Source organism: Salegentibacter lacus, from assembly GCF_020164555.1.
Taxonomy (GTDB): Bacteria; Bacteroidota; Bacteroidia; order Flavobacteriales; family Flavobacteriaceae; genus Salegentibacter; species Salegentibacter lacus.
In genome coordinates this window covers 1-57,671 of record NZ_JAIQZB010000002.1, presented here as the reverse complement: position 1 = coordinate 57,671, position 57,671 = coordinate 1, and the positions used below count along the sequence as shown (strand labels likewise).

Annotated in this window: 47 protein-coding genes (1 of these 47 running past the window's edge); 27 read left to right on the top strand and 20 right to left on the bottom strand. The window is 37.2% G+C overall.

The window, feature by feature from the left end; translation table 11 throughout:
- Together LB465_RS01765 and LB465_RS01760 are read right to left on the bottom strand one after the other, a co-directional pair.
- On the bottom strand, positions 1–2,962 hold the 5' portion of the coding sequence (locus LB465_RS01765; RefSeq protein WP_224466308.1) for a BamA/TamA family outer membrane protein. The gene continues 665 nt to the left of window position 1, outside the view; only the first 2,962 of its 3,627 coding nucleotides appear in the window; it begins with the start codon at positions 2,960–2,962; its stop codon lies beyond the left edge, outside the window.
- An 89-nt stretch (positions 2,963–3,051) separates the two neighbouring features.
- A complete protein-coding gene (locus LB465_RS01760) occupies positions 3,052–3,501 on the bottom strand; it encodes a nucleoside deaminase (protein ID WP_224466306.1) in 450 nt (149 codons plus the stop codon).
- 96 nt (positions 3,502–3,597) lie between these two features.
- On the opposite strand from LB465_RS01760, the gene dxs reads away from it, so the two are divergent.
- Positions 3,598–5,376: a 1-deoxy-D-xylulose-5-phosphate synthase gene (gene dxs / locus LB465_RS01755; RefSeq protein WP_224466303.1), complete on the top strand. Its 1,779-nt coding sequence runs from the start codon at positions 3,598–3,600 to the stop codon at positions 5,374–5,376.
- A 31-nt stretch (positions 5,377–5,407) separates the two neighbouring features.
- Positions 5,408–6,430, top strand: a complete 1,023-nt coding sequence (locus tag LB465_RS01750) for a DUF3078 domain-containing protein (protein ID WP_224466300.1) — start codon at positions 5,408–5,410, stop codon at positions 6,428–6,430.
- Between the two features lie 29 nt (positions 6,431–6,459).
- Here the strand turns inward: LB465_RS01750 and LB465_RS01745 are convergent, their stop codons facing one another.
- From LB465_RS01745 to LB465_RS01715, 7 genes are all read right to left on the bottom strand, one after another.
- Positions 6,460–7,806, bottom strand: coding sequence for a deoxyguanosinetriphosphate triphosphohydrolase (locus LB465_RS01745; RefSeq protein WP_224466725.1), 1,347 nt, complete (start codon positions 7,804–7,806; stop codon positions 6,460–6,462).
- Between the two features lie 236 nt (positions 7,807–8,042).
- Complete coding sequence (locus LB465_RS01740) at positions 8,043–8,978, bottom strand: ribonucleotide-diphosphate reductase subunit beta (protein WP_224466298.1); 936 nt, start codon at positions 8,976–8,978, stop codon at positions 8,043–8,045.
- A 254-nt stretch (positions 8,979–9,232) separates the two neighbouring features.
- Positions 9,233–9,970 (bottom strand): hypothetical protein, encoded by a 738-nt coding sequence (locus tag LB465_RS01735; protein ID WP_224466294.1) that lies wholly within the window; start codon positions 9,968–9,970, stop codon positions 9,233–9,235.
- 3 nt (positions 9,971–9,973) lie between these two features.
- A complete protein-coding gene (locus LB465_RS01730) occupies positions 9,974–10,327 on the bottom strand; it encodes a DUF4870 domain-containing protein (protein WP_224466291.1) in 354 nt (117 codons plus the stop codon).
- Between the two features lie 11 nt (positions 10,328–10,338).
- Positions 10,339–11,163: a DUF4412 domain-containing protein gene (locus LB465_RS01725; protein WP_224466288.1), complete on the bottom strand. Its 825-nt coding sequence runs from the start codon at positions 11,161–11,163 to the stop codon at positions 10,339–10,341.
- 209 nt (positions 11,164–11,372) lie between these two features.
- Complete coding sequence (locus tag LB465_RS01720; protein ID WP_224466285.1) at positions 11,373–11,936, bottom strand: DUF3109 family protein; 564 nt, start codon at positions 11,934–11,936, stop codon at positions 11,373–11,375.
- 160 nt (positions 11,937–12,096) lie between these two features.
- On the bottom strand, positions 12,097–12,753 hold the full coding sequence (locus LB465_RS01715; protein ID WP_224466282.1) for a hypothetical protein: 657 nt from the start codon (positions 12,751–12,753) through the stop codon (positions 12,097–12,099).
- Between the two features lie 321 nt (positions 12,754–13,074).
- Between LB465_RS01715 and LB465_RS01710 the strand changes: the two genes are divergently transcribed.
- From LB465_RS01710 to LB465_RS01700, 3 genes are read left to right on the top strand one after another with little or no spacing between them, the layout of a single operon-like run.
- Positions 13,075–13,656 carry a MarC family protein gene (locus tag LB465_RS01710; RefSeq protein ID WP_224466280.1) on the top strand — a complete coding sequence of 194 codons (582 nt, stop codon included), beginning with the start codon at positions 13,075–13,077 and terminating at the stop codon, positions 13,654–13,656.
- Positions 13,653–13,850 carry a hypothetical protein gene (locus LB465_RS01705; protein ID WP_224466277.1) on the top strand — a complete coding sequence of 66 codons (198 nt, stop codon included), beginning with the start codon at positions 13,653–13,655 and terminating at the stop codon, positions 13,848–13,850. The genes LB465_RS01710 and LB465_RS01705 overlap by 4 nt, the downstream gene beginning before the upstream one ends.
- 1 nt (position 13,851) lies before the next feature.
- Positions 13,852–14,457: an FAD-dependent oxidoreductase gene (locus tag LB465_RS01700; RefSeq protein WP_224466273.1), complete on the top strand. Its 606-nt coding sequence runs from the start codon at positions 13,852–13,854 to the stop codon at positions 14,455–14,457.
- Between the two features lie 306 nt (positions 14,458–14,763).
- Here LB465_RS01700 and LB465_RS01695 read toward each other — a convergent pair whose 3' ends face one another.
- The 3 genes from LB465_RS01695 to LB465_RS01685 all read right to left on the bottom strand — a co-directional run bounded on the left by LB465_RS01695 (position 14,764) and on the right by LB465_RS01685 (position 17,431).
- Complete coding sequence (locus tag LB465_RS01695; protein WP_224466270.1) at positions 14,764–16,353, bottom strand: S41 family peptidase; 1,590 nt, start codon at positions 16,351–16,353, stop codon at positions 14,764–14,766.
- The gene (locus LB465_RS01690; RefSeq protein ID WP_224466266.1) at positions 16,350–16,781 is read right to left on the bottom strand and encodes a deoxycytidylate deaminase; all 432 of its coding nucleotides are present in this window, start codon (positions 16,779–16,781) and stop codon (positions 16,350–16,352) included. The genes LB465_RS01695 and LB465_RS01690 overlap by 4 nt, the downstream gene beginning before the upstream one ends.
- A 62-nt stretch (positions 16,782–16,843) precedes the next feature.
- Positions 16,844–17,431, bottom strand: coding sequence for a HupE/UreJ family protein (locus tag LB465_RS01685; protein ID WP_224466263.1), 588 nt, complete (start codon positions 17,429–17,431; stop codon positions 16,844–16,846).
- A 352-nt stretch (positions 17,432–17,783) separates the two neighbouring features.
- Here LB465_RS01685 and LB465_RS01680 point away from each other — a divergent pair, with 352 nt between their 5' ends.
- From LB465_RS01680 to pncA, 4 genes are read left to right on the top strand one after another with little or no spacing between them, the layout of a single operon-like run.
- Positions 17,784–18,347 (top strand): PAS domain-containing protein, encoded by a 564-nt coding sequence (locus LB465_RS01680; protein ID WP_224466260.1) that lies wholly within the window; start codon positions 17,784–17,786, stop codon positions 18,345–18,347.
- Between the two features lie 52 nt (positions 18,348–18,399).
- Positions 18,400–18,927 (top strand): macro domain-containing protein, encoded by a 528-nt coding sequence (locus tag LB465_RS01675; RefSeq protein ID WP_224466258.1) that lies wholly within the window; start codon positions 18,400–18,402, stop codon positions 18,925–18,927.
- Between the two features lie 14 nt (positions 18,928–18,941).
- A complete protein-coding gene (locus LB465_RS01670; RefSeq protein WP_224466255.1) occupies positions 18,942–20,345 on the top strand; it encodes a nicotinate phosphoribosyltransferase in 1,404 nt (467 codons plus the stop codon).
- A 7-nt stretch (positions 20,346–20,352) separates the two neighbouring features.
- The gene (pncA, locus tag LB465_RS01665) at positions 20,353–20,964 is read left to right on the top strand and encodes a bifunctional nicotinamidase/pyrazinamidase (protein ID WP_224466252.1); all 612 of its coding nucleotides are present in this window, start codon (positions 20,353–20,355) and stop codon (positions 20,962–20,964) included.
- Here pncA and LB465_RS01660 read toward each other — a convergent pair.
- Positions 20,951–21,730: a THC0290_0291 family protein gene (locus LB465_RS01660; RefSeq protein ID WP_224466250.1), complete on the bottom strand. Its 780-nt coding sequence runs from the start codon at positions 21,728–21,730 to the stop codon at positions 20,951–20,953. The genes pncA and LB465_RS01660 overlap by 14 nt on opposite strands.
- Before the next feature lie 202 nt (positions 21,731–21,932).
- Between LB465_RS01660 and gdhA the strand changes: the two genes are divergently transcribed.
- From gdhA to LB465_RS01630, 6 genes are all read left to right on the top strand, one after another.
- Positions 21,933–23,276, top strand: coding sequence for an NADP-specific glutamate dehydrogenase (gene gdhA / locus LB465_RS01655; RefSeq protein WP_224466248.1), 1,344 nt, complete (start codon positions 21,933–21,935; stop codon positions 23,274–23,276).
- Positions 23,277–23,358: 82 nt separating this feature from the next.
- Positions 23,359–24,078 (top strand): DNA repair protein RecO, encoded by a 720-nt coding sequence (recO, locus tag LB465_RS01650; RefSeq protein ID WP_224466246.1) that lies wholly within the window; start codon positions 23,359–23,361, stop codon positions 24,076–24,078.
- Complete coding sequence (locus tag LB465_RS01645; RefSeq protein WP_224466244.1) at positions 24,079–26,487, top strand: TonB-dependent receptor; 2,409 nt, start codon at positions 24,079–24,081, stop codon at positions 26,485–26,487. It begins immediately after the preceding gene.
- A 145-nt stretch (positions 26,488–26,632) separates the two neighbouring features.
- On the top strand, positions 26,633–30,034 hold the full coding sequence (gene ileS, locus LB465_RS01640; protein ID WP_224466242.1) for an isoleucine--tRNA ligase: 3,402 nt from the start codon (positions 26,633–26,635) through the stop codon (positions 30,032–30,034).
- A gap of 5 nt (positions 30,035–30,039) precedes the next feature.
- Positions 30,040–30,423 (top strand): TraR/DksA family transcriptional regulator, encoded by a 384-nt coding sequence (locus tag LB465_RS01635; protein ID WP_224466240.1) that lies wholly within the window; start codon positions 30,040–30,042, stop codon positions 30,421–30,423.
- A 172-nt stretch (positions 30,424–30,595) separates the two neighbouring features.
- Positions 30,596–31,219 (top strand): lipoprotein signal peptidase, encoded by a 624-nt coding sequence (locus tag LB465_RS01630; protein WP_224466239.1) that lies wholly within the window; start codon positions 30,596–30,598, stop codon positions 31,217–31,219.
- A gap of 7 nt (positions 31,220–31,226) precedes the next feature.
- Here LB465_RS01630 and LB465_RS01625 read toward each other — a convergent pair whose 3' ends face one another.
- The 6 genes from LB465_RS01625 to LB465_RS01600 are packed head-to-tail and all read right to left on the bottom strand — an operon-like array spanning position 31,227 to position 36,005.
- Complete coding sequence (locus tag LB465_RS01625) at positions 31,227–31,649, bottom strand: response regulator (RefSeq protein ID WP_224466237.1); 423 nt, start codon at positions 31,647–31,649, stop codon at positions 31,227–31,229.
- 18 nt (positions 31,650–31,667) lie between these two features.
- Positions 31,668–33,116 (bottom strand): sensor histidine kinase, encoded by a 1,449-nt coding sequence (locus tag LB465_RS01620; RefSeq protein ID WP_224466235.1) that lies wholly within the window; start codon positions 33,114–33,116, stop codon positions 31,668–31,670.
- A 48-nt stretch (positions 33,117–33,164) separates the two neighbouring features.
- Positions 33,165–33,734: a 5-formyltetrahydrofolate cyclo-ligase gene (locus tag LB465_RS01615; RefSeq protein WP_224466233.1), complete on the bottom strand. Its 570-nt coding sequence runs from the start codon at positions 33,732–33,734 to the stop codon at positions 33,165–33,167.
- Complete coding sequence (locus tag LB465_RS01610) at positions 33,727–34,707, bottom strand: succinylglutamate desuccinylase/aspartoacylase family protein (protein WP_224466231.1); 981 nt, start codon at positions 34,705–34,707, stop codon at positions 33,727–33,729. The genes LB465_RS01615 and LB465_RS01610 overlap by 8 nt, the downstream gene beginning before the upstream one ends.
- A 3-nt stretch (positions 34,708–34,710) precedes the next feature.
- The gene (gene rimK / locus LB465_RS01605) at positions 34,711–35,583 is read right to left on the bottom strand and encodes a 30S ribosomal protein S6--L-glutamate ligase (RefSeq protein ID WP_224466229.1); all 873 of its coding nucleotides are present in this window, start codon (positions 35,581–35,583) and stop codon (positions 34,711–34,713) included.
- On the bottom strand, positions 35,580–36,005 hold the full coding sequence (locus tag LB465_RS01600) for an ATP-dependent zinc protease family protein (RefSeq protein WP_224466227.1): 426 nt from the start codon (positions 36,003–36,005) through the stop codon (positions 35,580–35,582). Before LB465_RS01600 ends, rimK begins: the two co-directional genes overlap by 4 nt.
- A 178-nt stretch (positions 36,006–36,183) precedes the next feature.
- On the opposite strand from LB465_RS01600, the gene uvrC reads away from it, so the two are divergent.
- The 12 genes from uvrC (at position 36,184) to LB465_RS01540 (ending at position 57,248) form a co-directional block, all read left to right on the top strand.
- Positions 36,184–37,980, top strand: a complete 1,797-nt coding sequence (gene uvrC / locus LB465_RS01595; protein WP_224466226.1) for an excinuclease ABC subunit UvrC — start codon at positions 36,184–36,186, stop codon at positions 37,978–37,980.
- A gap of 35 nt (positions 37,981–38,015) precedes the next feature.
- The gene (locus LB465_RS01590) at positions 38,016–40,244 is read left to right on the top strand and encodes a patatin-like phospholipase family protein (protein ID WP_224466224.1); all 2,229 of its coding nucleotides are present in this window, start codon (positions 38,016–38,018) and stop codon (positions 40,242–40,244) included.
- A gap of 224 nt (positions 40,245–40,468) precedes the next feature.
- Positions 40,469–41,641: a homogentisate 1,2-dioxygenase gene (locus tag LB465_RS01585; protein WP_224466222.1), complete on the top strand. Its 1,173-nt coding sequence runs from the start codon at positions 40,469–40,471 to the stop codon at positions 41,639–41,641.
- A gap of 44 nt (positions 41,642–41,685) precedes the next feature.
- Positions 41,686–42,828, top strand: coding sequence for a 4-hydroxyphenylpyruvate dioxygenase (gene hppD, locus LB465_RS01580; RefSeq protein WP_224466221.1), 1,143 nt, complete (start codon positions 41,686–41,688; stop codon positions 42,826–42,828).
- 300 nt (positions 42,829–43,128) lie between these two features.
- On the top strand, positions 43,129–43,908 hold the full coding sequence (locus tag LB465_RS01575) for a DUF3108 domain-containing protein (RefSeq protein WP_224466219.1): 780 nt from the start codon (positions 43,129–43,131) through the stop codon (positions 43,906–43,908).
- A gap of 3 nt (positions 43,909–43,911) precedes the next feature.
- Positions 43,912–44,880, top strand: a complete 969-nt coding sequence (locus tag LB465_RS01570; protein WP_224466217.1) for a tryptophan 2,3-dioxygenase family protein — start codon at positions 43,912–43,914, stop codon at positions 44,878–44,880.
- Positions 44,881–44,884: 4 nt separating this feature from the next.
- Positions 44,885–46,129: a M23 family metallopeptidase gene (locus LB465_RS01565; protein ID WP_224466215.1), complete on the top strand. Its 1,245-nt coding sequence runs from the start codon at positions 44,885–44,887 to the stop codon at positions 46,127–46,129.
- A 129-nt stretch (positions 46,130–46,258) separates the two neighbouring features.
- On the top strand, positions 46,259–47,893 hold the full coding sequence (gene pgi, locus LB465_RS01560; RefSeq protein ID WP_224466213.1) for a glucose-6-phosphate isomerase: 1,635 nt from the start codon (positions 46,259–46,261) through the stop codon (positions 47,891–47,893).
- Between the two features lie 187 nt (positions 47,894–48,080).
- Positions 48,081–50,654, top strand: a complete 2,574-nt coding sequence (locus LB465_RS01555) for a TonB-dependent receptor (protein ID WP_224466211.1) — start codon at positions 48,081–48,083, stop codon at positions 50,652–50,654.
- A gap of 10 nt (positions 50,655–50,664) precedes the next feature.
- On the top strand, positions 50,665–52,368 hold the full coding sequence (locus LB465_RS01550) for a hypothetical protein (protein WP_224466210.1): 1,704 nt from the start codon (positions 50,665–50,667) through the stop codon (positions 52,366–52,368).
- Between the two features lie 96 nt (positions 52,369–52,464).
- Positions 52,465–54,126: an Ig-like domain-containing protein gene (locus tag LB465_RS01545; protein WP_224466208.1), complete on the top strand. Its 1,662-nt coding sequence runs from the start codon at positions 52,465–52,467 to the stop codon at positions 54,124–54,126.
- Between the two features lie 374 nt (positions 54,127–54,500).
- A complete protein-coding gene (locus LB465_RS01540) occupies positions 54,501–57,248 on the top strand; it encodes a TonB-dependent receptor (protein WP_224466206.1) in 2,748 nt (915 codons plus the stop codon).
- A 142-nt stretch (positions 57,249–57,390) separates the two neighbouring features.
- On the opposite strand, the gene LB465_RS01535 is transcribed toward LB465_RS01540, so the two are convergent.
- Positions 57,391–57,671, bottom strand: a 281-nt coding sequence (locus LB465_RS01535) for a transposase (RefSeq protein ID WP_224466204.1), incomplete at its 5' end; no start/stop codon positions are given.

Here is a 57,671-nt window from a genome sequence, read left to right as displayed (position 1 = left end):
AAAAATTTCCGCCAGAATTTCCGCGCCAAATTAGCGAGGGAGCAATTTCCCATTGTTCAATAAGCACACGGTTATAATCACGTCCAAAACTATCTCGTAAATTTTCTGATTCTGTCCCTTCCCCAAAATAGTTAATCGCAAAATTTGGGCTGGTATACCGAGCTTCAATTCCGAGGTTCCAGTTGTAAAAAATATGAGCAAACTCCCCGCGGTATCCTATTTCAAAACCATTAGTGGCAAAATAGTAAGAGACATCAAAACTATGTTGCGTATTAAAAGGGTTATTGGTGAGTCCGTAAGTAGTGTAGGTATCTCTTAATCCCAATGAAAGGCCCTCATCACCATTATAATCTACTTGAGGCATAATCTTATTCTCGCTTCTTTTTCGTTTATCGGGATCAAAAGTGTTTATGTCGTAAGAATCTACCAGCCACTTTTTAGATTCCGGATTTGTAATGGTATTTTCTTTGCTCTTGTGATCATACAGTTTAATTTTCCTGGGATTATCAAAATCATAAATATCGTTTTCTTTCCCACCAATCACATTAATCCTTATTAGGTCGTCCCCGTTTCCGGTAACATTAAAAGTGTCATCTCCATCGAGGCCGTAAATCCAAATTTCATTAGTTGCTTCAGAATTATAAACGTTTCTAAAGACTTCTTCGCCATCTTCATTAATTGAAATAATCTCGGTAATTCCGTTTTCTTTTCTTTTAATGTTGAAAACATCATCTTCTTCTGTTCCAGTTAGCACCTGGAATTCCTGAAGGTAATTATAATATCGCTCAGCAATGTCTTCAAGGTTATCTCTTCTCGCTTTAAGACTGGCTTTTATTTTTTCTATACTTTGATCTTTCACTGCTTCGGGTAAAGCTTCGAAAGCAATTTCTATCTGTTCATTGGTAAGTTTAGACTGAATGAAATTAACCTGTTCTTTCCAGTCTTTCCAATCTGAATTTTTTAACAGACGCTGGTCTAAAGGATACCCGGAAAGATTGAACCATTTTACGTTATCTACATTACCATCGTAGGTTTCCATTTTTCTTACTAAAGGGATTCCCAATTTCACTAAATCCGGAATAAAACCATCGTAATTTGGGAAAGCAAAATCGCGGTCTCTGGGAATAGGCTTATAGAGTTTAGAGCCATCAGGTTGCGAATGCTCGGCCCAACGCCACTGGTCAAAATGCCTGTCCCAGTCGCCAATTAGCATATCTACAAGACGATTTTTTATAAATTCTTCTTCATCGGGAACCGCTTCTTTGCTCTCCCTCAATTCTTTAAGAAAATCTGTAGTACTTATAATATCTTCAGGCGATCCAAATCTTTCAAATTCTTTATTTTCATCCCCAACGTGGGCTTCAAACATATATAGCTCGTTACCATATTCATCGTTATTTAACCCCAGGGCTTTTTGCTTGGGAACATAAAAGATTTGAGGTTTTCCTGCATAAATATTTAGTAGATCGTTAATGTGTTTTAAAGAGTAACGAGCGTAAGGGTGTGCGCTTGTAAACAGGTCTAACGCATAGCGTTGAGCCACTGTATTTTCTACATAATCTTTAATATAATGATCTTTTATAGCTATAGCTTGTAGAAACCGGGTAGCGCTCTTTCGTAAGGCACGTATGGTAAATTCGTGTTTGTCTTCTCCAATAAAACGAAGAGATCGGGATTGCATTCCACCACCTTCTTTTAGAGGTTCAAGATTGCCATCTAATGTGTCAAGAAATAGTACAGGAGCCTCTATTTTCGTGCTATAAACATCTCTATAGAAGTCTCCAAAAAGTGATTTATATAAACCAGATTTATCTGTTTCTTCTTCAGTGTAAATCGATGCGCTTATCGTGTCACCAATTTCTTCTTTGGTTTTAAAGTCGATTTCGTCCCAGTTAGGTTCATCGCTTTTTATCGTTTTGCTGAAAACGGGATTTTCAGAATCTTCTATTTCGAAGAATTCTACTAAAGTTTCGTTGTTTTTGTATAGTTTTAATTTGGCATAGCCGTTTTTGGTAGTACCAAAATGTTCATTTTCTTTTCTAATGCTTAATTTTTCTGCCTTGCCGGTGGTTCCGCTAATAATTTGAGGAATTCCATCGTCTTCTAAATATTGCAAATTCTCATCACCTCCTGAAGCGAAAATAACATTGTCAAACTGGCTGGCAAGGGTTTCCAGACGCCCACGTAAATAGCTGTATTCTTCATTATAATAATCCTGGGTATAAAATCCTCCTATTTTTTCAAAGAAAGATCTTTTAGAATTGCTCATTACGGGGTGTTGCAGGGAAACTAAAATTGTTTTTCCGTGGGCATCTTTAATATCATCTTTAAATTCAGCAAAAAAACGTTCCCTGGATTTAATATCGCATTTAGAGTTCATATTCGGGTGATCGTCCCAGTTTTCTAAATACCATTGCGTATCTACGGTTACAAGTACAAGATCATCAGTAATATCTTCTTTTTCTATGGGGCAGCCATCATCTGGCCAAACTTCTATATTAGATTGGTTATCCTGAAGAAAAGACTCGAGATCGTCTATTCGGTTTTGGCCACCTTTTGTCCATTCGTTTTGTCCCGGGGTAAAAACAACTTTTCCGTTGAATTCCTGAACGGCATCCAAAAGATTCTTTTTAAGAAATTGCTTTTGAGCTTCCCGTTCTCCTTCTTGCGGAAATCCTTTAGGCGGAAGAAAATTCCCTGGCACCAGCAAGGTAGCTACCTCATCACTTTTAGAAGCTTCAACGATAGCTTTAAGCAATTGTTGACCTTCTCCGGTTAAATCGTTTCCAATGTTCCCAGCAACATAAAAAGTATGCTGCAGGGTTTTAGGATCCTCTTCGTAGGGAGTAACCTGCGCTGTTGCTGATAATCCGGTAATTAAAAAAATAAATATAAGCTTGAAAATTGTATATGTATTCACCATAAAATGCCTGAAATGAAGTTTAATTTGAATGAAAATCAAATTTTTCAAAAAAATGCCATTTAGCCATAGCTTTTAACGCTTTATAACACTTGGCTTTAGCAAGTCTTTAACTTTAGCTCAGGGGAGCATTAATTTAAATTTCTTTTCTCTATAAAAAAGCGTTTCAGTAAAGCTGAAGCTTCCTTGGCAAGAATACCAGATTTCACTTCGGTTTTAGGATGTAACTTCACCCCGGTTTTTCGGTAACCGCGTTGTTCATCTTTCGCAGCGAAGATCAGTTTTGAAATCTGGCTCCAGTATAAAGCGCCTGCGCACATTTGACAGGGTTCCAGACTCACATACATCGTGCAATTTTTTAAATATTTTCCGGCGAGAAAGCTTGCTGCAGCGGTTATGGCCTGCATTTCGGCGTGGGCGGTAACATCGTTCAAGGTTTCGGTTAAATTATGGCCTCGTGCAATTATCTGATTATTAATTACTATTACTACACCAACTGGGATTTCGCCTCTTTCAAAAGCTTTTTCGGCTTCTTCCAGGGCTTTTCGCATAAAATATTCGTCGTTATAAGGCTGTAGCATTTAGATATCTTTTCTTCGGAAAGATAAAAATTATAAAATTAGCTTCAGAATAAATCCTTGTTCGAAATAACTTTTCAAAGCTTAACTTTGTGCACTATGGATTTCAATATTTTAGAAGATATACATTCGCCAGAAGACCTGCGAAAACTCCCGGCTGAGAAGTTGCAGGAGGTTTCAGCAGCCCTCAGGAAATTTATTATAGATATAGTTGCGACCAAAGAAGGGCATCTCGGTGCCAGTCTTGGCGTGGTAGAGTTAACAGTTGCCCTGCATTATGCTTTTGATACGCCTAAGGATTTATTGGTTTGGGATGTAGGTCACCAGGCATACGGCCATAAGATCCTGACGGGAAGACGTGAGAATTTTCATACCAACCGAAGGCTTAACGGAATTAGCGGATTTCCAAAAAGGGAAGAAAGTGAATACGATACTTTTGGCGTAGGACATTCTTCTACCGCGATCTCGGCCGCCCTGGGAATGGCAATAGCTTCAAACCTGAAAGGAGAATTTAAAAAACATCATATTGCGGTGGTAGGAGACGCTTCTATTGCCAGTGGGATGGCTTTTGAGGGATTAAATCACGCGGGAGTAACTAATGCGAATTTATTGGTGGTGCTTAACGATAACGCTATTGGGATAGATCCCAGCGTTGGAGCTTTAAAACAATATCTTACAAAAGCGCGAGTAGGTTACAAGCCGAAACAAAGCAATATTATTGAAGCGCTTAATTTTAAATATTTTGGTCCGGTAGATGGCCACGATATAGCTGGGTTGCTTGAGGTTTTTGAACAGATGAAACAAATTGAAGGCCCAAAATTTCTTCACGTAATTACCACTAAAGGGAAGGGTTTAAAAAAGGCTGAAGAAGACCAGGTAAAATATCACGCCCCGGGAAAATTTAAACCTGATACGGGCGAACTTTTACCTTATGATACTGCCGGCCTTCCCCTAAAATACCAGGATGTTTTTGGACTTACTTTGGTAGAATTAGCCAAAAAGAACGAAAAGATTATAGGAATTACGCCTGCAATGCCCACCGGAAGTTCCTTGAAATTTATGATGCAGTCTTTTCCTAAAAGAGCCTTTGACGTTGGTATAGCAGAACAACACGCCGTAACACTTTCGGCAGGAATGGCTACTCAGGGGTTTGTGGTTTTCTGTGCCATTTATTCAACTTTTTTACAACGAGCTTACGACCAGGTTATTCATGATGTTGCTATTCAGAAACTCCCGGTAGTTTTTTGCCTGGACAGGGCAGGGCTGGTTGGTGAAGACGGCGCTACACACCACGGGGTTTTTGATATTGCTTATTTAAGGTGTATTCCGAATATTATTATTGCAGCACCCAGTGATGAAACAGAGCTCAGAAACCTGTTATATACCGCGCAGCTTGATCTAAAATTACCAATGGTGATTAGATATCCGCGAGGAAGAGGTGTTAAAACTGAGTGGGAAACGCCTTTTGAAGAAATAGAAATAGGAAAAGGCAGGTGTTTAAAAGGCGGCGATAAAATTGCAGTTTTAAGTATCGGAAATATGACTCAAAACGCAGCTAAAGCCATAGAAAATATAACAGCTGAAGAAATTGGGCATTTTGATATGCGTTTTGTAAAACCGCTGGATGAAGAGTTACTACATTCAGTTTTTAATAAGTATAAAGCCATTATAACTATTGAGGATGGAGCAGTAGTCGGCGGCTTTGGTAGTGCCATTTTAGAATTTGCCGCAAAACACGATTATAAGGCTAAAATTAGGAATTTAGGTTTGCCCGATAAATTCATTGAACAAGGAAATATAGATGAATTACAAGAAATCGCGAAAATTAGCGTTGAATATATTGAGGAAGAAATAGTGGCTCTTCTTCAAAATCTTTAATTTTGCCATTCCGAAAAATCTAAATTAACTAATGAAAACCAAAGCCTTATGTCTTTTAGCCTGTTTAATCTATTTAACCACAACTGCCAGCAATTCTATTTCAGATTACTATTTTGACATTTATAGCGATACTATAAAACCTTCAGATTCTATTAAAGTAGAGCCGGTTGATACTCAGGTAGACTCTGTTGTGGTTACCTTTTGGACAGAAAAAAACGAAGTTGGAGTTAACTTAAGTGAGGTTGCTTTTATTAACTGGAATGCTGGAGGAAATAATTCTATTTCTGCATTGGTACACGCTAATGTAGAGCGAAATTACAAGAAGGATGATCTTAACTGGCGTAATAGGGCAACTGTACGTTATGGGATTAACTCGCAGGAAGGACAGGAACTTAGAAAGACGGAAGATGAATTGCGTTTAAGTTCATCTTTTGGATATAGAAAAGATTCGGTTTCCAATTGGTTTTACTCAGCCAAATTCAATTTTAATACCCAGTTTACAAACGGATTCAAATATCCCAATACCAGTAATCCCATCTCCCAATTTATGGCTCCCGGGTATTTGTTTCTTGGTATAGGTAGTGAATATTCAGATCCTGTAGAAGATCTAAAGGTGTATGTTTCTCCGGTAACGCAAAAATCAACTTTCGTGCTCGATCAAAGATTAGCTAACGAAGGGATGTTTGGGGTTACAGGAGCCGTTCGAGATACGCTTGGGAATATCGTGGAAGAAGGCGAAAATGTAAGAACAGAATTTGGTTTCCTGGTGACCAGTGATTTCTCGAAAGAAGTTTTTGAAAATGTTGAGGTAGATAACCAACTCAGTTTGTATTCAGATTATCTGAATAAGTTTGGAAATATTGATGTGGAATGGCAGTTAAACGTGAATTTAAAAGTAAACGATTTTATAAAAGCCAATGTTGGCTCTCATTTGCGCTATGATGATGACGTGAAATTTAAGGAAGATACCAATGGCGATGGGGAGCTGGAAACTACAGGGCCCAGAGTACAGTTCAAGCAAATGCTGGGAGTTGGGCTCGTCTATGAATTTTAAAGGTGCCGGCTGTCTAAGCCGGCATTTTCTTATAATTTAATCCCTTTATATTTTTCAAAAGAAGCAACGGTAAAGCCATCGGTTAATGAAGCGGTGTGGGAACAAATTTCCAATAAGCGCCTGTAAATCGAATTCTCATCCCGGAGATGAGCCATATGCGGAACCGATTTTAATACCAGTTGGTTAAAGTTAGAATCTTCTTCTGCTTTCAGCGGAAGCAAAGCTTCAGTATAGGTATCTAAAAGATGTGAAAGCATTTTATACCCTGCAATTTCTTTACTAATCACCTCTTCACTCTGGTAGATTTTTTCAATACTAATTTTAATAATATCGTCTATTTGAGCTTCATATTTACTTTTATCCAATAAACCCTGGTGAAAATTCCCTGCAAGAATTTCATCTTCATTTTTCAAAAAGGTTTCTACCGCTTCGGAAATTAATGTGTTTATAGCAAGCGCTCTTAGATAACTTAGTCTATCTGCCGTATTGGTAAGGCTGTTGTATTTAGCGGTATTTATATTGTCTTTTACGAGTTTTATAAGATATTCCAGCGCGTAATCTTCATCGATTAGCCCAAGGTTTATACCGTCTTCAAAATCTATTATGGTATAGCAAATATCATCGGCAGCTTCTACCAGAAATGCTAATGGGTGCCTGTTATAGCTTATATTTCCATCTTTTCCGGTTTCTATTAAGCCAAGTTCTGTTGCAACTTCTTGAAAAATTTCCTTTTCGGTCTGAAAGAATCCGAATTTCTTATCGGCTATATTTTGTGTGGGTTTATGTGGTAATGACTCTTTTGGATACTTAATAAAAGCCCCCAAAGTGGCATAGGAAAGTCGGAGCCCACCGGCGATTCCGGGTTTGTTTTGGGTAAGGATTTTAAATCCGTTGGCGTTCCCTTCAAATTTTACAAGATCCTGATATTCTTTGGGCGAAAGTTCATTTTTAAAACGTTTTCCATTTCCATGGCTAAAATACTCCCCAATAGCTTTTTCACCTGAATGTCCAAAAGGCGGATTCCCAATATCGTGGGCGAGTGCTGCAGCAGCGACAATGGCACCAAAATCGTTCATTCTATACGCGTGGGTTTTTTCTAATTGAGGATGCTTCTCCAGAATCTTTTGTCCTGCCAGCCTTCCTAAAGATCTTCCTACTACGGAAACTTCTAAACTATGTGTTAAGCGGGTATGCACAAAATCGGTTTTGGAGAGTGGGATTACCTGGGTTTTATCTTGTAAACTCCTAAATGCTGAAGAAAAAATAATGCGATCGTAATCTACTTCAAAGCCCAGGCGGGTTTCGTTTTGTTCTTTTCGTAAACGCTTATTGGTGTCTCCAAAACGTTTTAAAGAAAGGAGTTGCTCCCAGTTCATCATAATTTAGTCCTTGTTTAGAATCGGATTTTGTATCAATAGTTCAAAAATAGAAAAAGCCTAAAGAATATAGGCTAGTTGAAAGATATTTGCTGAAAGTAGGTTTCCCAAAAAAAATCAATAGTCAAATCGAAAATTGGAAAACTCTAAATCTTGTTGTGTAAAAAAAACCGGGGGGTGGTTTATGAAAAAACTGAAACAGCGCCACATTGGGGATCATAGCGCCGGTTTCAGTTTTACAAATCAGGATTTTTCCTGATTTTATTAAACTCTTTATCTGTTTTGTTATTTTGAGCAAAATCTTTTGCTCTCTTATTTACTAAGTTTTCTTTAGCTAATTCCTCTTCTTTTGAGCTTTGGCTTATCATTAAATCTGAAAATAATCTTCTGCTTTCATACTCCAGATATTCGGTTAAAGATTTTGTTTTTAGCCCAATTAAATCTAAAGGAAGGAAGTTAGAAATTACTTCTTTTTCTATAGCAACGGCTTCACCAATAATCTGCTGTATTTTTTTATCTGAAATATCCTCTATAAGATGATCTCTAAATAATTGAGTAGCAAAATCGCGATGCAAAGCTTTGTCCCGATAAATCAGCTCATAGGTGTAACTAAGTCCCGGCATTAAGCCGCAATTTTTCATCCAAAAAATAGTAGCAAAACTACTGTAAGTAAAGATACTTTTTGCAGTAGCCAGAGCCACTAATGTTTCAGCAAAAGAAGAGCTGTTGGCCCATTTTTGTATCCATTCTTCTCTAGCCGCAGTAGCAGAAAATCCTTCAATTTCTTTAAAAATTTCCTGTTGCTGGGCTGGCTGTAAGAAGGAATTTAAACAAATACCATAGGCTTCTGTATGCGTATTTTCTATTACCAGTTGTAGATCGAGAAAAGATCTGGCTTCAGGAAGATTAATTTTTTCACTTAGTTTTTTGGTTAATTTTCCATTTAGATTCTTTTCTGAAGAAAGAATGAGGCCTAATACTTTATATAGAAATAAGCGTTTTTCACTATTTAATTCCTGCCAGGCTAATAAGTCTTGTTGAATATCTATTTCTCCTGAAGTCCAGAAATTAGCTTCAATAGCCTTGTAGGCATCCCATATGTCGTTGTGTTTCACAGGAAATATTACAAATCTATCTTTGTTATCCCGAAGCAAGGGTTCCTGTTTATTCATTAAAGCGGGGGGTCTTATTAGTTTAAATAAAAATTCAACAACAAATATTAAAAAATATTCTGATTATGTTAACATGATTTATTAACTATTTACACAAAGTTTTCAACATAAAAAACTAAAGATAAGCAGGTTGAACCTCCCGTTATTACTATTACTGTATTGCTATTGAATTATGAATGTTGAAAAGTGAGAGGAGAAGTAAATGTTAAATCCCTCGAATAGGTTTCTGTTACACGGGGTAATTATTTTAATGCTTATTTCTCTGCTAGAAAATACCAGTTTATTTCTGAAGGAATATGTTTAATAAGCTGAATCTCTGTTGTTTTTGGATATACTTTTCCGGATGAATCTTCAAAAACATTAGCAATGTTATATTCAATTAAATTCCATCCCTTTTTCAAATCTAAAGAGTAGCTTTCGGTAGCTTCAAAACTTTCATTCTGCATTTGTGTGAAAGTAGTAGTGTTGCAATCACCTTTTACCGTGGCCGGCTCATCGAGATATGTCCATTCTAAATATTTACCAGTGCCGCTATTTTCCTCACCATAAGTAAAGAAGTAATCGGCAATAGCACTGTTTGAAGCTGGCATAAGCAAGCCAAGAATTTCTTGATCACCTTTAAAAACAAAAAGCTGTTTGGGTAAGCTACTTAAATTGCTTTCGCCATTTTTATAAGATAAATCGCCAGACATGCAGGAGAAAGTTCCGGAAACGGTTTTTAAGGAGGCCTGCCAGCCTTTCGGAGATTTTTCCTGTTCTTTTTCCATTTGATCCTTCATTTTTTGAAGAAAATCAGCTTCAAGTTTAATCGCTAAATCTCCGTTCTTATCGATACTACCAAATTTCAACATACTGCCGGAGATAAAATCTATTGTTCCAATTTCCGCATTGCCATATTCCCAGTTTTCAACGTTAGCTTCAATAAGATTTTGAGAAATTGCATTGAAGCTCAATAGAAAACAGGATAACAAGATTATATTTAAAGTTTTCATCTTTTAGATATTGGCAAACCATTTTTGGAAATGGTACCCAAGAACAGGAACCGGCTTGGTTTTGTGATTAACCGCATTAATAAGCCCCATAATCCATAAATACAGCAAGAAAATTGAACCAAGAAAACTTAAAATCCATCCTAAAATCGGGATCATTCCAATAATAAAAAGTCCTAAACTAATTATTACCAATCCCAGGGATTGTTTAATATGAAATGCTGCAAATTCATCTTTCTTATCGTTATTTAAAACAAAAGCTACCACGAGACCAATAATAGTTAAGTAGGCAATAATAGCTATGGTTTTAGGATCAAAAGTGCTTTTAGCTTCGTTGGTGTGAGTGTTTGAATTTTCCATAATTCTATATTTTATTTACCTGCACCCAGGGCGGCATAGTTTTCCTTATTTATTGTAAAAGATTTTTTCTCCAGTCCCGTGCAGCGCATATTGGTATTACGATCGGGATTATTTTTATCTATCATTTGCATTTCCATCATTAGAGCGTCTCCATCTTCCAGCCAGTCTGCGTTCCAGCCTTTTGGGATATTGCTTTTTTCATCACTATACATATTTGCAAAACTAATAGGTGCTTCCCTGGTAAGGTAAAAGGTGAATTTGTGCTCTTCTGTTTCAGTCTCATAGCCCTGGCATTCGTAACCCAGGATGTTTTTTGTGCCAATTTTCTTTAATTCTGAATTTTCATAAGGATTGGTTTCCTCTTCAGAATTGGTGAGATCATCTATTTTGCTTGCGGTTATAAAATTATTGTCACCGGAAGTGAGGTACATAACACTAAGTTTCCTGTCCATATCCAGAACCATAAACATACCTTCTGCTTGCGGCACCTGCATTCCAAAATAGGGTGCATCCTCTTTAAGAAGATAAGTCATATCTACATTGCCCTCTTTAGTTTCCATATTTAACTGGTATTCCCAGTTAAAATCGTAAGATTGTGGAACTTCACTTATATCTACACGATTAGCCCCCATAGGAATAGGGCTATTTTTTAGGTCTGTTTCCCACATTTTGTTGAGGGATTTATTAGCTTCATTGGCCGCTTTATCTGAAATATTTTCGGTTACTGCGTGTTCAACTTTTTTTTCTACTTTTTCTTTTAATTTCTTTAGAAACTGGGCCTCTGTAGTAGAAACACAAAGTAGGAGAGAGCACCCTAGTAAGATGAGTTTTTTCATAATATTAATTTTTAGGTTATAAAATAAACTGCAAGTCAAAAGCTTACTGGTGGGGCAAAATAGAAAATAGTGTAGGGAATACATAGCACCGGTTAGGGATAGCACCAGTCTATTTTTAGGGGCGAAATATAAAAATTAAAGATACAAAATCTTTTAGAATATTTAAAATAATATACTGAAAATCAAAAGTATGAGGGTAGGTTTAGCGTTTAAAGGTTTTTTGCAGCATCCTCCAATTCATTGTACCAATCTTCGCCAAATTTTCTTATAAGGGCATCTTTTGTGAACTTATAAACCGGTACCTGAAGTTCGGCTCCCAGGCTACAGGCATCATCACATATTTGCCATTTATGATAGTTTACTGCAGAAAACTCTGAGTATTCCTGAATTCGTACTGGGTATAAATGGCAGGAGATGGGTTTTTTGAAATCGATGTCGCCCTGGTTATAGGCCTCCTCAATTCCACAAAGTGCAATCCCGTTTTCATCAAAAGTCACGTAGGCACAATCGGCGCCATCTATTAACGGGGTTTCAATTTCATCAAGATCGGTAGTGATGTAGGTGCCTTGTTTTTCTATAGCATCTATTCCTTTTTGCCTCAAATAGGGTTTTACTTTAGGGTAGATTTCGTCTAAAATTTGACGCTCCTCTGGAGTTACCGGGGCACCGGCATCGCCATCTACACAGCAAGCGCCTTTGCAGGCTGAAAGGTTACACACAAAATCTTTGGTTAAGATCTCTTCTGAAACTATGGTTTTTCCTATTTGAAACATAGCCGCAAATATAAATTTAACTTACCTGATTGGGAAAGTTTTACGCAATAATTCTTTTAGGATTTTTTGAATTGAGATTTAGTTTTTCCAGAGAAAATTACAGTAATAAATAACCGGAATTGTAAATCCCGGTTTTAATAATGAAAAAGCTGATAGTTTTTTAAAAAGCAAATCCGATTCCTATGTTTGCCATAAGACCAGAGAATAATAAATTGTAAGGTGTTACATCAGAATCAAATTCAAAATTCATAGTTTCCCGGCTGCCATCATTATAAACCCTTACAGCTTCTACGTGGTCGGGTAAAGGAGAGAAAGAATACCCCACTTCTGGTCTAAAATAGAATAACCCGCCGAGTTTTGCGCCTAACTTAATATTCACCGAACCGTGGGAGGTATCTATAATGTCCCTGGAATCTTCGTAATGAACTGTTCCTTTTATATTGATATTTCCATAGCTCAAACCTCCGTATAAACCTCTGCCTGGCTTAAAGAAATAGTAATTGAGTCCGCCTTCTATATAAGTGTAATCAAGTTCATTGTTCTCAGAGGCGGCTTCTTCCTCATCTCCAATTAGCCAATCAGATTTTATTGTAGAATAATCCACACTAACCGCCAATTTTTCATTTAGAAGTGGTGTGACATATTCGAGGTTTCCGCCTATAATATTTGGAAATCCAACTTTTGCGCCAATTCTAAATGGTCTCAGCTTTCTTTCTCTTGTTTCATTTTCTTCTATAGGAAGAGATTTCTGAGCGTGGATATTTCCAATGTTGAGCATAATTGCACAAACAATTAGAATTTTTAAACTTGTTTTCATATTTTAATATTAGTTGGTTTAAAACTTCAGAATGATACCTAAGGAAATATTTTCCTAATTAATCAGAAAAAAACGTATATGAATTAGGATATCTACTGTAGGGAAGGATAAAAGTATTTTGATCCCTAAATTGGCACAATACCTATTTTCTGGTATTTTTTGACAAATCTTACTGAAAATATTCAGTGGCTTTTAGCAAAAAGAACTAGTAACTGACCTTATAAAAAATTGGCTCAATTTTAATGAAAATTTTACCTGTTAATTCCTTGATGCTCTGTTTTTAAAAATTACTTTTGCGCAAAATTTTTCAAAGAAAGTGTTATGTGGAAATTACTCGACGCAAAACAGATTTTTACTGCAGGAATGATCCTTTTCGCGGTAATTGATATTATTGGAAATATCCCAATTATTATAGACTTGCGTAAAAAGGTGGGGCATATTCAAAGTGAAAAGGCTTCGGTGGTTGCCGGGATTATTATGATCGTTTTCTTATTTGTAGGAAAAGAGATCCTTAATCTAATTGGAATTGATGTAAACTCTTTTGCCGTGGCGGGTGCATTTATCTTGTTTTTCCTTGCCTTAGAAATGATTTTGGGAATCACACTTTATAAAGACGATGAACCGGAAACAGCTTCTATTGTTCCTTTGGCATTTCCATTAATTGCGGGTGCGGGAACACTTACTACTTTGGTTTCGATCCAGGCAGAATATGAAACAATAAATATTATTGTGGCTATCCTTATCAATATTATCTTTGTATACCTGGTATTAAAATCCTCAACCAGAATTGAAAGAATTTTAGGAAGCCAGGGAATTAGCGTAATTAGAAAAGTATTTGGAGTAATTTTACTCGCTATTGCCGTGAAATTATTTGCCACTAACATTCAGAGTTTGTTTACATGAAGTTATTTATTTATACCGTAATTTTTTTAGCTGTTGTCATTATAGGCTACAGCGCAACCATATTGAATTTTGATGATCTTCTAAAAGGAGATAGCGGAACTGCAGTTCTCGTAATTGTAGGAAGTCTCTGCCTAATTATACTTATGGGAATTTTGTTAACCTCAAGAAGTATTGCAGAAAAGCATAATTCTTAGTATGAAGTTCAACGTGCTTATAATAGGTGGGGGAGCAGCTGGAATGTCTTGCGCACTTATTTTAGGCTCTGCAATGCAAAATAATATAGTTTCTAACAAGCATGTGGGGATAATCATGCATCAAAAGGCTTCCCATTTAAATTCAGCACTTCTTAATAATGTTTTGGGAGTTGTGCCTGGAACTTCGGGACAACAAATCTTAAAAGAAGGAGTGTTGCATTTAGAGAAAAGTTATCCTGAAATTAAGCAAATAGCTAAGGAAAAAGTAAAGGAAGTTATTCAGTTAAATAAAGGTTTCAGCGTAGTTACCAATAAAAATACTTACGAAACTGAAATTGTAGTGATAGCTACCGGTTATACCAGTCCTTTAAGGATAAAAGGTTTTGAAGATAAAATAATTCCACATAAAAAAGCTAAAGCATCCAAGGAGCGTATTCAATTAAAAAATGAAGATCATTTGGTGAAACCAGGATTATACGTAGCGGGTAGTCTTGCCGGGTGGCGAAGTCAATTTTCTATTGCCTGCGGTAGCGGTGCAAGTGTAGCCACAGATATTCTAAGTTTTTGGAAAGAGGAACACACTAAAGTGCACGATAAGCTTTTATAACATAAAATAACCCGTAACCATTAATGGGACCGAAAGTAACATTAAAATTAGACAGGTGCGGTGCAACCTTCTGTAAAGCAGCGCGAGTCTTAATTTCTCTCTAAATTCTTTATCGTCTGTGTTTTTAATCTGACTTTTAATACAATCTACTGAAACGTTTGAAGAAGTAACTAGAATTTCTTTTTGTAAAAAAAGTAGTGCGCTGTTATCCAATAGTCTGAAACTCACCGCTATTATGAAGAAGAAAAGCGGGGAAACCGTTAAGAAAATTATAAGATTTTCATGATAAGCACTCACGATTGCAAGCTATTCATTTTTTTGCGATAATTCAAGCACTTTTTCAATTGCAGGATCATTTTCGTTAATCAATTTCTCAAAAGCCGTGGTGCCGTATAGCTGTTGCGCGATCACCGCTTTTAAATATTGCTTTAATAACGAGGTGTGATTATTAACATTAAGTCGAATGTTTCCGTTGCCGATAAACCTAACAAAATCCTGAACCATTTCGTTTGAGATTGTGACTTCTTCCTCAAAATCCTCGCGTTTTACATTGTTGTAAAAAGAACGGTTTTCTTCCAGTACATTAAAAATAAACCGACTCATATAACCGCCGTGCAATAAGAGTTTAATATTGTTTCTTTCATTATCGCCATCCAGGGGAATAAAAATATCAGGAATAATTCCGCCCCCGCCGTAAACCACCTTGCCTTCCGGAGTTTCATATCTAAGCGAGTCATTTACATGAATACTATCAGCGCTATTAAGTTCGCCGTTTTTATACCGGCGCATATAATCCTTAAAATAACTTTCATTTCCGTTATCGTACGGTTTTTGAATTGAGCGGCCGGTTGGGGTGTAGTATCTTGCTATAGTTAATCTTACCGCACTGCCATCACCTAGATCCATTTCACGTTGCACAAGCCCTTTCCCGTAAGATCTGCGGCCTACAATCGTACCACGATCATTATCCTGTAAGGCGCCGGCAACAACTTCACTTGCAGAAGCCGAATTCTCGTTAATAAGTACAAAAAGATCGCCTTTTTCTAAAAGGCCTTTTCGCCTGGAAAAGGTTTCTTCCACAGAGCCACTTTTGTTCTTGGTGTAAAGAATTAATTTATCGTCTTCTAGAAATTCATCTACGATTTTTATCGCTTCAGAAAGATAACCGCCGGGATTATCCCTAAGATCTAAAGCTATTTGATTAGCACCTTTTTTCTTGAGATCCTTTAGAGCTCTTTGAAATTCTTTATAAGTAGTTTCAGAAAATCTATTTACTTTAATATAGCCTAGTTCTGGCGACAACATATAGGCAGCATCTACACTTTTTAATGGTACTCGACCTCGTTTCACTTTAAAAGTAAGCAGGTCTTTAATTCCTTTTCGTTTTACTTTAAGCGTCACCCGAGAATCTTCTTCTCCTTTTAAATGTTTGGTGAGGGAATCAGTGGTGATATCTTTATTGAAAAGAGGAGTATCATCGGCATACAAAATACGGTCGCCGCCTCGAATTCCTATTTTTTCACTAGGCCCACCTTCCAGCGCCTGAATTACTACTACCGTATCGTTAACATTGTAAAAACTAACCCCAATCCCTACAAAATCACCTTGCATATTTTCAATTACTCCAGCATATTCATCCTTTGGGATATATACAGAATGCGGATCCAGGTTTTCCAGTATTCTATTCACCGTAAGATCTACAATACTATCGGTATTTACATCGTCTACATACTCATAATCTATGTAGTCTATAAGTCGGTTGAGTTTTTGTTTTTTCGGGTTTGAAGAGAATAAGGCATCAGATGAAGAAAAATCCAGTTTTCCGCCCAGCAAAACACCGGCGGCACAAGCTATAGCGAGAAGGATGGGAATTAATATTTTTTGCCTGGTATTCAATCTTCTAAATCATTAATTTGTTCGAGGCTTACCCCTGCTTTTTCAAGAAATTCCAACCCGGAATTATCTTTGTAATCTATATGATAAACCAATCTCGTGATTCCTGCCTGGTGAATTAACTTACTACATTCCTTGCAGGGTGACATCGTGATGTAGAGTGTAGCGCCATTACACGATTGGGTAGAACCTGCAACTTTTAAAATAGCATTGGCTTCAGCATGCAACACATACCATTTGGTGTAGCCTTCGTCATCTTCACAATAATTCTCAAACCCTGTAGGTGTTCCGTTGAAACCATCAGAAATTATCATTCTATCTTTTACAATAACTGCGCCAACCTGCTTTCTTTTACACTGTGATAATTTACTCCATTCGCGGGCGATTCTTAAATAAGCTTTATCGTACTTTAATTGTTTTTTCTTATCCATGAGCGGTAGGTTCCGGCTTGTTTCGGCGTTATTTTTCACCTTATTTTTAATTCACTAATTTATTAAATAGCCTGAAAATTCTCCTGAAGAATTGGTAAAATAATTCCGATCACTATTGCTGAAGTGACTAATATCCAGTCTCTTTTAGAAACCGAAAAGATATTTTGAGCAATAAAACCAAGAATAATTACAGCAATCACTACAATTACCTGTGCAGTTTCTATTCCCAGGGCAAATTCCAGGAGGGGTAGGAGTTTACTTTCGGTATTAGAAGATACCATTTTGAAATAGGAAGAAAAACCAAGACCGTGTATTAGGCCGAAAAAAACAGTGGTAAAATACAATGGGTTGTGATTTTTGTTGCGTTCTTTTTTGCTCACGGTCACAATATTGTATAAAGCAGTAACAATTATAGTAATAGGAATTAGTAATTCTACCCAGGCCGAATCTACTTTTACAATTTCATAAACCGAAAGGAATAGAGCCAGGGTATGGCCAATAGTAAATAGGGTAACCAGCCAGAGAATTCGTTTCCAGCTGCTAAAACTGTAGGCGGCAACCAGTACAATTAAAAATAAAATGTGGTCATAGGCTTGCCAGTCAAGAACGTGTTCCAGACCTAATCTAAAGTACAGCCAGAATTGGGACATATCTAAAATATTAGAAAAACCCGAAAGTACAACTTATTCAGAATATTGCAAAAGCTTTTAAACCTCCTTCCTGTCCCTTTGAAACGAGGTGTTTTTTGTAAGTTTTAAATTGAATTTATGTGCATTTTTTAAACCTAATTGTGCGAAAAGATCCGTATTTAAAAATCTATTATTTTTGCTGATAAAAATTCTTAGGCGTAACGAAACACCAACATTAACGTTGGTTTAAAGAGTGTTGAATGAGATTTTAGGTAATTTTGCTTGTTAAGTGAATTTTGAAATGCAGGATGCAAAGACTGAAATAAACTTTCTAAAAGCAGAACTTGATTTATTGGACCGATAAAAAAGGATTATGAAAAAGAACCTAATGAATATGCAGTGCCTTGATATATATCTATCCTCATTAAGTATGGAGGAGTATCGGGAAATTGAAGATGAGCTCACAGTTTCTGATATTAAGTTGATGCCTCTGCGCAGCTGGGATATTTATAACCAGCATTATGCGCAGCAGTTATTGAATTTAAAACAGCAAAATGCTATTAATTCCTTTAAAGAATTAGCAAAGAGATTTAAGTGGAAAAATGATTTAGAATTGGTATTTAAAAACAAATCTTTTGATGCTTTGGTTTTAACTAATATGAACGCTAAAATAGAATGGGTTAGCGAAGGTTTTACTGAAATGACGGGTTACAGCAGCAGTTATGCTTTAAATAAAACACCACGTTTTTTGCAGGGGAAAAAAACCGACAGGGCTGTTTTAAACCGAATTAAACGTAAATTATCTAAAGACGAACCTTTTACTGAAGTTCTGGTGAACTATAAAAAGGATCAAACGCCTTATAAATGCGAGATTAGTATTATTCCCTTAATAAACGATAGAACAACGCACTATTTAGCCCTCGAGCGGCAGGCATAAAAGCCTTTCCATTTTTCTTTAAATTTTCGTAATTTCCTGTAAAACCGAAATTATGAAAAAAACCATCCAGAATATTGAAATTGAAGTTTCTAAGGGAGACATTGCCAATCAACCCGATTTTGAAGCTGTAGTTAATGCAGCCAATGCCAAACTTGCTATTGGTGGCGGAGTCGCAGGAGCGATACATCGTGCTGCAGGACCGGAACTTTATGAAGCCTGCAAGCCTCTTGCGCCCATCGCTCCCGGAGAGGCAGTAATTACCGGGGCGTATAACTTACCTAACGACTATGTGATTCATTGTTTAGGCCCGGTCTACGGTCGCGACAAACCTGAAGATAAGCTATTAGAAAACTGCTACAAAAACGCTTTAAAACGTGCTGAAGAGAAAGAAGTGAAGTCGGTTGCTTTTCCTGCTATTTCTACAGGAGCTTTTGGTTACCCTATAAAAGAGGCGACGAAGATCAGTTTTAATACAATTTTAGCCGAAATCCCAAAGATTAAACACCTGCAAAAGCTTAAATTTGTGCTATTCAGTGAAGCAGATCTTGAGATTTATAAAGCGATGCTTTCTGAAGTTTAAACCAACCAAAAACTATGCTAAATTTTTCCGCGACTTATACCGATCAGTATCAATTGGCGATGTCTCAGGTATATTTTAAAAAGGGCCAAAAAGACCATACCGCAATTTTTGATTACTATTTTAGAAAACTTCCTTTCAATGGTGGTTACGCCATTTTTGCCGGACTTCAGGATCTACTACAGATCATTGAAAATCTAAAATTCAGCGATAAAGACCTGGAATACCTGAAAAAACAGGATTTTGATGATGATTTCCTGGAGTATCTGAAGGACTTTGAATTCAGCGGAAATATTTATTCGGTACAGGAAGGAGACGTAATTTTTCCTACGCGTCCGATTTTGCAAGTAGAAGCCAATATTATTGAAGCCCAGATTATCGAAACCATTCTACTGAATTTACTCAATTTCCAAACGCTTATCACAACAAAAGCGAGCCGAATTAAACTGGTTTCTGGGGAAAGAACTTTACTGGATTTTGGTTTAAGAAGAGCACAGGGTCCAGGAGGTTACTACGCTACTCGTGCAGCCATAATTGGTGGTTTTAACGGGACAAGTAATGTGATTGCAGGAAGGGATTTTGATATTCCTGTTTCTGGAACTATGGCCCATTCTTTTATACAGAGTTATGATGATGAAATCACTGCTTTTAGGGATTTTGCTGAAGGCAGGCCAAAGGATTGCGTATTGCTTGTAGATACTTACGATACGCTTAAAAGTGGTGTTCCCAACGCTATTAAAGTGGCGAAGGAAATGGAAGAACGCGGCCAGAAACTAATGGCGATTAGACTTGATAGTGGGGATTTAGCCTACCTCTCAAAACAAAGCCGAAAAATGCTGGATGCCGCCGGACTCGATTATGTGAAAATTGCCGCTTCCAATCAATTAGACGAAAATGTAATAAAAAGTTTACTGGAACAAGGCGCCAGGATAGATGTTTTTGGTGTGGGCACTAATTTAGTAATTGGTAGTCCGGATGCCGCTTTAGACGGAGTTTATAAATTGGCATATTCCAACGGGAAACCAAGGATTAAAATTTCAGAAAGTATTGTTAAGGTCACGCTTCCGCATAAAAAACAAGTGTATCGCTTAAGAGATTCTAAGGGCGAATGCGTTGGTGGAGATTTGGTGGCCCTTTTTGAAGAGAATAATATTGAAAATATGATTCATCCTTTTGAGCCAAACAAACAAATGAAAGTTGATAGTTTGGAAAAGGAACCATTACTGAAGCCCGTAATGCAAAATGGAAAAAATAAATTGGAACCTAAATCGCTTCAGGAAATCGCTGAATACAGTAAAAATAGACTCGCTGAACTTTCTTTTGAATTTAAACGTTTTAACAATCCCCATATTTATAAAGTGGGAATCAGTGAAGCTTTAAAAGAAGAACGTGATAAATTAATTGCATCTTTTAAAAGTTAAGAAGTATATGAAAACCTTGATTATTATAGATCCTCAGAACGATTTTATGCCCGGTGGCTCGCTTGCTGTGCCTAATGGAGATGATATTATTCCAATCATCAATAAGCTCCAGGAAAAGTTTGATCTTGTGATTGCTTCTCAGGACTGGCATCCTGGCGGACATGCTAGTTTTGCCAGCAGCCATAAAGGAAAAAAAGAATTTGAAACAATAGATCTTAACGGAATCGAGCAGGTAATGTGGCCGGAACATTGCGTGCAAAATACCAATGGTGCCGAATTCCATAAGGATTTAAAAACTTCAAAAATCGAAGCTATCTTTAGAAAAGGAACCAATCCTGAAATAGATAGCTACAGCGCTTTTTATGATAATCAACATTTAAAATCTACAGGACTTTCGGGCTATTTAAAGGAAAAAAAAGCAGAAGATCTTTATTTCTGCGGTCTTGCTGCTGAAATCTGTGTTCATTTTACGGCTAAAGATGCTGTAAAGGAAGGTTTTAAAGCTACAATTATAGAAGATGCTACCAGAGCGCTGAATTCTGAGGATTTTGAAAAAGCAAAAGCGGAATTAAAGGATTTAGGCGGAAAAATTATTAGTTCTGAAGCTATTGAAAATTGATGTAATACACATAACCTACGTTAACCCAAAAAATATAATCGTTGAATTTATTCTGTGGTGCAGTGATATTTAGTCCGTCAAGCCAATCGCTTCCATAGTATTGGCCCCTCGCTTCAATTAAGAGATCGTGCCTAAACCCTAGGCGATATCGCAAACCAAGCCCTCCAATAATCGAATAAGTACTGCCTCTTTCAAAATCCATTCCGCCAATAAAAGTTGGGAACACGTTTTTGGGATTATCCAGGGAACCTAAATCGGAATAAGCATCAGCTTTATAAGACACATAATGCCCGCCTAAACTTATATAAGGAGAAAACATATAACCGGAATGAGTGAAATCACGAATTCGAAATGGATGGTATTCCAAATGTATTCCACCTTCAATAAGTTCACTTTCGCCGTGCATAGCTCTAAGCAACTCTCCGCCGAGGGTTGGCTTACTTGCCACAGGGCCAAAATGCTCTAATTTTGAGTAGAAATAATCAATTTCATTCCTAATTCTAAAATGATTAGTAAAAAAAGAAGCAGCCTGGGAGTAATGACAATCGGTTTTATAGGCAAAATTCATATAATGTGAAATCCCAATTCCATAGCCAGCGTTGTTAAGGTTGTTTCTAACATTCCAGCGCTCCCCGTAATCGGTGAAAAAGGAAGCCGGCCCGGCTTTAACGGCAATTTCGTGTGCAATTCCAAATTGAGAATAGCCCTTTACCTGAAAAAGTAATATAAAAAATATAAGAGATAAAAATATCTTGCTATGGTACATTCCTTCAGGCTTGAGCGGACAACAAATATATAAAAACTACTTCAACAAAAACTTGCATAAAATTTCTGACTCATATAACGTTGAAAGAAAGAAGTTAATTTTATATGAAAAGATAAAAATTTGAGGCCATTTTTTATAGAACTCATATATTTGCAATACAAAACACAGCTTTTTTTATAAACTATTTGTAGTATCATATAATATGAAACAAAATATTCAAGATTTTCTCGATAAAGTATCAAAGAGAAATCAAAACGAACCGGAATTCATGCAGGCAGTGCACGAAGTTGCTGAGACTATTATTCCTTTTATAGAAGAGAATAAAAAGTATCAAAACATGCAATTGCTAGAGCGCATGGTAGAACCAGAGCGTGTAATCATGTTCAGGGTTTCCTGGTTAGATGATGAGGGTAATATTCAGGTAAATCGCGGTTTTAGGATTCAAATGAATTCTGCAATAGGACCTTATAAAGGCGGCTTGCGTTTTCACCCTTCTGTAAATCTTAGTATTCTTAAATTCCTTGCTTTTGAGCAGGTATTTAAAAACAGTCTTACCACTTTACCAATGGGTGGAGGAAAAGGTGGATCTGATTTTGATCCAAAAGGAAAATCTGATAATGAGGTAATGCGTTTCTGCCAGAGTTTTATGACAGAACTTTACCGACATATTGGTGCAGATACCGATGTTCCTGCTGGAGATATCGGAGTTGGTGGCCGTGAAGTAGGTTATATGTTTGGCCAGTACAAGAGACTGCAAAATGAATTCACAGGAATTTTAACCGGGAAAGGACTTTCTTACGGTGGTTCTCTTATTCGTCCGGAAGCTACAGGTTACGGGAACGTATATTTTGCACAAAATATGCTTAGAACAAGAGATGAATCTTTTGAAGGAAAAACTGTTGTAGTTTCAGGATCTGGAAATGTAGCGCAATATGCTGCCGAGAAAGCTCTTGAATTTGGAGCAAAGATCTTAACAATGAGTGACTCTGGAGGTTATGTTTACGATGAAGCAGGAATTGATTCAGAAAAGCTTCAGTTTATCATGGATCTTAAAAATGTAAGACGCGGAAGAATAAGCGAGTATGTTGATCAATATCCTTCAGCTAAATATTATGAAGGGGAAACGCCCTGGGGAGTGAAATGCGATGTAGCACTACCTTGTGCAACACAGAACGAACTTGAAGAAGCTGATGCTAAAAAATTGGTGGAGAACGGTTGTATATGTGTTGGTGAAGGTGCTAATATGCCTTGTACTCCAGATGCCGTTGAGGTATTTAAGGAAGCTAAAATTCTTTTCTCTCCGGGGAAAGCGTCTAATGCCGGTGGTGTTGCCACTTCAGGTTTAGAAATGAGCCAGAACTCTATGAGATATAACTGGACTTCGCAGGAAGTAGATAAAAAACTTCACGCAATTATGAACGATATTCACGATCGTTGTGTAGAGTTTGGTAAAGAAGAAGATGGTTATATAGACTACGTGAAAGGAGCAAATATTGCTGGTTTCGTAAAAGTTGCCGATGCAATGCTTGCCCAGGGAGTAGTATAATTTACACCTCAATATAAACAAAAATTAAGGTCGCTTTTTAGCGGCCTTTTTTAATTATCTTCGGAAGAAATAATTCTAAATAATGCTTGTTACCACTCCGGCAATTGTAATTAGTGCCTTAAAATACGGTGAGGCCGATTTAATTGTGAAAGCCTATACGTATAGTGATGGCTTAAAAACCTATATGCTAAAAGGAGTCTTGAAATCTAAAAAGGGCAAATTCAAAGCTTCTCAGTTTCAATTGCTTACCCAATTAGAGATTGTGGCAAACCATCGCAACCAGGGGAAAATGGAGTACCTGAAAGATGCTAAAGTCTTGCATACTTATACCAGCCTGCATACCAATATGGTGAAAGGTACGATGTTGATGTTTTTGGCTGAAGTTCTGAAGAATGCTATTCGGGAAGAAGAAACCAATCGGCAGCTGTTTAATTACCTTGAGAATTCATTAATGTGGCTGGATCTGCACGATAAGATTGCCAATTTTCATCTCTTATTCTTACTGAATTTAACTCGATATTTAGGATTTTATCCCGATTCAGCTTCAAAAGAGCTTCCCTACTTTAATCTTTTAGATGGTGTTTTTGAATTGAATAGTGTAAATAATTACTGCATTGATGGTCGAAATGTAGAGATTTTACGCCAGTTCTTAGGCATAAAATTTGATACCTTGAATGAAATAAAACTGAACCAGCAAACTAGGTCGAATTTCTTAAATATGTTGCTTTTATATTACGAGCTGCATATTGAAGGATTTAAGAAACCGAAATCACTTGCTGTGCTCAACGAAATTTTCAGCTAAATGCGAAGTTTGTTAACAGGAGTAATTCTCCTTTTTTTTATGGCTAATAGTATCTACGCCCAGCAGATACAGGTTTTGGACGAAGGAAGTCACGAACCTCTTGCCAGTGTTGCCATTTACAACGGGACCAAGTCTAAAAGTGCACTTACTAATTTTGATGGTATAGCCGATATTTCAACATTTGGCAGCGATGAAGTTATACATTTTTCTCACGTTAACTACACCAATAGAAGTATTAAGAAATCACAGATTATTCAAAATAAAAATAGGGTCTATCTAAACGGTAATGATAACGAATTGGAGCAGGTGGTGCTGTCAGTTGCGAAATTTGAAATGAATAAAGATGAAATTCCGCAGAAAATAGTCAGTTTCTCAGCTAATGATATCATTATGGCCAGCCCGCAAACTTCAGCAGATCTTTTGGAAAGCAGCGGCCAGGTGTATGTTCAGAAAAGTCAGTTGGGTGGCGGAAGTCCCATAATTCGTGGTTTTTCTACAAACAGACTTTTAATTACCGTAGATGGGGTAAGAATGAATACCGCAATTTTTAGAAGCGGTAATCTTCAAAATATCATCTCAATAGATCCGTTAGCAGTAGAAAATACCGAGGTAATTCTTGGCCCGGGATCGGTGGTGTATGGAAGTGATGCCATTGGCGGAGTGATGAATTTCTATACTTTAAAGCCCAAATTTTCTTTTGGTGAGAAACCTTCTCTTTCCGGAAATGTTTACTCCCGTTATGCTTCTGCTAATAACGAAAAAACCATACACGCCGATGTTAATATTGGTTTGGAAAACTGGGCGTTTGTAAGCAGTGTAACGTATTCAGATTTTGGAGATTTAAAAATGGGTTCTCAAGGGCCTGATGAGTATTTACGAAACGAATATGTTGTGCGAAGAAACGCGAAAGATGTTGTTGTTCCTAATGAAAATCCCAGAGTACAAAAGCCAACAGGGTACAACCAAATAAATTTACTACAGAAGGTTAAGTTTATGCCGCATAAGGACTGGGATCTGAATTTAGGACTTATCTATTCTACCACATCAGATTTTCCAAGGTTTGACAGGCTTTACCGAAAGCGGGAAGGAGAATTGCGTTCGGCAGAATGGTATTATGGTCCACAGGAATGGTTTATGGGAAATTTTAAGATCAATAAAAAAGGCCATGGTTCATTGTATGATAAAGCCCAGATGACAACTGCTTATCAATTTTTTGAAGAGAGCCGTCATAACCGGGATTTTGGCGAGGATTGGTTATACAATACTAAAGAGAATGTAGATGCGTATTCGGTTAATTTTGATTTTGAAAAGACTTTTGAGGAGAGCCGTTTATTTTATGGAGCCGAGTATGTTTTTAATAAAGTAAATTCTACAGGATTTGCAGAAAATATTTTAACCCAAGAAGAAAACATTACTGCGTCACGATATCCAGATGGTTCCACCTGGCAATCCATTGCTGCATATACCACTTATCAATGGAAAATTCAGGAAGATCTTTCTTTTCAATCGGGGCTTCGATACAATCATATTTTGGTAGACGCGGAATTTGATGAGATTTTATATGATTTTCCATTTAGGGAGGCTAATATTAATACCGGAGCTTTAACCGGAAGCGCGGGAATTAATTGGCAACAAAATAGGTTTATTGGGTGGCGATTAAATCTTTCTACAGCTTTTAGGGCGCCTAATATTGATGATGTAGGAAAAATTTTTGATTCTGAACCGGGCGCAGTGGTAGTGCCAAATCCAGATTTAAAACCAGAATATGCTTACAGCAGTGAGCTTGGTTTTGACTGGAAGCCTGCCGAAAATATCAGTTTTATCGCGACCGCATTTTATACGTATTTAAATGACGCGATGGTGCGCAGGGATTTCAACTTAAATGGAGAAACCGAAATAGATTATCAGGGGGAGCCAAGCCGTGTGCAGGCGATTCAAAATACCGCGAAAGCCCATGTTTATGGTTTTGAAAGCGGAATAGAAATTGATTTTTCGGTTTCACTAAGATTAACTTCACAAATTAGCATAACCGAAGGAAAGGAAGAACAGGAAGATGGTGCTACTGCGGCTTTACGCCACGCGGCTCCTGTATTTGGAAATACACATTTAATATGGCACAAAAAAAGACTGAAATTCGATCTTTTTGCTGAATATAATGGGCAATTCGATTATGAAGATCTAGCCCCTTCAGAACAGGGTAAAGCCTATTTATATGCCATAGACGATAACGGAAATCCTTATTCACCTTCCTGGTATAGCCTAAATTTAACCGGCCAATACGAATTCAGTAAAAACTTGCTGGCAACCGCTTCCTTAGAAAATATTACCGACCAACGTTATCGAACTTATTCCTCGGGAATCGCTGCTGCAGGTAGAAATTTAATTTTAGCGCTGAGGTATACTTTTTAATCTTTTTTCGTGATTCCCAAGGCTTTTAAAAATCTTTCTTGGTTTATTTAATATCAATTTCTTTTGGGTTAGCTTTTTCCGTTTTTCTAACCCGCTCTTTTCTTAAAATTGATTATTTTCGCGACTCATTGGAAATTTTGAAAAAATGAGCAATAAGTTCCCTGAATATAAAGGACTTGACTTACCAAAAGTAGCTGAGGAAATATTAAGTTACTGGAAGGAAAACGATATTTTTGAAAAAAGCGTTTCTACACGGGAAGGCAAAGAGCCGTTTGTGTTTTTTGAAGGGCCACCTTCTGCCAACGGGCTTCCGGGAATTCACCACGTAATGGCGCGAGCTATTAAGGATATTTTTTGTAGGTATAAAACTCAAAAAGGATTCCAGGTAAAACGTAAAGCCGGTTGGGATACCCACGGTCTTCCGGTAGAACTTGGTGTAGAAAAAGAATTGGGTATTACCAAAGAAGATATTGGGACTAAGATTTCCGTAGAAAAATATAATGAAGCCTGTAAAAATGCGGTAATGCGTTATACCGATGTGTGGAACGACCTTACCGAAAAAATAGGCTACTGGGTAGATATGGAAGATCCATACGTGACCTACAAATCCAAATATATGGAAACAGTTTGGTGGCTGCTTTCCGAAATTTATAAAAAAGACCTTATTTACAAAGGTTACACCATTCAGCCCTATTCTCCAAAAGCGGGAACGGGATTAAGTTCACACGAGCTCAACCAACCTGGAACTTACCAGGACGTAACCGATACAACGGTAACAGCAATGTTTAAAATCACTGATGCTTCAGCAGCTTCAGTTGAAAAGGATCTGGAAGGCGCATTTTTAATCGCCTGGACCACCACACCCTGGACATTGCCGTCTAACACTGCCTTAACCGTTGGGCCAAAAATTGAATATGTTTCGGTAAAAACTTATAATCAATATACTTTTGAACCGATTACCATTCTGGTAGCAAAAGCACTTGCGAAAAAGCAATTCGATAAGAAATTTGTAGAAGTTGAAACTGAAGAAGACTTAAAAGCCTATTCTGAAGGCGATAAAAAAATTCCATTTTTAATTGGGGAAACCATTTTAGGAAAAGATCTTGTTGAAATTAAATATGAGCAGTTATTGCCTTATGCATTACCTGCAGAAAATCCTGAAAATGCTTTCCGTGTAATCTCAGGAGATTTTGTGACTACAGAAGACGGAACCGGAATTGTGCATACTTCGCCAACTTTTGGTGCCGATGATGCGCTGGTAGCGAAACAGGCTACACCACAGGTTCCGCCATTATTAGTAAAAGACGAAAACGGAAACTTAGTGCCGTTAGTAGATCTTCAAGGGAAATTCGGACCAGAAATGGGCGAATTTGCCGGGAAGTATGTGAAGAACGAATATTATGACGAAGGGCAGGCGCCAGAAAAATCTGTAGACGTTGAACTGGCTATAAAACTAAAAGAAGAAAATCGTGCTTTTAAAGTAGAAAAATATGTTCACAGCTATCCAAATTGCTGGAGAACCGATAAACCTATTTTATATTATCCGCTGGATTCCTGGTTCATAAAAGTAACCGAATTCAAGGAGCGCATGCACGAACTGAATAAAGGCATTAACTGGAAACCAAAATCTACCGGGGAAGGTCGTTTTGGTAACTGGCTGGCCAATGCTAACGACTGGAATTTATCCAGAAGTCGTTATTGGGGAATTCCGTTGCCAATTTGGAGAACCGAAGAAGGGAAAGAGGAAAAGCTTATTGGTTCTATTGCAGAATTGAAAGAAGAAATGGCGAAGTCGGTTAAAGCCGGCTTTATGGATAAAGATATTTTTGAAGGTTTTGAACCCGGAAATATGAGTGAAGAAAACTACGATCTGGTAGATCTTCACAAGAACGTGGTCGATGAAATCACGCTTGTTTCAGATTCCGGAAAACCAATGAAACGCGAAGCCGATCTTATAGATGTTTGGTTCGATTCTGGTTCTATGCCTTACGCACAATGGCATTATCCGTTTGAAAATAAAGAAAAAGTAGAAGAAGGAGAACGCCAGGCTGATTTCATAGCCGAAGGCGTTGACCAAACCAGAGGCTGGTTCTATACCCTGCACGCTATCGCTACGATGATCTTTGATGATGTAGCTTATAAAAACGTAGTTTCTAACGGACTTGTTTTAGATAAAAACGGACAGAAAATGTCTAAACGTCTCGGGAATGCGGTAGATCCTTTTGAGACGCTTGCGGCTTACGGGCCTGATGCCACGCGTTGGTATATGATCTCTAACGCCAATCCATGGGATAATTTAAAATTCGATATTGAAGGAATCGCTGAGGTGCGCCGTAAATTTTTCGGTACACTTTACAACACTTATTCTTTCTTCACTTTATATGCGAATATTGATAATTTCACCTATAAAGAAGAGGATGTTCCTTTAGCAGAAAGACCCGAGATAGATCGTTGGATCCTTTCAGAATTGCATACACTTATAGAGAAAGTTGATAAATTCTATGCCGATTATGAACCTACCAGGGCAACCCGGGCAATTTCAGAATTTGTTCAGGAAAACCTTAGTAACTGGTTTGTGCGTTTAAGTCGAAGAAGATTCTGGAAAGGCGATTACCAGCAAGATAAAATTTCGGCCTATCAAACCCTTTATACCTGTTTGGTTGAAGTGGCTAAACTGGGTGCACCGGTAGCGCCGTTCTTTATGGATAGGCTTTACAAAGATTTAAACAAGAGCACACATAAAGAAAACTTTGAATCGGTACATTTGGCTGAATTTTCAAAGTATGATGAAAAATTTGTTAATAAGTCTTTAGAGCGAAAAATGGAGAAAGCCCAAACCATTTCTTCACTGGTTTTATCGCTCAGAAAAAAGGAGATGATAAAAGTAAGGCAGCCACTGCAAAGGGTAATGATTCCGGTGCTTGACGAGCAACAGTGTGAGGAGATTCAGGCGGTTGAGGACTTGATAAAATCTGAGGTAAATGTAAAAGAACTTCAGCTTATTGATGATGCTTCAGGATTGCTGGTAAAGCAAATAAAACCAAACTTTAAGGTTCTTGGTCCAAGATTTGGAAAGGATATGAAGCTGGTAGTCAATGAGATAAATAAATTGACTTCCGAAGATATTAAAATGATAGAGCGCGAAGGCACTATCGCTATAAACCTTAACGGAGAAATGATTAAATTAGCTGCTGAAGAAGTAGAGATTACTTCTCAGGATATTGAAGGTTGGTTAGTGGCGAGTAGTGGTAATATTACAGTAGCTTTAGACGTTAGTATTTCTGAAGAATTAAAAAAGGAAGGTATTGCCAGGGAATTGGTAAACAGGATACAGAATATGAGAAAAGATTCTGGATTTGAAGTTACCGATACTATTGAAGTGACCCTACAACGAGACGGTATTGTCGAGGATGCCGTTAACCAAAATATAACCTATATCAAGAATGAAACATTAACTGCAAGTCTCGAATTTGCGGAGGTAGTAACTGAAGGAGCCGAGGTGGCTTTTGACGATATTACTACCAGAATGTTTATCAAAAAACATTAGAAATTATGGCAACTGAAGTAAAAGAGCGTTATAGCGATGCCGAATTAGCTGAGTTTAAGGCCCTGATTAAAGGCAAAATCGAAAAGGCGCAGGAGCAATTGGCCAATTATCAAAATGCTTATAAAAATGATGGGAACAATGGTACCGATGATACCGCACCTACATTTAAAGCATTTGAGGAAGGCAGTGAAACGATGAGTAAGGAAGCAAATTCTCAATTAGCCATTAGGCAGGAGAAATTTATTCGCGATCTTAAAAATGCTTTAACGCGAATTGAGAATAAAACCTACGGAATATGCCGTGTAACCGGGAAACTAATCGCAAAAGAGCGTTTACAACTGGTGCCACACGCTACCTTGAGTATTGAAGCTAAAAATATGCAGAAATAAATATTCTTTCTGATTATTATATTATTTATAGCGTCCCTTTGCTTATGCTTTGGGACGTTTTTATTTTAACGATTAAACAATTAAAAAAATGCTTCCCAAAAGCTGATTTTTAGCCACGTAAAAACTAAATAATATTAGTATTTTAGCGGCGTTCTTAAATTCCACAGAGTTCATGTCCTTAAAAAAAGCGGGTATTATTATCGTTTTGGTACTTTTAATAGACCAAATTTCAAAATTTTATATCAAAACAAATTTTTCTCTGGGCGAGGAGGTTCCGGTTTTTGATTGGTTCAGGATTTTATTTGTAGAGAATGAAGGAATGGCCTGGGGAACCAAAATCCCGGGAGAATACGGAAAACTTTTCCTTACCTTATTTAGATTGGTGGCCATTGTTGGTATTGGTTACTGGCTGTGGGATTCGGTTAGAAAAAATGGTTCCAGGATTTTAATAACAGCAATTGCTTTAATCTTCGCTGGAGCTTTTGGAAATATTATAGACTCCGTTTTCTACGGAATTGTCTTTAACGACAGTTATGGTCAGGTAGCAGAATTTATGCCGGCACAAGGCGGCTACGGTACTTTATTTCACGGCAAGGTGGTAGATATGCTTTACTTCCCTTTATGGCAGGGTAATTTACCCGAATGGATTCCTTTCTGGGGAGGGAATTATTTCACATTCTTTGAACCGGTATTCAATATAGCCGATACCGCAATTAGTGCAGGTGTAATTTTACTTCTACTTTTTAATAAGCGTGCTTTCCCTAAAGAAGAGGAAGACACTAAAGAAAGAAAATAGAGTATAACTAAGCGGCTGCATTACTATTTCGGTCAAAAATCTTCTCGAATTTTTTCAATTCAATTGGTTTGATTAGATAATCGGTAACCAAGTTAAAAGATTTTGCGCGTTCCAAATCCCTTGGATCAATAGAAGAACTCACCATGTAAAGCGTGATTTTCTTTTCGAAGTTATTCTTTATCTTAATAAATTCATTTAGAAACTCCCAGCCATCCATAATTGGCATATTAATATCCAGAAAGATAATGTCGGGCAGGGTTTCTTCGGTTGCGTTTTCCAGGATCAATTTAAAATGATTCAAAGCTTCCATGCCGTTTTTGAAAATGAGAAGATTTTCCGATAGTTTCTTGATCTCAATAATCTTCTTAACCAGGTTCACGTATATTTTATCATCGTCGATAATACACGCCAATTCTACTTTTTGCCCCATGAGAATTAGTTTAAATTTTTAAAAGTTAATCTTAAATGTAGTGCCTACATCTACAGTGCTGGTTACCGAGATTGAACCTCCAAGTGTTTCCACTTGATTTTTAGTAATAAAAAGTCCAATTCCACGCGAATCCAGGTTTTCGTGAAAGGTTTTATACATCCCAAACATCTTGTCACCATATTGATCCAGATCAATGCCTAACCCATTATCACTAACCTCCAAAAACGGAGTTTCATTCTTGATATAGGTCTGAATATAAATCACCGGTTTTCTTCCCGGATGTTTATATTTTATAGCATTCGTGATTAAATTTAGCAAAATACTTTCAAGATATTCAGGGATATAGCTAATTTCTTTTAAAGCGTGAAATTCAGCTACGATTTTTGCATTTTCTCGATTTATTAATGATGAAGTTGAAGCCATTACCCCACTTAATGCTTTTTCGAAAGAGATAATTCGACGTTCTTTACGTAGAACTGATTGTTTATTTACAATCTCATTCAACTCATTTATAGCTGAATCCAGATTTTCAGAAATATCTGCAACATTCGGTATCAATTCTATTTTATCCTTATCGGTTTTAGCTTCTTTCAGTAATTCTACAATAAGGCAAAGGTTACTGCTATGTGAACGCAAATGATGTGAAACAATATGTGCAAAATTAAATAACCGCGAATTTTGTGTGGCGATAATATCTAATGAATTCTGCAAGTTGAGTTCGTTTACTTTCTGCTCGTTTATATCCTGAAAAACACCGCGAATTCCTATTATATCCTGATCTTCATTATACACCGGTTTTCCGGTGGCGCGGACCCAAAAATCTTTGTTGTAAAGATTCCTCATTTTTAATTCCACCTTAAATGGAATTCCATATTTTTCACATTTTTCGAAAGCCGAAATTACTACAGGATGCTCCTCTGGGGCGTAAAACCTAAAATGTTCTTCGTAGGGCGGTTGGTAATCTAGCGGGCAGTCAATTATCTTTTTAGTTACATTATCCCAGTAAATATTTTTGTTCTGAGTGTCTATATACCATCCCCCGGTATTAGTCATCTGGGCGGTTTCGCGATAATAGAAGAAGTTTTCTTCAATGGTGTACTGGTCGCGTTTGCTTTGATGAATATTAACGAATAGTAGTACGGCTATCTCCTTGTTGTTTTCTCTATTTTTTAAGTTTCGGCATTCGAACCAGCGGTATTTTCCATTGCTGAGCTTCAGTTTAAGTTCTATGCAGAAAGCTTCATTTTCTTCGGTAAGTTTATCGAAATAAAGCCTGAAATCGTAGCGATAATCCTGATGTAGGATTTCCTTCAAAAAATATTCAAAATGGGATTCGGAAAATTCGGGTTTTCCTACTAGGGTGTCAAAATGCTCTGACCAGCTCACCTCTTTATTCAGAAGATTGATCTTCCAGTAGGCGATATCAAAATCTTCAAGAATGCTGTTTAATTGAAGGTCGTTGAGCATTAAAGGGGTGAAAGTTTTGTTAAAAATAACAGAATACTTCTTAATTCCCTAATTTTTAAAGCTATATATTTTGTTTGGCGTTACGCAGTAATCAAGAGGAATGTCACTGCTGAATACTTCCTTAAAAGCAGGTTCAGCTTCAAAAAAAGAAAGTCCAATTTTTACTACTTCGGGCTTGCATTCACTTAAAAAATTATCGTAAAAGCCCTTGCCGTAACCAATGCGATGGCCTTCCTCGTCAAATGCTAAAAGCGGGACAAAAACCACATCTAACTGTTCTGGCGGGATGGGAATACCGCCTTCGGGCTCGGGAATATTCCAGCGATTTTTTCTTAGTACGCTGGTATCGGTAAGTAAAAAATGCTCTAATTTATGCTCTTTAATATTGGTTTTGGAAAGCACCACGTTTTTATCCTTTCCCTGGAGAATATGCAGAATATTTTCGGTGTCTATTTCCTTTTGCTCGGCAATACTTAGAAAAAGATGATAAAATTCTTTCTTCCAAACCGGTAGTCGCAGCAATTGATTTGCAATTTCCAGGCTCAGTTCTTCTATCTTTTCTTCCGAAAATTCTAAACGTAAAGCCTTGTATTTTTTTCGTAATTCGGCTTTATTCATCCTTTGGTGGTGCTGAAATATGAAAAATTGCATCGCCCTGGTAGACAATAGGGGCTTCGTTGATATTGATCACATACCCAGTATTTACAGCCTTAATTTTATGCCTGAATTTTCCATAAGGATCGGTAATAGTGCCAATGTATTCTCCTTTTTCAACATGTTTTCCACAAGGAATTTTCATGTGCAGGAGTCCGCTGTATTTTGCGCGCATCCAGTTGGTATTTTCGATTATTACCGTTTCGGTAATTGCATCGGGATAATCAAACTTGGGATGGAGCATTTCCAAAAAACTCAAAATTCTCATAGCGCCTTCAACACCGTGTTTGGCTACATCACGATTACTATCCATAGATTTTCCGCCTTCAAAAAGCAGAACCGGAATTCCTTTTTTAGCACAGGTTTCGCGATAAGATTTGGTGATTGTTTTGGAGTAAATGGTGAACGGCGCACCAAAAATTCGGGCGTATTTAAGACTTTGTTCATCGCCGCGTTTTACCCGTATTTGGGGTGCGTTAAATCTACTGGCACCACCGGTATGAAAATCTAAACAAAAATTAGCTAGAGGCAATATATTCTTTACGAACTGAAATGCGAATCTGCTAGCAAGTGAACCGTGTTTTGTTCCGGGAAACATTCGGTTTAGGTCGCGACCGTCAGGGAATTCCCTGCGTAAATTCAGAAAACCAAAAATATTAACCACGGGAACGCAAATAATAGTTCCTTTCTGCGGTCTATTGATTCCCTTAGAGATAATTTGCCGAACGATTTCTACCCCGTTTATTTCGTCCCCGTGAATCCCTGCGGTTATTAAAACTACAGGTCCGGGTTTTTTAGAACGTTCAATAATTACGGGCACCTCTACCGAAGTAGTGGTGTAGAGTTTGGCCATATTAAAATTAATCGTGGCGCTTTTTCCCGGCTTTACTTTCTCGCCGAGTATTTCCAGAACATTGTCGCTGGTTATTTTTGCCATAGGCTAAACGTTCCTTTCAATATATCTTATTATAGATTTGGCAATATCTTTACCAGTAGCTTTTTCGATACCTTCTAATCCTGGAGAAGAATTTACTTCAAGAATTAGTGGCCCACGAGAACTTTGTAACATATCTACCCCGGCAACACCAAGTCCCATTGCTTTGGTAGCTTTTACCGCTGCAATTTCTTCTTCATCGGTAAGTTCTACAACTTCGGCGCTACCACCACGGTGAAGGTTAGATCTAAATTCTCCTTCTTTACCCTGTCTTTTCATAGCACCAACTACGTGGCCATCTACAACAAAAGCCCTTATATCACCACCTTTGGCTTCTTCAATAAACTCCTGAACAATTACCCTTGCCTGTAAACCATTAAAAGCTTCTATAACAGATTCTGCTGCGTTGTGGGTTTCAGCAAGAACAACACCTACTCCTTGAGTTCCCTCCAGTAATTTTATAACTAAAGGGGTTCCTCCAACCTGTTTAATAACCCCGGAAACATCCCTGGAATAGTTAGTAAAAACGGTTTTAGGTAATCCAATCTTGGCGCGAGAAAGTACCTGTAAACTTCTCAATTTATCACGGCTTCTAACTAAAGATTCAGATTCTGTGGTGGTAAATGCACCCATCATTTCAAACTGTCTCACTACTGCTGTACCGTAGAAAGTAACCGAAGCTCCAATTCTTGGGATTACTGCGTCTACGCCTTCTATGTAACCGCCTTTATAATAAATATTGGGCTTACGCTTCTCAATAACGATATCACACTTTAGGGGATCTATAACTTCTACTTCATGTTTGCGTTTGGTAGCTGCTTCTACAAGACGTTTTGTAGAATAAAGATGACTATTACGCGAAAGGATTTTTATTTTCATTTTTGTTTAATATTGTAAGAAACGTCAGTTAATTCGGTGTCCACGATAAATTTTTTGGTAAGGAATTTTCGGCCAATTAGCACCGGAAACCTCATTTCCTGTCGGGAAGACAAAGAAAGCGAAATTTTATAGACCTTATTAAATATTTTAATGGTAGATATTACCTGATATCTTTTCTGAATTATTCCGTTGCTGCTGCGTACAAAAACGATATCATAATCTGTAAAAGTAAACTTTTTTCCGTTGTATAAAGGATGTTCTTCATCGAGGAAGGTACATTCTAAGGTTCCATCTTTTTCTATTATGTTTTCACAGTGAATAGATGAAGTATAGGCACCTGTATCAATTTTAATAGCGATATCATTTAAATGCAGCGCTGGAAAATCTGCTTTATCAAAACGCCCAATTACTTTTTTCTCCATAAGCGCAAGGTAGTAAAATACACAATTAATATTTTTATAGAAATTATAAAATTTGAAGTGCTTTTAGCCCACAAATAAGGTGGTTAACCATATTTTAAAACGCGATTTAATACAAATTTAACATCTACAAACACTGGCTTTTTTAAAGCTACACATAATAAATTCTACCTTTGGGGAGATGGAAACGCCAGCTTTAGAAGTACAATTACAAACACTGCCCAATAGTCCCGGAGTCTACCAGTATTATGATAAAAACGGGAAGATTCTTTATGTAGGCAAAGCCAAAAACCTTAAAAAGAGGGTAACCTCCTATTTTACCAAGCGCCACGATAGCCACAGGATTGGTGTGATGGTAAAAAAAATTAAAGAAATAAAGCATATTGTGGTGGCTTCAGAAACCGATGCTTTACTTTTAGAGAACAACCTCATTAAAAAGCATCAGCCGCGTTTTAACGTGATGCTTAAGGACGATAAAACTTACCCCTGGATTTGCATTAAAAATGAACGATTTCCACGGGTTTTTCCTACCCGGAAACTCATAAAAGACGGTAGCGAATATTATGGGCCTTTTACCAGTTTTAAAACGGTAAATACACTTCTTGAGCTTATTAAAGGCCTTTACAAACTTAGAACCTGTAATTATGATCTTTCTGAAGAAAAAATAAGAAACGGGAAATATAAGGTGTGCCTGGAGTATCATTTAGGAAATTGCAAAGGCCCTTGTGAAGCAAAACAGGCTGAAGCAGAATACAACAGTAATATTGATGCGATTCGGCAAATTGTAAAAGGGAATTTTAAAGATTCGCTGCAGCAATTCAGGGAGCAAATGAAGGAACACGCTGAAAAAATGGAGTTTGAAGATGCCCAGCGAATAAAAAATAAAATTGATGTCCTTGAGAATTATCAGTCAAAATCTACGGTGGTTAACCCAAAAATCACCAATGTAGATGTGTTTTCCATAATGTCAGACGAAGGTTATGGTTACGTGAATTTCCTTCAGCTTTCCCACGGTGCCATTATTAGGTCGCATACTATAGAGATGAAGAAGAAACTGGAAGAAACCGATGAGGAATTATTGGAACTGGCAATTACCGAAATACGGCAGCGTTTTAGTTCAAATTCCAAAGAAATTTATGTGCCTTTTAAAGTTGATGCGGGTGAAGACGTTAAAGTAACTATCCCTAAGCTCGGCGACAAGAAGAAAATTGTAGACTTATCGCTTAGAAATGCAAAATATTACCGTCAGGAGCGTTTTAAGCAAATGAAGATCGTAGATCCAGACCGGCACGTTAAACGGATTATGGCACAAATGAAGGAAGATCTTCGGCTAAATGTAGAGCCGCGACATATAGAATGTTTTGATAATTCCAATATCCAGGGAACAAATCCTGTTGCTGCTTGTGTAGTTTTTAAAAATGGGAAACCAAGCAAGAAAGATTATCGTAAATTTAATATCAAAACCGTGGAAGGCCCAGATGATTTCGCTTCTATGGAAGAAGTTGTTTTTAGGCGTTACAAACGTTTACTAAATGAAGGTGAAGATTTGCCGCAACTAATCATAGTAGATGGAGGGAAGGGACAACTTTCTTCCGGAGTGAAAGCGCTGGAGATTTTAGGTTTACGCGGAAAAATAGCCATTATTGGAATTGCTAAACGTCTTGAAGAGATTTTTTATCCGGGAGATACGATTCCGCTTTATTTAGATAAGAAGTCTGAAACATTAAAGATTATACAGCAGCTTCGAAATGAAGCGCATAGATTCGGAATTACTTTTCACCGTAACAAAAGGAGCAAAACCGCGTTAAATACAGAGTTGGAAGAGATTGCCGGCATTGGAGAAAAAACTGTGGTAGAATTATTAAAACAATTTCGTTCGGTAAAACGTATAAAAGAAGCTTCAGAAGTGGAGCTCGCTGAGGTTATTGGAGTTTCCAAAGCCGGAATAATTTACAATCATTACAAATCAAAAGAATGAAACTAGCGTAACGCTGGATAAAATTGGATACACAAATGAAAAAACTACTGCTTTTACTTTTTCTGCTTGCATTTATACCCAGTATTTCCCAGGAGCAGGAAGATTTAAAAGTGGGGCTTGTTTTAAGCGGTGGTGGTGCAAAAGGCCTTGCTCATATTGGCGCGCTAAAAGTTATTGAAGAAGCTGGAATTAGAATAGATTATATTGGCGGGAGTAGTATGGGCGCTATTATTGGCGGGTTGTATGCTTCCGGTTATACGGCTAATGAGTTGGATTCAATTTTTCACGAGACCAATTTCAATATTTTAATTCAGGATAATATTCCGCGTAGCGCAAAATCTTTTTACGAAAAAGAAGATGCCGAAAAATATGCGATTAGCCTGCCTTTTGATGATTTTAAAATTGGCTTTCCGGCAGGACTCTCCAGGGGACAAAACATTTATAATTTAATGTCTCAGCTTACGATGCATCTGGGAAATGTAGATGATTTTAAAGAATTGCCTATTCCATTTTTTTGTGTTGCTGCTGATGTGGAAACCGGGGAAGAAGTGATTTTGGATGAAGGTTCTCTCGCACAAGCGGTTTCTGCCAGTGGCGCCATTCCTTCAATCTTTAGTCCTGTAAGTCTAAATGGAAGACTGCTTACCGATGGTGGAGTAGCTAATAATTATCCCGTAGAAGAACTTAGAAAACGAGGAGCTGAGGTGATTATTGGTGTAGATGTGCAGGATAGCCTGGTTAATAAAGACGATTTACGCAATGTTTTTGATATTCTTGCCCAAATAAGCAATTTCCGGACAATTAGTGATATGAAGGAAAAAATCCCTAAAACCGATATTTATATCAAACCCGATATTAGTCCGTTTTCGGTTTTATCGTTTGAAAAAGGGGAGGCGATTATAGATTCCGGAAGGGTTGCTACGCTCAGAAGAAAAAATGACCTGGAAAAGCTTGCCGCACGACAGAGTGAAACTCCAAGAAATATTGTGATTCCTGAAATGGATACCTTGCAAATTAGTACACTCACGTTAGAAGGCAATAATACCTATCCGCGCTCTTATATACTGGGTAAATTGAGGTTAAATTACTTTACAGATTTCACATTTAAAGATCTCAACTCGGGCATAAACAATCTTTCTGCGACCGGAAACTTCAACCGGATTAATTATAGGTTAATTCCGAATAATGATGATTACCTCTACACCTTAAGCCTGCAGATAGAAGAAAGCGAAAATAAGAGCCTGCTGCGATTAGGGGTGCATTATGACGAACTTTATCAAATTGGCGCCCTTATTAATTATACCCATAAAAGTTTGTTTTTCTCTAACGACGTGACTTCTCTGGATGTAGTGGTTGGCGATCAATTTCGGTATAATTTTGATTATTATATAGATAAAGGTTTTTACTGGAGTATTGGTGTTAAATCTCGATACAATACTTTTAATCATCCGGTCTCTTTTGATTTTGCCAGTGAAAATGCCGAATTGCAAGATATTGGTGTAAATAGGATAGATATAGATTACCGCGATTTCACCAACCAGTTTTATGCTGAAACTTTATTTAAACAGGTTTTTTCCTTCGGACTTGGCGCCGAGCATAAATTTTTAAGAATTGCTTCTGAAACTTTAAATAATCCAAACCCAGAAATAAGCGATAATAGGCTTTTTGAAAACAGTCATTACTATAGTGCTTTCGGGTATTTAAAATACGACTCTTACGATAATAAATACTTCCCATCCCGTGGAGTTTATTTTGACGGGAATTTCCATCTTTATCTTTTTTCCTCTGATTATAATAATAATTTTTCTGAATTTTCTATTGCAAAAGGAACCTTAGGTTATGCTTTTTCTCCCATCAACAAATTTTCTACCCGAATTGTGACTGAAGCAGGATTTAAAATAGGAAACGACGGAGTAAACACGCTGGATTTCTTTTTAGGAGGTTATGGGAATAATCTAATAAATAATTTTGTTCCGTTTTATGGGTACGATTTTATAAGTCTGTCGGGAGATAGTTATATAAAAGGTCTTGTTGAGTTTGATTATGAGATTTTCAGGAAAAACCACGTGATTGCGAGCGCAAATATTGCCAATGTTGGAAACAAATTATATTCATCTGGCGATTGGTTTACGATGCCAGATTTTACGGGCTATGCTCTTGGGTATGGTGTGGATACATTTATTGGTCCTTTAGAAGTAAAATATACCTATTCACCTGAAATTATAGCCAGTCAGTGGTTTTTTAGTCTTGGTTTTTGGTTTTAAATTTTCCTTGTCTGTTTATTCTGCAGGTTTAACCGATTTCTCAAATTTCTGTCTCATAATCTATTTCTATTGTTTTGATTTTCTCTTCCCGGTTTTTAGAGATGTTTTAAAAATGTTTCCTTAAAAATTCCCGATATTTGTTTTAAAGTAAAATAACACTAAAAAAAATAACAAATTCTCAATATTCTTTCAGAAATTGGGAGTTGAATTAAAAATATCAGATTATGCCTTTTTATCATAAACTCGGTAAGATTCCTCATAAACGTCATACGGTTTTTAAAAAACCAGACGGCAGCCTTTATTACGAACAACTTTTTGGTACTATTGGTTTTGATGGGATGTCTTCTAATCTTTATCACGAACATCGCCCTACCCAGGTAAAAGAGGTGAAAGGGAGTTACAGTGTAAAACCGAAAATTGCGGCAGAAAACAATATAAAATCTTATCGTTTAAAAGGATTTCAGGTAAAACCGAATCCTGATTATCTTGAAAGTCGAAAGGTGGTTTTAACCAACAGTGATGTTGATATCACGCTGGCTTCTCCGCAAGGTTCTACCGATGATTATTTTTATAAGAATTCAGATTCAGATGAATTGCTTTTTATTCATAAAGGAAGCGGAAAATTAAGAACGCATCTTGGAAACCTCGATTTTAAATACGGTGATTATTTATTGATTCCGCGAGGAACTATTTATAAAATTGATTTTGATGATGACAACAATCGGTTATTTATTGTAGAATCAAGAAGACCAATTTACACCCCTAAACGCTATAGAAACTGGTTTGGGCAATTGCTGGAACATTCTCCATTTTGTGAGCGTGATCTAAGACAGCCTTACGAATTAGAAACCAACGATGAAAAAGGTGATTTCCTGATTAAAATAAAAAAGCAGGGCGAAATCTTTGATATGGTTTATGCTACCCATCCTTTTGATGTGGTAGGTTACGACGGATATAATTATCCCTATGCTTTCTCTATTCACGATTTTGAACCTATAACGGGAAGAATTCACCAACCACCACCGGTACACCAAACTTTTGAGACCGATGCTTTTGTGGTTTGTAGTTTTTGTCCGCGTAAATACGATTATCATCCTGAAAGTATTCCGGCACCATACAGCCATAGTAACATAGATAGCGATGAGGTGTTGTATTATGTAGATGGGGATTTTATGAGCAGGAACGATATTGAAGCGGGTCATATTTCACTCCACCCGGCGGGAATTCCACACGGGCCCCACCCGGGAGCAGTAGAACGTAGTATTGGTCAGGTAGAAACCGAAGAATTGGCGGTGATGGTAGATACTTTTAAGCCATTAATGCTCACCGAAGATGCGATGGAAATCGCCGATGAAACCTACCATAAGTCCTGGTTGGAAGAAAATCATAATAAATAATAGAAATTTCAAATAGCTAAAAAGTAGCAATAAAATATATTAAAATGAGTACTGATAATACATCACTTAAATTAGAAAAGGTAATGCAGGATGCCGAAGATTTTCTTCCAATTCTGGGTACCGATTTTGTTGAACTATATGTGGGTAATGCCAAGCAGGCGGCTTATTACTACCAACACGCCTGGGGTTTCCAGCCAGTTGCTTATTCAGGTTTGGAAACAGGTAGAAAAGACAGTGTTTCTTACGTGTTGCAGCAAGGGAAAATTAGAATTGTACTTACTTCCCCACTTCAGCCCGAAGGTGATATTAATGCTCACATCAACAAACATGGTGATGGTGTGAAAATGGTAGCGCTTTGGGTAGATGATGCCAGGAAGAGTTATGAAGAAACCACCAAAAGAGGAGCAAAATCTTATGTGGCACCTTATGAGATGGAAGACGAACACGGTAAAGCCGTGATATCAGGAATTCATACTTATGGAGAAACGATTCACCTTTTTGTAGAGAGAAAAGAATACGAAGGACCTTTTCTTCCCGGATATAAAACCTATACTACCAAAGTGCAGACTGAAGATACAGGCCTAAAATACATAGACCATATGGTAGGTAATGTAGGATGGAACGAAATGAATAAATGGGTAGATTTTTACGCTAAAGTAATGGGATTTGCGCAAATGGCATCTTTTGACGATAAAGATATTTCTACCGATTATACTGCCTTGATGAGTAAGGTGATGAGTAATGGAAATGGTAGAATTAAATTCCCGATAAACGAGCCTGCGGAAGGAAAGAAAAAATCCCAGATTGAAGAATATATAGAGTTTTACAACGGGGCGGGTGTACAACATATCGCACTGGCAACCGATAATATATTAGAAACCGTAACCCAACTAAGAGATCGCGGGGTTGAATTCTTGTATGTGCCGGAAACATATTATGATACTTTGTTAGATAGAGTAGGACAAATAGATGAAGATCTAGAACCATTAAAAGAGCTTGGAGTATTAGTAGATCGTGACGATGAAGGCTATTTATTGCAGATCTTTACCAAGCCGGTTTTAGACCGTCCAACCATGTTTTTTGAGATCATCCAGAGAAAAGGAGCAAAATCTTTTGGAAAAGGAAACTTTAAAGCCCTTTTTGAGGCAATTGAGAGAGAGCAGGATTTGCGAGGAACCTTGCAATAAGATTAAAATATTTAAATTAACTAAACTTTAAAGTTAAAAAATTTAATTATTCTAAAATATTGTGTTAAACTCAATTTTATTGTTGTTATAACTCTTTTAAATGTAGAATTTTGCGCTCGCATTTTTGGAGTGGTTACCAATAATGTAATTAATTTTTTTCATAATTTAAGTTTTAGTTGGTTAATAAGACAAAAACCCCGTCATTAATTTGATGGGGTTTTTTGTTTTAATACATTTGGAATAGAAATTGTAAATATCCTTAGCCCAATCAATCTGTAAATCAGTATTTAAAAATTTGGTATGAAAAAAAGTGTATTTGCAATGTTCCTCTTTCTTTTAGCCGGCTTCGCGCTTCAGGCTCAATCCCAAAAAGCATTTAATGCGGGGGAATGGTTTAAATTCCGAATACATTATGGACCTTTTAATGCCAGTTTTGCTACTTTAGAAGTAGATGAAACGCAGATAAACGGAACTCCTGTTTATCACATTGAAGGAAAAGGAAAATCTACCGGTTTATTGCACTGGTTTTTTAAGGTAGATGATAATTACCAAACTTATATCGATAAGCAAACCGGGAAACCTTATAAATTTATTCGAAATATAAATGAAGGCGGCTATACCAAGGATCTTGAAATAGAGTTTGATCACAGCGATAATAAGGCTTACGTTTTCGATAAAAAGCACAACGAAAATCATACGTATACTACCAAGCCGAATGTACACGATATGTTATCGGCATTTTATTATATTCGCAACAATATTAAAAATGATGAACTTCGGCCCGGTGATGAAATGCGTCTCAATCTTTTTATAGATGATGAGAACATGGATTTTAAACTGAAGTTTTTGGGCAGGGAAGTGATAAAAACCAAATTTGGTAAGGTTGCTACCTTAAAATTCAGGCCTTATGTTATGGCGGGACGGGTTTTTAAGGAGCAGGAAAGTCTTACTTTTTGGGTAAGTGACGATGCTAATAAAGTGCCTGTTAAAATAGAAGCGAATCTCGCTGTTGGTTCTTTAGATGCCGACTTAGATTCATACAAAGGATTAAAGCATCCGTTTAAAATAATTATGGACTAGTACATGGAAATAAAGCCGGAAATTGCAGAACGTATATTTGCATTAGAGGAGAAATTTAAAAATTCAGGTCAGGATCTGGCTTCCTATTTAGATGGGCTTTTACATGATAAATACCTCACGTATTGGGATTATTTGAGCATCGATACACTTTTAAGTTTGCAGAAAACCTTAACCCATTTTCCTGACGAAAAGATTTTTATCTCCTATCATCAAATTACCGAGCTTTATTTTAAACTCATTATTCACGAACAAAAACAAATAATTGAAGCTGAAGCTCCTGATGCTAGCTTTTTAATTGAAAAATACAATCGGTTAAATCGTTATTTCAGAATTCTAACCGATTCTTTTGATGTGATGATTAAAGGAATGGAAAGAGAGCAGTTTCTTAAATTTCGAATGTCTTTACTGCCAGCAAGTGGATTTCAATCTGCGCAGTTTAGAATGATAGAAATTTATTCAACTCCTTTAGAAAATTTGGTTTCATTTAAAATAAGAGATCAATTTTCCAAAGAGAATAGCCTCGAAGATTTGTACGAAAATATTTACTGGAAGAAAGGTGGCATAGATCTAAAAACCGGGGATAAAACCTTAACGCTAAGGCAGTTTGAAAAACGCTATACTGAGCGTTTTCTAAGAATAGCTTCAGAATATAAGGGTAAAACTCTTTTTCATAAATATCAGCAACTTCCAGATTCGGTTAAAAATAGTAAGGGATTAAAAGAAGCATTGCGTAATTTTGACGCCAATGTAAATATAAATTGGCCCCTTATGCATATGGGTGCTGCTTACAGGTATTTAAATAAGGATAAAGAAACTATTGCTGCGACGGGAGGAACTAATTGGAAAGAATTTTTGCCGTCCGGATTTCAGAGAGTTAGTTTTTTTCCTTATTTATGGAGTGAAGAAGAATTAGAAGATTGGGGCAAAGAATGGGTAAACCATATGTTTAACACACAGAAAGAAAATTGCTAAAAAATTGAAAAAATTAAGTTTCCTACTGGTATTGATGTTGGCTTTCACAGCTTGTGAAGATGACACAAAAGAAACCGCCCTGAATGAAGAAAAGGTAGAAAAGAAAGCGCCTAAGCCAGTCAAAAAAGAATTCGGTTTTATTCTTGACGACTACAAAGTGGTAGATGGTACTATAGAACCTGGAGATAGTTTTGGCTATATCCTTGATCAACATGGAGTAGATCGAGGGAAAATCTATCAGATTTCAGAGAAGGTAAAAGACACTTTTAATCCCGCTAGAATTACAGCCGGTAAAAAGTACAAAATCCTTAAGGCGAGGGATTCGGTAAATACCCCACAATATTTTATTTATCAAAATGATAAGGTAAACTATACCGTACTGGGAATTGGCGACAGCATTACCGTAGCTCGAAAAAAGAAGCCAGTAAGTGTAAAAAGGAGAGAGGTTTCAGGATTAATTACTTCCTCGCTTTCAGAAGCGGTTCAGGCGCAAGGTTTGAGCAATCTTTTGGTTTATGAACTTTCTGATATCTATCAATGGAGTATTGACTTTTTTAAACTTCAGAAGGGAGATCAGTTTAAAATGATCTATTCTGAAAAATATATAGATGATACAATTTTCGTCGGAATAGAAAACGTTGAAGCGGCAGTTTTTAAACATGAAGATAGACCCTATTATGCTTTTGAATATCTGACTGATTCAATAACCGGACAACCTAGTTTTTATGATGAGGAAGCCAAAGCCTTACAGAGTTTCTTTTTAAAGGCGCCATTAAATTATAGCCGTATTTCTTCGCGTTACACTAAAAGAAGGTTTCATCCTGTTCAAAAACGCTGGAAAGCTCATTTAGGAACAGATTATGCTGCATCTCACGGAACACCAATTGTAAGTACTGCCGATGGAACTGTAATCGCTGCCAGCTACACTTCCGGAAACGGAAATTATGTAAAAGTTAGGCATAACGATAAATATACTACGCAGTATCTGCATATGAGTAAGCGAAATGTACGTAGTGGCCAACGAGTAAAACAAGGCGATGTTATTGGTTATGTTGGTAGTACTGGTCTTGCTACAGGTCCGCACGTTTGTTATCGTTTCTGGGTTCACGGCAGGCAGGTAGATCCTTACCGCCAGAATTTGCCCACAGCAAAACATATAGAACCTGAGCATAAGGAAGAATATTTCGCGGCGATAGAGGATTTAAAGGTTTCGCTGGATGAAATTCCTTACAAGGAATATAAAAAGTAGATTCTTAAGGGAAGCCAAATGATGTTTAGTTGAGAAAAGATTGATGCTGTCATTAAATCTTTAGATTTCACTTGTTTAGTAAAAAAAAATATAAAGTTTTAGGCCAAGGCCAGGAAAAGAAAAAATTGAATGAAAAATATTAATCCAACCCGAACAACAGCCTGGAGTAAATTAGAGAAGCATTTTAACGAAGTGCAGCAATTGCAGCTTAAAGAGCTATTCGAAAAAGACCCTGAAAGGGCGTCTAAATTTACTATTGCCTGGGAGGATTTTTACCTGGACTACAGCAAAAATCGAATTACTTCGGAAACCCGTGATTTACTTCTCGATCTGGCTGAAGAATGTGATTTAAAATCAGCTATAAGCTCTTATTTTAATGGAGATGCGATTAATCAGACCGAAAATCGTGCTGTACTACACACTGCATTAAGAGCTCCCACCGACGCTCAAATAACGCTTGACGGGGAAAACGTTGTTCCTGAAGTTCAGGAAGTAAAAGAAAAGATCAGGAAATTTTCTGAAAGGGTAATTGGCGGAGAGAAAAAAGGATATACCGGTAAAGCCTTTACCGATGTTGTAAATATTGGTATTGGAGGTTCAGATCTTGGGCCAGTGATGGTCACAGAATCGCTTCAGTATTATCACAATCATTTAAAAGTTCATTATGTTTCTAATGTAGATGGCGATCATATACATGAAACCCTAAAAAATTTAAATCCTGAAACCACTTTATTTCTCGTGGTTTCCAAAACTTTTACCACCCAGGAAACCTTAACCAACGCTAAAACTATAAGAGATTGGTTTAGAAAAACAGCTCCTCAGGAAGCAATTGCAGAACATTTTGCGGCAGTTTCCAGCAATTTAAAAAACGTTGAAGAATTTGGTATCGCTATAGAAAATGTTTTCCCAATGTGGGATTGGGTTGGCGGCCGTTTTTCATTGTGGAGTGCTGTTGGGCTTTCTATAAGCCTGGCGGTAGGTTATAATAATTTTGAAGCTTTATTAAATGGTGCCCATAAAATGGACGAACATTTTAAAACTTCAGATTTTAAAGAAAATATTCCGGTTCAACTTGCTTTACTAAGTATCTGGTATAATAATTTTTACAAAGCAGAAAGTGAAGCGGTAATTCCTTATACACAATATTTACACAGGCTTCCGGCATATTTGCAACAGGCGATTATGGAGAGCAACGGAAAAAGCGTTGACAGAAACGGAAAAAAAATAGATTACCAAACCGGAACCCTAATCTGGGGTGAGCCGGGAACAAATTCCCAGCATGCGTTTTTTCAATTAATTCACCAGGGAACCAAACTAATTCCTGCAGATTTTATAGGCTTTAAAAAATCGTTGCATCAGGATGAAGACCATCATAATAAACTGATGGCAAATTTCTTTGCGCAAACTGAGGCCCTGCTTCAGGGAAAATCTAAGGTTGAGGTTAAACAAGAACTCGACACTAAGGGATTATCTAAAAATGCGGTAGAAAAATTATTACCATTTAAAGAATTTGATGGTAATAAACCTACTAATACACTACTTATCAATAAACTTACTCCTGAAAGTTTAGGAAAACTTATTGCGATGTATGAGCATAAAATTTTTGTGCAAGGCGTGATTTGGAATATTTTTAGCTACGATCAATGGGGAGTGGAATTAGGTAAGCAGCTTGCGAGCAAAATCCTTACGGAAATTGAAAATAAAGCTCCCGATTCTCACGATTCTTCTACCAAAAATCTATTATCCTTCTTTTTAAAGGAATAATTGGGTTTTTGTTAACAAAATGTTGAGATCAATAGTCCTCATCAAATCAATTAGTTAAAATTTTGTTTTAGTTTTGCGGCGAACAAGATGTTAAAGTTAAATTTCTTAACATTCCAGTAATGTTGGCCTGTTAGTATTTAGCGTTTTTTGCATCGAAACTTAAACTCAAAACAAACAAATTTTAAACATGAGGAAATTATTACTTTTGGCCCTGTTTTTAACTTCGGCCACAATTTTTGCTCAAGGAACTCTTACCGGTACGGTGATTGATTCTTCAATGGATGGCCCGCTTCCCGGTGCTAATGTAATGGTGAAAGGTGCCAATACAGGAACAACAACAAACTTTGATGGGGAATTTAGTTTAAAAGTAAATCAAGCTTCAGGTACCCTGGAAATTTCTTTTGTGGGATACGAACCCTATACTTTAGATTACTCTATCCCAGAAATAGGGCAAACTGTAGATCTTGGACGAATAAGTCTTAATCCCGATGCTGCAGCCTTAGACGAAATTATAATTACCAGTTATTCTTTAGCAATTGATCGGAAAACTCCTGTTGCTGTTTCTACTATCAAAGCTGAAGAAATTGAAACACGGTTAGGAAACCAGGAATTTCCTGAATTGTTAAATTCAACTCCAGGTGTTTATGCAACCAAATCTGGAGGAGGATATGGAGATGCAGAACTTCGTTTAAGAGGTTTTAATTCCGAAAATATTGCGGTGATGATTAACGGTGTTCCTGTAAATGACATGGAAAACGGTAGGGTTTACTGGAGTAACTGGGCCGGACTTGCCGATGTAACACGTTCTATGCAAGTTCAACGAGGTTTAGGTGCAGCAAGAGTTGCCGTTCCTTCTATAGGAGGTACAGTAAATATACTTACCAAAACTACCGATATGGCTAAAGGAGGAAATATCTTTGCCGGAACAGGTAATGACGGTTACCAAAAATATGGATTTACTTTATCTACAGGTCTTTTAGACAATGGTTTTGCCGCAACGATAAGCGCTTCAAAAACTAGTGGAGATGGTTATATTGATGGTACTCCTTTTGAAGGTTATTCATATTTTGTGAATCTTTCAAAAGATTTTGGAGATGACCACAAAATTTCTTTTACTGCCTTTGGTGCACCACAAGAGCACGGGCAAAGATGGAACAGACTTCCAATTAAAACCTATAGAGAAAGTGATCGCGGAGAGAAATACAACACAAACTGGGGTTATAAAAACGGTGAATTCTATACGTTTAGCGAAAACTTTTACCACAAACCGCAAATAAGCCTTAACCATTACTGGAGAATAAGCGATAGGACAGATGTTTCTACAGCAGCTTATTTTTCTACCGGTACCGGTGGCGGAATGCGTGTATTAGGTGAAGATAAAACTCAAGGTCCTGATTACCGCTTTGGAGCAATGCAACCAATTAATTTTGATGCTATTGTAGCTGAAAATATAGAAAGCGGTGCTCTTGGTTCAGAAACTATTAGAGGGGCAAGCCGAAATGATCATACCTGGTATGGTATACTTTCAACATTAAGCACTGATATTACTGACGAACTTGAACTTATGGCAGGCTTAGATCTAAGAAGCTACGAGGGAAGACATTTCCAGGAAGTGGATGACCTTTTAGGTGGAAGTTATTTTTATGACGACAGTGATTTGAACAATCCTGTGAACGCTGCGCAGGTAGGAAGCAAAATTAATTACAATAACGACGGTCTTGTAAACTGGATTGGTGGTTTTGCTCAGGCTGAATATTCAAATAATGAGCTTTCTGCTTTTGCTAACCTAGCAGTTTCAAATACTGCATATAAGCGAATTGATTATTTTAGGTATTTAGACAGTGACCCGAATCAGGAAACCGATTGGGCAAATTTTCTTGGATATAGTGCTAAAGGTGGTGCAAACTATAATATTAATGACCATCATAATGTTTTTGCAAATGCCGGTTATTTTGAAAAAGCACCATTTATGAATGCTGTTTTCTTGCAAAATGATAACATTCTAAATGAAAATGCTGAAAACCAAAAAATAACAAGTGCTGAGCTTGGTTACGGTTTTAGAAGCCAGGCTCTATCAGGCTCCATCAATGCTTATTGGACAAACTGGAAAGACAGAACCCTTACCAGATCTTTTGAGGGCCAGGGGGGTGAATTGAGAACGGCTAATATTCTTGGTATAGATGCTTTGCACCAGGGTATTGAATTGGATTTTAGATATAGGCCTATAGCAATTGAGGCATTAGAAGTAAGAGGTATGGTATCTGTTGGAGATTGGGTATGGCAGGATGATGTAACCGGTGTTGAAATTTTTAATGAAGAAGGACAATTGGAGGAGATCGTGGATATATTTATTAAAGATCTTAAAGTTGGAAATTCAGCCCAAACATCTATGGCATTAGGCGCTGATTATGAAGTTTTAGAAGATTTAAGACTTCGTGCAAACTGGACCTATTTTTCTGATTTATACGCAGATTTTGATCCGAATGATCGTTTGGTTACAAGAAATCCTGATGGAGGGATAGACGAAAGCGGAAGAATGGGCCAGGCGTGGGAAGTTCCTGCATATAGTTTGGTTGATTTTGGTCTTACCTACGGATTCGATTTTGGTGGATTTGATGCTGTTTTAAATGGAAATATCAACAACCTTTTAGACACTACCTATATTGCCGATGCAAGAGATTCAAATGGTACAGCGAGAGGAGCTGATGTATGGTACGGTTTCGGCAGAACCTTTTCCTTTGGTCTAAAACTTAATTTCTAAAAAATACAAAATGAAAAAGTTATTTTATCTTTTTATAATGATTATAGGTCTAGCCTTTACCGGTTGTGAACCTATGGAAGACATCCACGAAGAAATTGACGCAGAACTAACAGAGGGTGTAGCGGGTACTGTAGATTACGTGCTTACTGAAGAAGACTACGAAACATTAGAACTTCCATTTGGCAATTTTAATTCTGTTGAAGATGCAGGAGCTTTGATTCCGAGTTTACTAACCAATCAATTCCCGGTATGGGGTGAGGGATCGCTTGTTAATGTAAGTTTTAATCTTTACGATCCAATAAGAGTAGAAGAATACACCGTTACTTCTAGTGATTACAATGAATTGGATCTCCCGGGAGATTATTTTTCGAATACCTTTGAGATATTTGAATTTCTAGAAATGCTATACCCGCAGACTGAAAATGGAGATTATGTAGAGTTAACGTACAACATACTTGCCGATGAAATTCAATATGAAATAGATGGCGATGATTTTGATCTTATTGGAGATGAATTAGGTGCTGAATATCCAAGTCCAGCTTCTAGTGCAGCAAATTTTTCCAATTTCGATCGTAGAGAAGGTAATGATGCATATTGGAGCAATGATATGATCCTGGAAGCAATAAATGTTGTGCTACCTGATAATTTTGATGGGGTAGAAGGACAAACCTACCGTGTATCTTATTCAGTTTACGATGGTAGTCCCGGTACAGAAAATATGACTGTACAATTTAACGGAAATGCCTATGTAGCCGTTGGAGGTGCGTCCTACGAAATAAGCGCTGATGATTTTGATCTTATTGGTGAAGAATTGGGGGATACTTATCCAGAACCTGCCTCTAGTGCAGCCCAATATAGCAACTTCGACCGTAGAGAAAGTGATGATGCATACTGGAGTAATGAAATGATTCTGGAAGCCTTAAATATTGTTTTAACTGAAAATTTTCCTGCAGCAGTGGAAGGTGACCGTTTTGAAGTAACTTATCTTATATATGATGGGTCTGCAGGCACAGAAATGATGGCGGTAGTACTTCAAAATGGTGAGTATGTTGTAGACGATGAAGCTTCTGTTTCTACTATTGAAGAGACTAAGGTTTATGCCTATGCTAATGGAGATTGGGATGTACCTTTCACCCTTGATTCCGAAGATTATACAGAAATGGGACAAAGCTATCCTAACTTTGATAATGAAGATGAAGCAATTTATAAATTAGAGATTTTCCTTGGATCGGAATTCCCTTACGCTGAAGAAGGAGACTTTGTTGCCTTGGCTTATGATTTCTTTTCAGGAAGCACTAATACGCGTTACGCAAACTTTGTCTTTGAAGACGGTAACTGGAACTATATACCAAGCGTAACTGAACAAACTATTCAGTTTGGACATGATGGTGAAGGATGGGAACCAGATAACACTATAGCATATACTTTAACCGATGCTGATTTTGAATTTATTGGCGATGCTCTTATAGATGTATATCCTGGCCCTGCAGATAGTGCAGGCTATTATGGAAACTTTGACAGGCGACCAGGTAATGAAAACTACTGGAGTGAAGAAATGCTATTGGAGGCTTTTAACCTGTTCTTAGATGAATTAGATCCTAATGCAGAAGAAGGACAGCGTTATGTTGTTTCTTATGACGTTTATACTGGATCGGCTGGAGTCGAATCTATGAGTTTGATAAAAGAAGATGGAGCATGGGTTATTAATGAATAGCATTAAACTCTATACAAGTTAAATAATAGAAGAACCGCCCCTCTTAAAGGGCGGTTTTCCTATTGAAAATATATATATATATTTAAAACAATGTTTATGAATAATTTACTACAGAAAAACATCAAAATGTATGTTTTTCTATTTTTTGGCATTTTTATTCTTGGTTGTAGTAGCGACGATGATGTTGCGACAATTCCAGAAAAACCAGTTAGTGAGGAAGATGTTCCTGTTGCTGTGGATGACGAATACGTAACCAATGAAAATACGGCCATAGAAATAGATGACCTGCTGGAAAACGACACTATCTTTGAATATGCCAGGGTTGTAGATTTTGACAGCGAAACCGCAGAAGGCGGAACCGTTGAAGATAATCGTGACGGAACATTTATTTATACACCACCTCAAAATTTTTCAGGTGAAGATACTTTCGAGTATACCATTTGTGATAATGCAAGTACACCAAACTGTGATTCGGCAACAGTAACAATTATGGTTACTGATGCTACACCGGTTGCTCGGGATGATGCTTATGAAACCGAAGAGGATAAAGTCCTTTCCATTGTGAATTATCTGGATAACGATGATCTTGTGAATAACACATCTATTGCCTCAGTTGATTATGAAGATTCGGAAGGTATTGCGGTTATAGAAGACGACGGTACTATTACTTATACACCGGCAGATGGTTATGCGGGAGAAGATTCCTTTACTTATACCATTTGTGATCAAGGTGAAGATCCTACCTGTGCCACGGCAACTATAACTGTAAATGTTTTAGACGAAGGTTCACCTGTTGCTAATGATGATACTTTAGTAATTGATATGAATGCATCAGAATTCACTATTACCAGCTTGCTTAATAATGATATAGTGATAGATGGGGCAGTAATCACTTCTGTGACCGATACTAATACTCGTGGAAACATTACCTTAAATGAAGATGGTAGCATTTCCTATACACCAGAAAATGGTTATTTGGGAGACGATACTTTTACTTATTCACTTTGTGATGATGATCAACCTGAGCCAACCTGCTCTACGGCTACCGTAACAATAACTCTGGTCGACCCGGTTAGCTTTAATATTCCTTCAGAAGTGGCCGATTATTATGAGGGTCTTGCAGTTTCTCAAAACGAAGATCTTAATTACAAAGTAATTTCAGAACTTACCAGGGGTATGCATACTACTATTTTGTCGTATGGTCAACGTCACGAATATCTTTACAACGCTGATGAAGATTTGCAAAATCCAGACAATGTAGTTCTTATTTATTCTGGAGAAAGTAGGTACTGGGAAGAATATACTTCAGGAAGTAACTCTTATATGCCACAAACTTTCAATACTGAACATTCCTTTCCACAGTCCCGATTATCTAGTGATGAAGCAGTAACCGATTTACATCACCTAAGAGTGGCCGATGATGAAGTGAACGAACTGCGCTCTAATAATCCTTATACCGATGGAAGCGGTAATTACGAATCTGTAAATGACAATGCTTTTTTTCCGGGTGATGAATGGAAAGGGGATGTAGCACGTATGATTCTCTATTTAAATGTACGTTATAATGAAGATATTAGTAAAGTTGGAAACCTGGAACTTTTCCTTAAATGGAACAGGGAAGATCCGGTATCAGCCTTTGAAATGCAACGAAATAATGTAATTGAAGGGGCTCAGGGTAACCGTAATCCTTTTATAGACAATCCATACCTCGTAACACTCATTTGGGGTGGCGATGCTGCCGAAAATACCTGGGAATAATTAAACACCTATCTTTCTTTAAAACCAGTCCATTTTGGACTGGTTTTTTTATTCTAAGAGGGTAAATACCCCGAGGCTCGCCTCGTTAGTAAATGTTGTAAAGTTTGAAAACGTGTTCTGCTAAAATGCATCGTGGGCTTGCCCCTATAAAATTTACTTAATAACAATAAACTTTTTTAACAGAAACTATTTCTTTCTATACTGGTTTCGATTTTTTTATCTCATTTTAATTTAAGTTGTTAAGAGATAGTTTGCTTCTATTACATAAAGGTTAAAGTTAAAAAGCTTAACAATCACATAAACTTGGCAGTCGATAAATTGAGTTCTTTTGCATCGAAATTTAAACTCAAAAACAAACAACTTAAAATTCAAAAATGAGGAAATTACTAGCATTAGCGTTGTTTCTAACATCAGCTGCAATTTTTGCTCAAGGAACTCTTACTGGAACGGTAATAGATTCTGAAATGGACGGTCCCCTTCCGGGTGCAACCGTTATGGTAGTAGGTACTAATAATGGTACTACTACAGATTTCGACGGAAATTTCTCCCTGGACGTTCAGTCTGCTTCCGGTAGAATTAGCGTCACCTTTATAGGTTACGAAAGACAAACCATAAGCTTTAATGTTGCAGATGGTGCTACCCAGAATTTAGGAACTATTACATTGGGAGCAGATGCAGATGCTTTAGCTGAAGTTGTAATTACAGGAATTGCCGATTTAGCTAAAGACCGTGAAACTCCGGTTGCTGTTTCTACAATTAGAGCAGCTGAAATTCAGGAGAAATTAGGTTCACAGGAATTTCCTGAAATCCTAAACAATACTCCTTCTATTTATGCCACCAAACAAGGGGGTGGATTTGGAGATGCTCGTATTAATATTAGGGGTTTTGATACCAACAACTCTGCAGTAATGATAAACGGTGTTCCAATTAACGATATGGAAAATGGTGCTGTTTACTGGAGTAACTGGGCAGGTTTAAGCGATGTAGCTTCAGCTATACAGGTACAAAGAGGATTAGGCTCTTCCAAACTAGCAGTATCTTCTGTAGGTGGAACAATAAACGTTATTACCAGAGCAGCAGATAGATCTGAAGGTGGATTTGTTTCAGCTTTGACTGGAAATGATTCTTACTTAAAAACGGTGGCTTCTTATAATACGGGTCTAATGGAAAGTGGTTTTTCTACTACAGTTTTATTGAGCCAGACTCAAGGTGACGGGTATATAGATGGAACTGAGTTTCAAGGTTACAACTATTATTTAGGTTTTGGATACAGACCTAACGATACTCACGATTTTCAGTTTACCGTAACTGGAGCACCACAATGGCACCACCAACGTAGTAGAAGTAGCTCTATAGAAACTTATCAACGTTACAGCGGCAGTGATGAGCCTAATATAAAATATAACGAAGAATGGGGTTATAGAAATGGTGAAGAATATTCTTTTAGAAAAAACTTTTACCATAAACCAATTATGTCTTTAAACTGGGATTTTGATATTAATTCAGCGACCAAACTATCTACTTCGGCCTATGCTTCTTTTGGACGTGGTGGTGGAACCGGAGAAATCGGTACAATCAATGGTAGAAGACAATTTGCTCTGCCAAGAACTGAAGATGGTTTAATAAGAGTGGATGATATTGTAAGGTATAATAGTGGTCAACCTGTGCCAGATTTTGGTAACGATTCAAATCCTGAAGGACAGAGAACACTAACTAATGGTATTTATCTTAATCAGGGGAATGGAGATCGTTCTTCTGCGAATGGTATTAGCAGAAGGGCATCCATTAACTCTCACAACTGGTTTGGAGTATTATCTAACCTGAGTAATCAACTAACCGAAGAACTTACTTTAGATGTTGGTATTGACTTAAGAACTTACAAAGGAATTCATTACAGAAGGGTGAATGATTTACTTGGAGGGGATGCTTATTTGCAAACTGATAACATCAACAACGACCCAAATCCAGTACAACGCGAAACTTATTCCGCAGATCCTAATTTTTGGGTATTTTCAGATATTGATTCTGAAGAAAAAATCGATTATTATAATGATGGTTTAGTAAGATGGGCCGGTACTTTTGGGCAGTTAGAATATAACAATGATGTTATTTCAGCATTCGTTCAGGGATCTATCTCTAACCAGGGCTTTAAAAGAGTTGAGTATTTTGGAGAGCTTGAAGGAAGCCAGGAAACTGACTGGGAAAACATTATTGGTGGAAACATTAAAGGGGGTCTTAACTGGAATATAGATGAAATGCATAACATATATGCTAACGCAGGTTATTATTCTAAACAGCCTCTTTTTGATGCCGTTTATATCAATTTTGGAAATAACTTAAACCCAGATCTTCAAAATGAGCAGGTAATTGGTACTGAGATTGGTTATGGATTTAGATCTAGTTTCTTTAGTGCAAACGTAAACCTATACCGAACTTCCTGGGCAGATAGATTTGAAAGCGATGGAGCTGTATTTAATGCAGAAACTCCTCAGGAAATTAGAGGTACAGCTAACCTATATGGAATTACACAAATACATACTGGTCTGGAAATTGATTTTACCGGAAGAATATCCGATAAATTGAGATTCAACGGTATGATGTCTATAGGAAACTGGGAGTATGATGGAGACGTAGAAGCAACTTATTTCGACAATGACCAAAGCCCGATCTTAGATGAGAATGGTAACCCACAAACGGCTACTTTAGCTTTAGATGGTGTGAAAGTTGGAGATGCTCCACAGTTTACCGCTAGTATTGGTGCAGATTACGAAATAATAGAAGGACTTGGAGTTGACGCAAACTACAGATATGTTGATAATCTTTATGCTGATTTTGATGCAACAGATGCACTAGGAGAAGAGAATTTTGAAGCATTGAAATTACCTTCTTTTGGATTAGTTGATGCCGGAGCTTCTTTTAGATTACCAATAGGTAATGATAACAACAGCCTAAACTTTAGGGTAAATGTAAATAACGTGTTTGACACAATGTATATTTCTGAAGCCGATACCAACCTTTTGGCTGGTGCTGGAGATGAAACTTACAATGGAGTTAACGTTAATAACAGAGTTTATTTCGGATTCGGAAGAACCTGGAATGCCGGAGTTACTTTTAACTTCTAAACAGAAGAAATTAATTCTTATGTAAAGAGGCCGTCTAAAAAGTATTTAGATGGCCTTTTTTATTGATAAAAGTTTTTGTGAGAGAAGCGCTTCTTCTTTTGTAGATATTCTTAATGATAAAAAAGGCAAGGAAGCCCCCTTCCTATGCTATACTGAATTTTCTTAAGTTGTGCGCCATAGCGATTAACCCTATTTCAGTAGTTACTTTCTCCATTCCCCGAAGCATAAATCGCTTGAAGCCCATATTTTGCTTGATATTCCCAAAGACGGCTTCCACATCCCAGCACCGACGTTTACGATGTGCTATTCCCGCTTCACTTAATAGTAGGTTCCTGGCTTTTTCTTTGAGACGGATCAGGTTATGATTGCGCTCGATCATCCTATTTCCCTTCGATTTATGGCAAGCACCGCGAAGCGGGCACC

Bases quoted from the DNA above. Each gene is read 5' to 3' on its own strand.
- LB465_RS01760 (WP_224466306.1), bottom strand. From the start codon at position 3,501: ATGCTACAGCCTTATAACGACGAATATTTTATGCGAAAAGCCCTGGAA.
- dxs (WP_224466303.1), top strand. From the start codon at position 3,598: ATGGATTTCAATATTTTAGAAGATATACATTCGCCAGAAGACCTGCGA.
- LB465_RS01750 (WP_224466300.1), top strand. From the start codon at position 5,408: ATGAAAACCAAAGCCTTATGTCTTTTAGCCTGTTTAATCTATTTAACC.
- LB465_RS01745 (WP_224466725.1), bottom strand. From the start codon at position 7,806: ATGAACTGGGAGCAACTCCTTTCTTTAAAACGTTTTGGAGACACCAAT.
- LB465_RS01740 (WP_224466298.1), bottom strand. From the start codon at position 8,978: ATGAATAAACAGGAACCCTTGCTTCGGGATAACAAAGATAGATTTGTA.
- LB465_RS01735 (WP_224466294.1), bottom strand. From the start codon at position 9,970: ATGAAAACTTTAAATATAATCTTGTTATCCTGTTTTCTATTGAGCTTC.
- LB465_RS01730 (WP_224466291.1), bottom strand. From the start codon at position 10,327: ATGGAAAATTCAAACACTCACACCAACGAAGCTAAAAGCACTTTTGAT.
- LB465_RS01725 (WP_224466288.1), bottom strand. From the start codon at position 11,163: ATGAAAAAACTCATCTTACTAGGGTGCTCTCTCCTACTTTGTGTTTCT.
- LB465_RS01720 (WP_224466285.1), bottom strand. From the start codon at position 11,936: ATGTTTCAAATAGGAAAAACCATAGTTTCAGAAGAGATCTTAACCAAA.
- LB465_RS01715 (WP_224466282.1), bottom strand. From the start codon at position 12,753: ATGAAAACAAGTTTAAAAATTCTAATTGTTTGTGCAATTATGCTCAAC.
- LB465_RS01710 (WP_224466280.1), top strand. From the start codon at position 13,075: ATGTGGAAATTACTCGACGCAAAACAGATTTTTACTGCAGGAATGATC.
- LB465_RS01705 (WP_224466277.1), top strand. From the start codon at position 13,653: ATGAAGTTATTTATTTATACCGTAATTTTTTTAGCTGTTGTCATTATA.
- LB465_RS01700 (WP_224466273.1), top strand. From the start codon at position 13,852: ATGAAGTTCAACGTGCTTATAATAGGTGGGGGAGCAGCTGGAATGTCT.
- LB465_RS01690 (WP_224466266.1), bottom strand. From the start codon at position 16,781: ATGGATAAGAAAAAACAATTAAAGTACGATAAAGCTTATTTAAGAATC.
- LB465_RS01685 (WP_224466263.1), bottom strand. From the start codon at position 17,431: ATGTCCCAATTCTGGCTGTACTTTAGATTAGGTCTGGAACACGTTCTT.
- LB465_RS01680 (WP_224466260.1), top strand. From the start codon at position 17,784: ATGAAAAAGAACCTAATGAATATGCAGTGCCTTGATATATATCTATCC.
- LB465_RS01675 (WP_224466258.1), top strand. From the start codon at position 18,400: ATGAAAAAAACCATCCAGAATATTGAAATTGAAGTTTCTAAGGGAGAC.
- LB465_RS01670 (WP_224466255.1), top strand. From the start codon at position 18,942: ATGCTAAATTTTTCCGCGACTTATACCGATCAGTATCAATTGGCGATG.
- pncA (WP_224466252.1), top strand. From the start codon at position 20,353: ATGAAAACCTTGATTATTATAGATCCTCAGAACGATTTTATGCCCGGT.
- LB465_RS01660 (WP_224466250.1), bottom strand. From the start codon at position 21,730: ATGTACCATAGCAAGATATTTTTATCTCTTATATTTTTTATATTACTT.
- gdhA (WP_224466248.1), top strand. From the start codon at position 21,933: ATGAAACAAAATATTCAAGATTTTCTCGATAAAGTATCAAAGAGAAAT.
- recO (WP_224466246.1), top strand. From the start codon at position 23,359: ATGCTTGTTACCACTCCGGCAATTGTAATTAGTGCCTTAAAATACGGT.
- LB465_RS01645 (WP_224466244.1), top strand. From the start codon at position 24,079: ATGCGAAGTTTGTTAACAGGAGTAATTCTCCTTTTTTTTATGGCTAAT.
- ileS (WP_224466242.1), top strand. From the start codon at position 26,633: ATGAGCAATAAGTTCCCTGAATATAAAGGACTTGACTTACCAAAAGTA.
- LB465_RS01635 (WP_224466240.1), top strand. From the start codon at position 30,040: ATGGCAACTGAAGTAAAAGAGCGTTATAGCGATGCCGAATTAGCTGAG.
- LB465_RS01630 (WP_224466239.1), top strand. From the start codon at position 30,596: ATGTCCTTAAAAAAAGCGGGTATTATTATCGTTTTGGTACTTTTAATA.
- LB465_RS01625 (WP_224466237.1), bottom strand. From the start codon at position 31,649: ATGGGGCAAAAAGTAGAATTGGCGTGTATTATCGACGATGATAAAATA.
- LB465_RS01620 (WP_224466235.1), bottom strand. From the start codon at position 33,116: ATGCTCAACGACCTTCAATTAAACAGCATTCTTGAAGATTTTGATATC.
- LB465_RS01615 (WP_224466233.1), bottom strand. From the start codon at position 33,734: ATGAATAAAGCCGAATTACGAAAAAAATACAAGGCTTTACGTTTAGAA.
- LB465_RS01610 (WP_224466231.1), bottom strand. From the start codon at position 34,707: ATGGCAAAAATAACCAGCGACAATGTTCTGGAAATACTCGGCGAGAAA.
- rimK (WP_224466229.1), bottom strand. From the start codon at position 35,583: ATGAAAATAAAAATCCTTTCGCGTAATAGTCATCTTTATTCTACAAAA.
- LB465_RS01600 (WP_224466227.1), bottom strand. From the start codon at position 36,005: ATGGAGAAAAAAGTAATTGGGCGTTTTGATAAAGCAGATTTTCCAGCG.
- uvrC (WP_224466226.1), top strand. From the start codon at position 36,184: ATGGAAACGCCAGCTTTAGAAGTACAATTACAAACACTGCCCAATAGT.
- LB465_RS01590 (WP_224466224.1), top strand. From the start codon at position 38,016: ATGAAAAAACTACTGCTTTTACTTTTTCTGCTTGCATTTATACCCAGT.
- LB465_RS01585 (WP_224466222.1), top strand. From the start codon at position 40,469: ATGCCTTTTTATCATAAACTCGGTAAGATTCCTCATAAACGTCATACG.
- hppD (WP_224466221.1), top strand. From the start codon at position 41,686: ATGAGTACTGATAATACATCACTTAAATTAGAAAAGGTAATGCAGGAT.
- LB465_RS01575 (WP_224466219.1), top strand. From the start codon at position 43,129: ATGAAAAAAAGTGTATTTGCAATGTTCCTCTTTCTTTTAGCCGGCTTC.
- LB465_RS01570 (WP_224466217.1), top strand. From the start codon at position 43,912: ATGGAAATAAAGCCGGAAATTGCAGAACGTATATTTGCATTAGAGGAG.
- pgi (WP_224466213.1), top strand. From the start codon at position 46,259: ATGAAAAATATTAATCCAACCCGAACAACAGCCTGGAGTAAATTAGAG.
- LB465_RS01555 (WP_224466211.1), top strand. From the start codon at position 48,081: ATGAGGAAATTATTACTTTTGGCCCTGTTTTTAACTTCGGCCACAATT.
- LB465_RS01550 (WP_224466210.1), top strand. From the start codon at position 50,665: ATGAAAAAGTTATTTTATCTTTTTATAATGATTATAGGTCTAGCCTTT.
- LB465_RS01545 (WP_224466208.1), top strand. From the start codon at position 52,465: ATGAATAATTTACTACAGAAAAACATCAAAATGTATGTTTTTCTATTT.
- LB465_RS01540 (WP_224466206.1), top strand. From the start codon at position 54,501: ATGAGGAAATTACTAGCATTAGCGTTGTTTCTAACATCAGCTGCAATT.